Origin of the sequence: Streptomyces regalis, from assembly GCF_001509475.1 — a bacterium.
GTDB classification, from domain to species: domain Bacteria; phylum Actinomycetota; class Actinomycetes; order Streptomycetales; family Streptomycetaceae; genus Streptomyces; species Streptomyces regalis.
The window spans coordinates 1-57,671 of record NZ_LLZG01000301.1 but is presented as its reverse complement, the minus strand read 5'-3'; the positions used below and the strand labels follow the sequence as shown (position 1 = coordinate 57,671).

The window sequence follows — 57,671 nt, the reverse complement described above, 5'->3', positions numbered from 1 at the left end:
GCCCGGTTCTCTTTGAGGCACGACCCTGTCCTCGTCACGGTGCCACGGCAGAGACAATGTACTCGCGGACCCCGGCAGGAGCAGGGCCCCGGGCAATGCGTCCGGTCACCCGATCTCTCCCGGCCGGGAGGATCCGCCGACCGCGCTGGACTCGGGGTTACACCCGGACGTCTAAGAAGCCGACTGTCCACATGAGCTCCGCCACCGCCGAGGCCAGTTCGAAGACGCCGCCGATCCATGAGGTGCGCGACCGGATGTCCGTCCAGGACGTCGCTGTCTCCCAGCCGTGGGCGGGCCGATGAGAACCATCGAGGCCAGGAGCGAAAGGGCGGCTGACGCCAGTGCCGCGGCAGTCAGGCAGGTGGCCCATCCGGGAGAGCGTCGATGTTGGGCATGGCCGCGAGGCTACGCAAGGACCAGTCGCTGAGCACTTCCGCGAGGGCCACAGACGGCAACTGAGGGCACAGAGAGCGGGACCCAGGACCCAGGTTCACCGGGGCCCGCACCTTCCTGCGTGCCCTCAGGGTCGGCCCTGACTGCTCTGTACTCCCGGTCCCTGTTCGAGATGGGGCTGATGATGGGGCCCCGTCGGCTGGGTCCAGCCGTTCGGTTCCTCGCTGCTGAGCAGTTCCGCTGCCTGGTGCTGGGTGTGTGCGGCTGCCATCTGGGCTTCCACCACGGCGTCTCCGCGTTCGCGCACCAATTCTTCATAGATGGGCGGGTGATCGTTTTCGGAGGAAGTGCGTGTCACGATGTCGGTCCTTCCGCTGGGTAAGCCGTCAGGCCCTGTTGAGTCGGGCGGCAATTCCGTGCCCGAGGAGCAGATAAAGGGCGGCCGGGAGACCGTAATTGAGGATGACGCGCAGACTCTCTGTGTTCATTGTGAAAATGTCCTGCGCCCATCCGCCTAGCCAGTCCGCCGATCTGCGCACGAACTCCACGAATGCGTTCCCTTGGTTCGCGTCGAGCAGGTACAGCACGATCCACAGGCCGAGCAGACCGGCCGAGATGTCGGCGATCGTGCAGATCGTCAGGGTCGTTCTGCGTGCGGCGGCCGGGTTCGGGTTTCGCTGGGAGCGGTCGGGGGCCGCGGGCTGATCGTACGTCTGGTATCCGGAAACCGGGTCGGTGTTCACGAGAAATCCGATCTGGCGCATTGCTGGGCGGACAGGTCGACCCGCTGAGCCGAATTCGGCCCATGAGGTGACTGCTTCTGCCTGGTTCTGCGTCACGCAAACGCGACCGCGTTACACCGCCGCCCGGGACATCCTGAATATGGCGGCCTGGGCGGGAATTTATAGGTGGGTCAGACCTCGCGGCCGGTGGGGAGCATTGCCCAGACCGTCTTGCCGAACGGTTGGCGTCGGGTCCAACCCCAGTGTTCGGACAGGGCGTCGATGATGCGCAGTCCGCGACCGTGCTCGTCGAGGGGGTCGCTGGTGTGCGGGTACACCGGTGGACTGTCGCTCGGGTCGGTGACGGCGCAGACCAGGTGGGCGGGGCGGCGGAGGCTGAGCTTCAGCCAGATCTCGGGCTCGCCGGCGGCCGAGGAGCGGGCCGTGGCGTGCGGGGCCGCGTGCAGTACGGCGTTGGCGGCGAGTTCGGTGACCACCATGAGGGCGTCGGCGCTGCAGTGGTCGAGGGCCCAGTCACCGAGGGCGCGACGGACGAAGTCGCGGGCCTGGCCGCAACCCTGTTCGGCGTCGACGAGGCGCAGGGCGACCGAGTGGGGCGAGGTGTGCGCGGGTTCGGGCCTGGCGAGACGGCTCCGGTCCGGGGTGCCGGGGTGCGCTGCCGACGACACGGTCCACTCCGCAGGTGGCGCAGCGCTATCGGGCTGTCGAAGCCCTTCGTACGCAGGTAAGGACACGACGTCTCCCTGATACATGGTCAAGGCAGGGCGTCCGCGCTGCAGTTGACGCCACGGACTATTATCCACGCCGACGGCGCCTCCGTGCAATTTCACGGGAAATTGCGCGAGTGGCGTCGACGCAGAGCACGTGGTGCCCTCCGGGCCCGCCAGGGCGGCGGGCGGCGGGGCGTACACGTGGCCGAACGTGAGCAAGGAGAGTGCAGTGCCAACAGCACCGAACGGCGTGCGGGCAAGCTCGTTGGGCGTCCGCTGGACCAAGAGCCGGCACAGCAATGCCGAGGGCAACTGCGTCGAGGTGGCCCCCCTGGGCGACGGCAGCGTCGCGATGCGCAACTCCCGCGACCCCGACGGGCCGGCCCTCGTCTACACACCGGCCGAGATCGCCGCCTTTCTGGCGGGCGCGAAGGAGGGAGAGTTCGACCACCTGGTCTGACCCGGACCGCCGCGAAGGGGCGTCCACAGAAGGCCAGGAGGCCATGGGGTCATGGGGCCGCTGTGAAGCGGAAGTTGAGCCCCTCACTTACGTCGGTTCAAGCGGCACGAGGCGGTGGGATGCGATAATGCGGTCTGTCGTATGCCGGTCTACGGGGAGTCAGGATGTCCGCCGAGTCGCCTCGCATCTCCCACCTCGAACCGTATCTGAACCGGTCCGAGCCCGCGCCGACCCTGCTGAAGATGCTGGTCGGCGTCCAGCTGGCGGGTATCCGCGAGGACTTCGGGCTCTCCCAGGACCAGGCGGCACGCGCCGTCGGGTTCAGCCCGGCGAAGCTGTCGCGGATCGAGGCGGGCAAGGGCCGTCGGCCGCCCACGGAGGCCGATGTCCGTGCGCTGCTGGAGTTGTACCGGGCCGAGGAGTACGCGGCTTCGGTGCTGCTGCAGTTGCTGCAGCGGGCCGGTGAGCCCGGGTGGTGGCAGCGCTATGACAAGCGGCTGATGCCGGAGTGGTTCGACCGGCTGGTCGGGTTGCAGGAGGCCGCGACCGCCATCCGTACCTTCGAGCTCCAGTACGTGCCCGGCCTGTTGCAGACCGAGGCCTACACGCGGGCCGTGGTGGAGCGCGGGCTGCCGTCGGCACCCGACCGTGAGGTGCTGCGGCGCGTGGAGCTGCGGATGCGGCGACGGGATTTGCTGCACCGCGCGGACGCGCCTCAGCTGTGGGCGATCGTCGACGAGTCGGTGCTGCTGCGGATGCTGGGCAGTCGCGAGGTGATGCGCGAGCAGCTCGAGTATCTGGAACAGATGGCCCGGCGCCCCCATGTGACCCTGCAGATCGTGCCCTTGGACGTGACCAACGCCTCCGCGCCCGCCATGCCCGTCACCTATCTGCGCTTCGGCGGAATCGATCTGCCCGACATCGTCTATCTGGAGCACATCAAGAGCGCCGCGTTCCTGGAGGACCAGGACGAGACGGAGGAGTACCGGATCGCCCTGGACCGGCTGGGCGACGAGGCCCTCAACCCGCGCGAGTCACTGGAGCGACTGCGTGAGACGAAGGCCCGGTACGCCCCTGCCCCTTAGGACCTTCCCTTGTCCCTTTGGCCCTTCCCTTGCCCCTTGGGCCCTTGGGCCCTTGGGCCCTTGGAGCCTTGGGGTGACGCCTCGCTACGGCAGTCGGCCCACGCCGCCGAACTCGATCCACTCCTGGGTGAGCTGGCGCGGTGCCACCTCGGTGTCGGGACGCCAGGTGGAGACCTCCACGAGGCCCGGGTCCAGGATGTCCAGGCCCTCGAACAGCTGGGCCACGTCCTTCTCCTGGCGCACCCGGCCCCAGTGTCCCTGGGTCGCCTGGTCCATGAAGTTGGTGACGAACTCGCGGACCTCGGGGTCCTCGCTGACCAGCTGGCACATCACCAGGTAGCTGCCGGGCACGAGTCGTTCGGCCACGCGGCGGGCCACGGCGAGCGGGCCGTCGGTGTCGCTGTCGGGGATGCAGTGGAACACCGAGTTGAACAGCACGGCCACCGGCTGCGAGAAGTCGATCAGGCGCTCGGTGTCCGCGTGGGAGAAGATGCCGTCGGTGTCGCGCATGTCGGCGTGGATGACGGCGGTGTTCTCGTTCTGCTCCAGCAGGGCGCGGCCGTGGACCAGGACCATCGGGTCGTTGTCGACGTACACCACGCGGGAGGACGGGTCGACGGCCTGCGCGACCTGGTGGACGTTGTTCTGGGTGGGCAGGCCGGAGCCGTGGTCGAGGAACTGCCGGATGCCGTAGTCCTGGGCCAGCGTGCCGACCACTCGCTGCAGGAAGCGCCGGTTGTTCAGCGCGAGGGCGCGGGTACTGGGGACGACCTTGTCCAGCTGTTCGCAGGCGGCTCGGTCGGACGCGTAGTTGTCCTTGCCGCCGAGGTAGTAGTCGTACATCCGCGCAGCCGTCGGAATCGCGGCATCGATCGACTTGGACAGCGGCTTTCCAGGCTCCATCGTTTCCCCCAGTGGCAGGGCCGGTCGAGGAGATCACCTCGCCCGACAACACATCCTAGGGAGGCGGCAGTTGGTCAGGCCAGTCCGTCCGTCAACCACCGCCCGCCCGAGGTGTTGTTGTGTCGTCAAATGTTCGTAGGTGTCTACGAGGCGGCCGGATCCGACGCCCGTCAGGGTGCCGACCTCACGGTTGTGGGACGGCGTCCGTGAGGGCTTCTCGGCCGCCTTTCATGATCAGGGCTGTGCGGCGCGCTACTTCGAACTAAGGTTCTCCGTCGGAAGCCACATTCGACGGGGGTACGCACGTGGCCGATTCGGCGCGTTCGCTGGACGACACCGCGCAGGACGGGGGAAGGACAGGCCGGTTCGCCGGCATGGGTCCCTTCATGCTCGTCTGGAGCGGGCAGGCGGTATCCCTGGTCGGCAATTCCGTGCTGCGGTTCGCCTTCGTCTTCGAGACATGGTCGGCCACCGGCCGGGCCACGGCGCTGACCACGCTGTCGCTCTGCGCGATGCTCCCCCAGGTGCTGCTCAGCCCGCTCGCCGGTGCCTTCGTCGACCGGATCAGCCGGCGTACGGCACTGCAGCTCGCCGACGGTGGCGGACTGCTGATCGTGGCGCTGCTCGGCGTCCTGCACTTCACCGGCGGGCTGCACACCTGGGAGGTCTACGCGGCCGTCATGCTGCTCGGTTCCGCGGCCGCCTTCCAGTTCCCGGCGCTGGGCGCCGCCGTGCCGTTGCTGGTGGACAAGGCCCGGCTCCAACGGGCCAACAGTCTGCTGGCGAGCGCCAAGAGCACGGCCGACGTCGGCGGTCCGGCGCTGGGCGGGCTCCTGGTGGCGTTCTCCGGGCTCGGTTTCATCCTCGTCGCCGACCTGGTGAGCTTCGCTGTCGCGCTGGCCGCCATCCGGGTCGTACGGATGCGGGGGGACAACGGCCCCGCGAAGAAGCCGGCGGGCGGGGCGCGGGGGAAGCTCGTCGCGGAGGCCGTGGAGGGGATGCGGTTTCTCTTCCGGTATCCGAGCCTGCGCGATCTGATGCTGGCCTTCTGCGTGGTCAACCTGGTCATGGTCTTCGGCTTCGCCGCCGTACAGCCCATGGTGCTGGCCCGGTCCGGCGGCGAGACCACGGCGCTGGCGAGCGTCAACACGGCGATCGGCGTCGGCGGGGTCGCGGGCGGGCTGCTGATGGCGGCCTGGAGCGGGCCGAAGAACCGGGCCCGGGGCATGCTGCTCGGGATCATCGGCATGTGCCTGTCCGCCCAGGTGGCCATGGCTCTCGCGGGCGGCGTGGTCGGCTGGTGCGCGGCCATCCTCGTGGGCGCGGCGCTCATGCCGATGATCAACGGTGTGATGCAGGCGGTCGTGCAGACCAAGGTTCCCCAGGAGTGGCACGGCCGGGTCTTCGGCGCGGTGATGTTCCTGTCGCAGATCTCCGTACCGCTGGCCACCGCGGTCTCCGGGCCGCTCGCCGACCATGTCTTCGAACCGCAGGCCGCGGACGGCACGGGGATCTTCGTGGTGCTCGGGCCGCTCGTCGGCGACGGGCCGGGCAGCGGCATGGCGGCCATGCTGCTCATCGCCGGTCTGTGCGGCATCGCCGTCGGGGTGCTGAGCATGACACGGCGCACGGTGCGGGAGATCGACTCGCTGCTGCCCGACGTCGATGCCGAGTCGGGCGGGGACGGCGCGGGCGACGGGGACGGGGACGGCACAGCCGAAAGGGGCGGCGCGGGCGACGCCGACAAGGACGTGACCTGCGACGACGACTCCGGGGGCGCCGGGCGCCCCGGTGGTCCCGAGGATCCGGTGAAGCTCCGCGACAACCCCGACCCCGACCCGGACGCCGACCCCGACAACCCCGAGAACAAAGCACTCGTGGAGGGCTGACCATGACCACCAATCCGTTCGAGGACGAGAACGGCACCTACCTCGTACTCACCAACGCCGAGGGCCAGTTCTCGCTCTGGCCCGACGGGATCACCGTGCCCGGCGGGTGGGACGTGGCGCTGACCGCGAGCAGTCGCTCGGACTGCCTCGCCTACGTCGAGGACCACTGGACGGACATATGTCCGGCCCGCACGGCAGCCGATGGCTGAGATGGGGGCAACGGGGGCGTTGCACGGGGTACATGAACTTTTCGAGGCACAGGCGCGACGGACACCGGCGGCGACCGCGCTGGTGCACGGCGACGAGCGGCTGAGCTACGGCGAACTCGACGCGCGCGCCGACCGGTTGGCCGGGCTGCTGCGGCGGCACGGCGTACGGCCGGGGGCCCTGGTGGGCGTACACCTGGAGCGGTCCGCCGAGATGGTGGTGGCGCTGCTCGGCACGCTCAAGGCCGGTGCCGGTCATGTGATGCTCGACCCGGACTTTCCGGCGGAACGGCTGCGTGGGATGGCGGCCGACGCGGGAGTTGCCGTGGTCGTGGCGCGGCGCGGGTCCCCACCGACCGGCATCGCGGCCGAGTCGGTCGCAGTGGAGGACGCCGAGGAGGCGCCGCCTGTCGAACGTGGCGTCGTGGACGTACGGCCGCAGGACCCGGCCTGCGTGATGTTCACCTCCGGATCCACCGGCCGCCCGAAGGGCATCGTCGCCTCGCACGCCGCGATCACCGGGACGCTGACCGGGCAGGACTTCGCCTCGTTCGGGGCCGGCGCGGTGTGGTTGCAGTGCTCCCCCGTGTCCTGGGACGCGTTCGCGCTGGAGCTGTGGGGTCCGCTGCTCGGTGGCGGCCTGTGCGTCCTGCACCCGGGGCAGCGGCCCGACCCGGTGGTGATGGCCGGCCTGGTCGAGCGGCATGCCGTCACCTCCCTCTACCTCTCCGCCTCCCTGTTCCATGTGATCGTCGACGAGTACCCGCGAGCCCTCGCCGGAGTGAGCGAACTGATCGTCGGCGGTGAGCCGTTGTCGCCGGCGCACGCGGCCCGCGCCCTGGAGCGGTACCCCGGGCTGAGGCTGAGCAACGGCTATGGACCGGTCGAGGGCATGGTCTTCCTGACCGTCCATCCGGTCACCGCCGAGGAAGTCCGGGACGGGAGGCCGGTGCCGATCGGCCGCCCGCTGGCCGGCAAACGGCTCCGAGTGCTCGACGAGCGGCTGCGGCCCGTCGCGGACGGCGAGAGGGGTGAGCTGTACGCCGCCGGGGCGGGTGTCGCCCTCGGCTACTGCGGCCGTCCCGGGCTGACCGCCGAACGGTTTGTGGCCGACCCGTACGGGGCCGCCGGTGAGCTGATGTACCGGACCGGTGACCTGGTGCGGCGCCGGGCGGACGGGGTGCTGGAGTATCTGGGGCGGGCCGACGCCCAGGTGAAGATCCGCGGGTTCCGGGTGGAGCCCGGGGAGGTGGAGACGGTCCTGGCCGGCCACCCGGGTGTCGTCCGGGCCGCTGTCGTGGCCCGTCCCGACGCCACCGGGGACAAGCGGCTGGTCGCCTACGTCGTCCCGCGCGACGGACATCGGCAGCGGCTGTCGGAGCGGCAGTTGCGTGACCACGCAGCTCGCGTGCTGGCCGATTACCTGGTCCCGGCCGCCTTCGTACTGCTGGACGCCCTGCCCCTGACCGCCAACGGCAAGCTGGACCGCGCCGCCCTGCCGGAGCCCGGCCCGATCACGGGCTCCCTCGCCTCGGCGGCCGCACGACAGCCGTCGGGCCCGGTCGAGGAGGCGCTGTGCGGGCTGTTCTCCGAGGTGCTGGGGGTGGCGTCGGTCGGCCCCGAGGACGACTTCTTCGCGCTCGGCGGCCACTCGGTGATGGTGGCTCGGCTGCTGGGCCGGATCCAGCTGACGCTGGGCGTGCAGGTCGGCGTACGGACGCTGTTCGAGTGCCGGACACCGGCGGCGCTGGTGCCGTACGTGGAAAAGGCCGCGCAGGACGAGAAGGCCGAGAAGGCCACGAAAAACGACGGCGGCGGCCGGGCCGAGTCTCCCGCGCCTCAGCCGGACGGGGACGCGCTGCCCCTGTCGTACGCCCAGCGCCGTCTGTGGTTCCTGGACCGGGTCGACGCGGGCACCGCCTACACCCTGCCCGTGCTGGTGCGGCTGCGCGGCGAGATCGACGCGGAGGCTCTTCGGGCCGCCCTCGGGGACGTGGCCGCCCGGCAGACGGCGCTGCGTACCGTCTTCGAGGAGAGCGACGGCGAGCCGAGGCAGCGGGTGCTGAGCGGCACCGCGGCACTGCCTCGGCTGCGGCACGTCACCGTCGGCTCGGGTGAGCTGGAGCAGGCCGTCCACGGGGCCGCCCGGCACCGGTTCGACCTCGCCGCCGAACTCCCCCTGCATGCCGTGCTGTTCAGTGTCCGGGACCGGCCGGGTGAGCACGCCCTGCTGCTCGTCCTGCACCACATCGCCGGTGACGGCTGGTCCCTGCCCCCGCTCTTCCGGGACCTGTCGCGGGCCTACGCCGCCCGCAGCGCCGGCGGCGAACCCGAGCTCGCCGCGCTGCCCGTGCCGTACGCCGACTTCGCCCGCCGTCAGCAGGAGCGGCTGGGCTCGGCGGACGATCCCGGGTCCCTCGTCGCCACCCAACTCGCCTTCTGGGACAAGGCCTTGGCCGGTCTTCCGGCCGGGGGCCCGCTGCTCCCCCGCCGTCCGGGGCGGCCCGCCGTGCCGGGTCGGGACGCCGCCACCGTCGTACGGCGGCTGGACGCGGGCGCGCACGCGCGGATCGTCGAGGCGGCGCGGGCGGAGGGCGCCACGCTGTTCATGGCGCTGCACGCCGCCCTCGCCGCCGCGCTGGTGCGGGCCGGGGCGGGCGAGGATCTCGCGGTCGGTTCGCCGATCGCCGGGCGCGGGCACGACGGCACGGTCGACGACGTCGTCGGGTTCTTCGTCAACATGCTGGTGGTGCGGACGGACGCCTCCGGTGACCCCACCGCCCGGCAGCTGCTCGCCCGGACCCGGGAGGCGGCGCTGAACGCCTTCGCCCACCAGGACGTGCCGTTCGAGGAGGTCGTGGACGCGCTCAACCCCGTACGGCCTCCGGGGCGGCAGCCGTTCACCGAGGTGGTGCTGGCGTTGCAGAACAACGCCCGGGCCGAGGTGGAGCTGCCCGGCGCCGAGGCCGGCGTGGAGCCGCTGCGCACCGGCACCGCGCGGTTCGAGCTGCTGGTCGACGTCACGGACGACCACGGGCCGGCGGGCGCACCGGACGGCATGACGCTGGTCTTCGAGTACCGGACCTCGTGCCTGGAGCCGGAGTTCGTCCAGTGGCTGGCGGACGCGGTCGTCGAGGCGCTGCGCGCGGCGGCCGCCGAGCCGGACGCACCGCTGTCCCGGCTCCCGCTGCCGGCACCTCCCCGGCGCGCGGACGCGGCCCGGGACGCGGTCCTCGTCCCCGCCCGCACCCCCGGCACCCCGGCGGACTCCGCACTGCACCGGGAGATCGCCGCCGTCTGGTCCGACGTCCTCGGCGTCGAGCACATCGGCCCGCACGACGACTTCTTCCTGATCGGCGGCAACTCCCTGCGCGCGGTCCGGGTCGCGGCCCGGCTCACCGGCGCCGGGCGCCCGGTGACGGCCGCCCAGCTGTTCACCTCCCCCACGGTCGCCGCCCTCGCCGCCGAACTGGAGCGGGCACCGGCCGAGGCACCCGCGGCTGCGGCGCCCATCCCGCGCCGGCCGCGCATTCCCCGGCAGCCCGGCCGCGACGGCCGTACCGACACCAGCCAGAAGGAGGTGCCATGGACCTGAGCGTGATGTTCTTCGGCGCCGACACGCCCGCCACCGACACCACCGCCGGGGGCGACGCGCCGCGGCACAGCGAGGCCTACGACGACATCCTCACCGTCGCCCGTACCGCGGACCGGCTCGGCTTCCACGCGATCTGGACGCCCGAGCGGCACTTCCAGCAGGTGGGGCAGGTCTTCCCCAGCCCGCCGGTGCTCAGCGCGGCGCTCGCGGTGGCCACCGAGCGGATCAACATCCGGGCGGGCAGCGTGATCCTGCCGCTGCACCATCCGCTGCGGATCGCGGAGGACTGGGCCGTCGTCGACAACCTCTCGCACGGCCGGATCGGGCTGTCCGCGGCCACGGGCTGGCACTCCGCCGACTTCGTCCTGGCCCCGGACCACTACGAGGGCCGCCGCGAGCAGACCCTGCGGGACATCCCGCTGCTGCGGAGGCTGTGGGCGGGCGAGGCGGCCGAGTTCACCGACGGCACCGGCGCCTCGGTCGCCGTCCTGCCGCAGCCGAGGCCCGTGCAGAACACCCTCCCCCTGTGGCTCACCAGCTCCGGCAACCCCGCGACCTGGGAGGCCGCCGGAAGCCTGCGCACCGGGGTCCTCGGGGCGACCGTCGGGCAGAGCCGGGAGGAGCTGGCCGAGAAGATCGCCCGCTATCGGGCCGCCTGCGCCGCCGCGCCCGACCAGGGCGGCACCGACGCGCACGGCCGGGTGACGCTGATGGCGCACACGTTCATCGGCGCGGACGACGAGGAGGCGCGGCGCCTGACCGCGCTACCGCTGACGAGGTATCTGCGCTCGTACGTACGGCAGACCACGGCCAACCGCACCGCCGACAAGGCGACGGCGGAGCTCACCGAGGAACAGACCGCGCTGCTCGCCGAGTTCGCCTTCCACCGCTATCTGACCTGGGGCAGCCTGCTCGGCTCCGCCGAGACCTGCCGGAAGATGCTCGCCGATCTGCGCGAGCTGGGCTGCGACGAGGTCGCCTGCTTCGTGGACTTCGGGCTCGGCCGCGACGAGGTGCTGGCCGGGCTGCACCGGCTGGCCGAGCTCCAGGAGGAAGTGGCGTGACGGGGGTGACGGGGGTGACGGGGGCGGCCAGGGCGAGCGGTGCCTCGATGGCCGAGCGGTTCAGCGCGCTCAGCGGGGAACAGCGCGTGCGGCTGATGCGCCGGCTCGTGGAGTCCGGGCAGTTGGGCCTGATCCCGGCGGTCGTACCGCGACGGGACGGGGACGGGCCGGTGCGGCTCAGCGCCGCGCAGGAGGACCTGTGGGTGTACGAGTCGCTGTATCCCGGCACGCCCGCGCTCAACCTGTGCAGCGCCTACCACTTCGACCAGCCCGTCGACCGGGACCGCCTGGAGACGGCGTTGACGCTGGTCCGGTCCCACCACGACATCCTGCGGGCACGCATCGGCGGTGAGCCGGGCGCGCTGCACGTCTCCTTCCCGCCCGAGGACCGCTTCGTCCTGGAGCGGGAGGATCTGCGCGGCACCGGGACGACCATCGCCGATGCCTTCGAAATGTTCCGGCGCCGCTCTTTCGACCTGGGCGGGGGGCCGCTGATGCGGGCCCGTCTCGTCACGGTCGACGAGACGCGGACCACACTGATGCTGGGCCTGCACCACGTCATCGCCGACTGGTGGTCCTTCGACGTCCTGCAGGCCGAGTTCGCCGAGGCCCATCACGCGGTCGGCACCGGCAACGCGCCGGCCCTGACGCGGCCGCGCATCCAGTACGCCGACTTCGCCTCCTGGCAGGGCGAGTTGGAGGAGGCCGGGGTCTTCGAGTCGCGGCTGGACTTCTGGCGCCGCTATCTGGCCGAGCCGCCCGCGCCGCTCACCGTGCCCGGCACCCGTGCGGGGACCGGGGACGGCATCGCCCAGGTCCCCTTCCGTATCGACGCCCCGACCGCCCAGGCGGTACGGGCGCTGGCCCGGGAGCGCGGCGCCTCCGTCTACGTCGTCCTGATGGCCGCCTTCGCGGTCTTGGCGCACCGCCTCACCGGCGCCGACGACATGGTGCTCGGCACCCCGACCGCCAACCGGGCCGCCAAGGGTCTGGAGCGGGTCATCGGATACGTCATGAACGCCATCCCGACCCGCTGGCGGATCCGGCCCGAGGACTCCTTCGCCGCCGTACTGGCCCGGTTCACCGCCGACTTCCCCGAGCTGATGGCCAACGCCGACGTGCCCGTGGGCCGGATCGTCTCAGCGGTCGCGCCCGACCGCAGCGCGGGCCGCTCCCCGCTGTTCCAGTGGGTCTTCATGCACCTCACCCAGCAGCGGAGCGTGGCCGCTCTGCGCGAGTTCAGCGAGCCCGAGCGCATCCACACCGGGGGCGAGCACGACCTGGTGGGCATCGTCCGTGACGGTGACGACGGCACGATGGAGGGCAGCTTCGAGATCCGTACGGCCCTCTTCGGCGCCGACACCGTACGGCACTGGACGGATGCCTACCTGGAGCTGCTGCGGCGCTTCACCGCCGACCCCGAGGTGCCGCTCGCCGAGGTCGGCCTGGTGCCCGAGGCCGAGCGGCGACGACTGGCGGAGCTCAGCTGCGGCGGGCCTGCCCCCGAGCCGCTGGCCCTCCCCGACCTGGTGGCCCGGCAGGCGGCCCGCACGCCCGACGCGCCCGCGCTGGAGGGTACGGCGCTGACGCTGACCTACGCCGAACTGACGGACCGGGTTGACCAGTTGGCCGCCGTATTCGCCGAGCACGGCGCGGGGCCCGGCGAAGTGGTGGCTCTCGCGCTGGGGCGCACCGCCGCGATGGCGCCGGCGCTGCTGGCGGTGCAGCGGACCGGTGCGGCATATCTGCCGATCGACCCCGATTATCCGGCGGAGAGGATCTCACTGGCGCTGGCCGACGTGGCGCCGGTGCTGCTCGTGGTCGGCGAGCCCGGGGTGCTGCCGGACACGGGCGTCCCCACACTGGTACTGAGCGCGACGCTGGAAGTGCCGCTTGATGCCGTTGATCGTCTGCGGCAACGTCGTGGCTGGTCGCGCCCACGCGGCGGTAGCCGCACATCGACAGCAGCCCCGCGCCCCTATGGGGCGCTGTCGAACCCGGCGACCCCCGCATACGTCATTCACACCTCCGGCTCCACCGGCCGTCCCAAGGGCGTGGTCGTCCCGCACACGGGTCTGACGGCCCTCGCGCGCGGCCTCGTGGAAGCACTGGCGCTCGACGCGGACAGCAGGGTGCTTCAGCTCGGCTCGCCCGCCTTCGACATCTCCCTGGGCGAGATGTGCATGGCGTTCTGGTCCGGCGGCACCCTGGTCGTACCCCCGGAGGGCCCGCTCGTCGGGCAGGACCTCGCGGATGTGCTGACCGGGCGGAGGATCAGCTGTGCGCTGGTGCCGCCCTCGGTGCTGGCGACCGTGCCGGCCGGGGAATACCCCGAGCTGCGGTCGCTGGCGGTGGGTGCGGAGGCGTGTCCGCCGGATCTGGTGGACCGCTGGGCCGTCGGCGGGCGGCGGTTCCACAATGCCTACGGGCCCACCGAGTTCACCGTCGGCGCCACCATCTCCGTCCCGCTGGCCGGCGACGGCACGGCGCCGCCCATCGGCGCCCCGTTCCCGGGCACGCGCGCGTACGTCCTCGACGGGCGGCTGCGGCCCGTGCCGCCGGGGGTGTGCGGCGAGCTCTATCTGGCGGGGCCAGGAGTGGCGTACGGCTATCTGGGGCGGGCGGGGGCGACGGCCGAGCGGTTCGTCGCCGACCCGTACGGGCCGCCCGGCGAGCGCATGTACCGCACCGGTGATCTGGCCCGCCGCCGGGACGACGGGCAGCTGGAGTATCTGGGCCGCTCCGACGACCAGGTGAAGATCCGCGGCCTGCGCATCGAGCCGGGCGAGATCGCGGCCGTCCTCACCGGGCATCCCTCGGTCGGGCAGGCGGTCGTCGTCGTACGGGAGGAGCAGCCGGGCAGGCCACGGCTCGTCGCGTACGTCGTGGGTGGCGGTGAGGGCGTCCCGGTTCCGGACGCGCTGCTCACGTATGCCGCCGGGCGGTTGCCCGCCGCCATGGTGCCTGCCGACGTGGTGGTGCTGGACGAGCTGCCGCTGACGGCCCACGGCAAGCTGGACCGGGCCGCGCTGCCCGCGCCGGGAAGCAGGCCGGGCGGTGCCGGGCGGGCCCCGGAGGGCGTCCGCGAAGTCACCCTGTGCGCCCTGTTCGAGGAGGTGCTCGGCGTCGAAAGGGTCGGCGCCGACGACGACTTCTTCCGGCTGGGCGGCGACAGCATCATGGCGATCCAGCTCGCGGGGCGGGCCTCGGGGGCGGGGCTCGGTATCGCGCCGCGTGACGTCTTCACGGCCCGTACGCCTGCCGCGCTCGCGCTGACGGCACGGGAGGTGGCGGACCCCGGCTCCGCTGAGGACACCGGCACGGGGCGGTTCCCGCTCACGCCCGTCATGCAGTGGTGGCGCGAACAGGCCGGGGACGCGGCCGCGTTCACGCAGTCGATGGTGTTCCCGGTTCCCCGGGACGTCGACCCGGAACGTCTGGCAGCGGCGGTGCGCGGGCTGGTCGAGCGGCACGGTGTGTTGCGGATGCGTCTGGTGGACGGGGAGCTGGAGGTTCCCGAGGACGTCCCCGGCGTGGCGGTCGAGCGCGTGGAGGTGCCCGTCGGTGCCGATCCGCGGGCGGCGGCCGAGGAGTGGGCGGCGTCGGTGCGGCTCCACCCCGAGAAGGGGGAGATGCTGCGGGCCACCTGGCTCGCCCCGGCCTCCGGTCGGCCGGGGCTGCTGTTGCTGACGGTGCACCACCTGGCGGTGGACGGGGTGTCCTGGCGGCTGCTGGGTCCCGAGCTGGCGGCCGGGCTGGCCGGGGAGCGGCTGCCGCAGAGCCCGGGCACGTCCTTCGCGCGCTGGGCGCGGCTGCTGGCGCGGGAGGCGGTCGGGCCCGAGCCGGCCGGCACGGAGTGCGCCTGGTGGGAGCGGATGCTGAGCGGCCCGGACGCGCGGATCGCGGGCGGGCGGGGTGTCGGCGCGAGCCGTGCCGTGCTCACCGTCGAGCTGACGCCCGAGGTCACCGAGGCGGCCTTGTCCGAGGTGACCGGGGCCTTCCACTGCGGCCCGGACGCCGTGCTGCTGACGGCGCTGGCCGCGGCGGCGGTACGGCGGCGGGGCGAGGCCCCTGCGGCGGTCACCGGCCTGCTGGTCCACCTGGAGGGCCACGGCCGCGAGGCGCTCTCCGAGCCCGCCGACATCTCCCGCACCGTCGGCTGGTTCACCACCCAGTACCCGGTCCGGCTGGACGCGGGCGGCGCGCTCGGCCCTGACTTCTGGCAGCCCGCGCGGGACGCGGCCGGTGAGGCGCTCAAGCAGGTCAAGGAGCAGCTGCGGGCGGTCCCGTCGGGTGGCCTCGGCTGGGGTCTGCTACGCCACCTCAACCCGGACACGGCCCCGAAGCTGGCCGCGCTGCCCGTCCCTGACCTGCGCTTCAACTATCTGGGCCGGTTCTCCGGCGGCGACACGGCCGACGGCGAACTCCTCGGCATGGCCGCGCAGGCGCTGCCGCTCGGCCATGCGGTGGAGGTGGACGCGCTGGTCCTGGAGGGGAGCGGCGGGCGGCTGTGTCTGAGCGCCGGGTTCTCGTACGCGCGCGGGGTGCTCGGCGAGGACGAGGTGAGGGAGCTGGCCCGGCTGTGGTGCGAGGCGATCGAGGTGCTGGTCGAGCACGCCCGCCAGGACGGCACGGGCGGCCACACCGGCTCCGACTTCCCCTTGGTCGACCTGTCGTCGGACCAGCTCGCCCTGCTGGAGGACGACCTGGAGTTCGAGGACTGGGACGACGAGGACGAAGAGGGGGATGACTGATGGGCGGTCGCATCGCGGACGTACTGCCGCTCTCCCCGGCCCAGGAGGGCCTGCTCTTCCATGCCCTGCGCGATCCGGACCGCCCCGACCCGTATCTGGTGCAGGCCCGCTTCCGGATCGCCTCCGGCATCACGGCCGAGGCGGTACGGGCCGGGGTGACCGCGCTGCTGGAGCGGCACCCGAACCTGCGGGCGCGCTTTCGGCACGAGCATGTCGACCGGCCGGTGCAGGTGATCCTGCGCTCGGTGAAGGTGCCGTGGACGGAGACCGACTGCACGGGCCGCACGCCGGACGAGACGGAGGCGGAGTTCGCGCGCCTCATGGCCGAGGACCGGGGCCGCCGCTTCGACCTGGCCCGGCGCCCGCTGGTGCGGGCCACGCTGGTCCGGCACGACGCGGGCGCCGAGCTGCTCCTGACGCTCCATCACATCCTGCTGGACGGCTGGTCGCTGCCGTTGCTCGCGCAGGATCTTCAGGCGCTGACGACGGGCACCGCCGCGCTGCCGCCGGCCGTGCCCTTCAAGCAGTACCTGGTCTGGCTGAACGGCCAGGACCAGGCGCGGGCCAAGGCCGCCTGGCGCGAGGCGCTGGGCGGGCTGTCGCGGCCCTCGCTGCTGCCCTCGAACGGGCCGGACGGGCCGGACGCGACGGACACGCAGGACGGGCCCGAGGACACCGTCGACGTAGAGCTGACGCCCGAGCTGACGGCGGCGGTCACCCGGCGTGCCGCGGAGGCGGGCGTCACCGTGAACACCGTGGCGCAGACGGCCTGGGCCCTGGTGCTGGCGCGGCTGACCGGTGCCGAGGACCTGGTCTTCGGCGCGGTCGTCTCCGGGCGGCCGCACGATCTGCCCGGTGTCGAGCGGATGGTGGGCCTGTTCATCAACACGCTGCCGGTGCGGATCCGGCTGCGCTCCGGTGAGGGCGTCGACGAACTGCTGGCCCGCGTCCAGAGCGAGCAGCTGCGACTGGCGCCGTATCACCATGTACGGCTGTCGGAGGTGCAGCGGGCGGCCGGAGCGGGCGAACTCTTCGACACGGTCCTGGCGTTCGAGAACTTCCCGCGCGTCGAGGGGCCCGCTTCAGCCGTCGAGCTGGTCGAGACGCGGGACGCGACGCACTACCCGGTGACGGTCGCTGTCGTCGCCGGGGAACGGATGCTGCTGCGGATCAGCTGCCGCCGGGGCATCTCCGCGGCCGCGGTCGGCACCCGCCTGGCGCGCGCCTTCGAGGCGCTGACGTCCGCGCACGGCACGCCGGCCGACCGGCTCGACGTCCTCCCGCAGGAGGAGCGGCGACAGCTGCTCGCCCTGGCCGAGGGGCCGGTACGCCCGGTGCCCGGCACGCTGAGCATCCCCGGGCGCTTCGCCGAGCAGGTGGCCCGTACGCCGGACGCGCCGGCCGTCGAGGCGGACGGTGAGGTGCTGATGTACGGCGCTCTCGACGCGGCGTCCGACCGGCTGGCGGCGCGGCTGCGGGAGGCGGGGGTGCGGCCCGGCGACACGGTGGCGCTGCCGCTGGCCCGGTCCGTGTCCCTGGTCGTCGCGCAGCTGGCGGTGCTGAAGGCGGGCGCGTGCTGTCTGCCGCTGGATCCGGGGGCTCCGGCGGGGCGGCTGGCGGTGCTGGTGGAGCAGGCCGGTGCACGGGTGGCGGTTATGGCTGCCGACGTTCAACTGCCGGATGGCATACGGGCGTTGGGCGTATCGGGGCTTGACGGAACCGACGCCGCAGCGCCGCCGACGACGACGGCCGTGCACCCCGAGTCCGCCGCCTACGTGATGTACACCTCCGGCTCGACGGGCGAACCCAAGGGCATCGTCACCCCGCACCGGGCTGTCGTCGAGCTCGCCGTCGACACCCGCTTCGCGGGCGGCGCACACCGGCGCGTCCTCCTGCACAGCCCGCACACCTTCGACGCCGCGACCTACGAGACCTGGGTGCCCCTGTTGAACGGCGGCACGGTCGTGGTCGCCCCGCCCGGCCCGGTCACCCCCGACCTGCTCAAGAGGCTGCTGCCCGAAACGCGCGTCACCGCCCTGTGGCTCACCGCCGAACTCCTGCGCACCGTGGCGGAGATCGCGCCCGAGGCGCTCGGCACCGTGCGCGAGGTGTGGGCGGGCGGGGACGTCCTCGCGCCCGAGGCGGTGCGGCGGGTGCGCGAGCACTGCCCCGGCACACAGGTCGTCAACGGCTACGGGCCCACCGAGACGACGGTGTTCGCCACGGCCCACCGGGTGACCGGTGACGTCGGCGCGTCCGTGCCCATCGGGCGCCCCCTCGACCACACCCGCGCCTACGTCCTCGACCACCTCCTGCGTCCCGTACCGGCCGGAACGGTGGGCGAGCTGTACATCGCCGGCGCAGGCCTGGCCCGCGGTTACCTGAACCGCCCCGGCGGGACCGCCGAGCGTTTCGTCGCCGACCCCTACGGGCCGCCCGGCGCCCGGATGTACCGCACGGGCGATCTGGTGCGCCGGTGGCCGGGTGGCGAGCTGGAGTTCCTGGGCCGCAGCGACGACCAGTTCAAGGTCCGGGGCTTTCGGATCGAGCCCGGCGAGGTGGAGGCCGCCCTGGCCGCCTGCCCGGGCGTGGAGCGGGCCGTGATCGCCGCGCGCCCGGGGCCGGACGGCGGCAAGAGGCTCGTCGCGTATGTCGTGGGCGGCGACCTGGGCCTCGTACGGGAGCATGCGGCGCGCACGCTGCCGGCGCATCTGATGCCGTCGGCGTGGGCCGGCCTCGACGCCGTACCGCTGACCGCCCACGGCAAGGTCGACCGGGCCGCGCTGCCGGAGCCCGAGCCGCAGCGAGTGCGGCCGGGCCACGGGCGGATCGCCCGGCCTGGGCGCGAGCAGCAGCTGTGCGCGCTGTTCGCTCAGGTGCTCGGGGTCGAGGCGGTCGGCCCCGACGCCGACTTCTTCGCGCACGGCGGCCACTCGCTGCTCGCCCTGCGCCTGACCGCAGGGATCCACGCCGAACTCGGGACACAGGTGTCGCCGGCCACGCTGTTCGAGGCGCCGACGCCGGCCGCGCTCGCCGCGCGCCTGGCCGCGGGGCCGGCCGGCAAGGGCGACGACGAGGACGCGTACGCCCCGCTGCTCACTCTGCGCCGCGAGGGCGACCTGCCCCCGCTGTTCTGCCTCCACCCGGGACTGGGGCTCGGCTGGGGGTACGCGGCGCTGCTGCCGCACCTCGCCCCCGGGCGGCCGGTGTACGCGCTGCAGACGCCGGTGCTGCACGGCGGGCAACTGCCGCAGACCTTGGGCGAGTTGGCCGAGAGCTATGTTCCGCGCATCCGGGCGGTGCGGCCGCACGGGCCGTATCTGCTGCTGGGCCGCTCCTTCGGCGGACCGTTCGCCCATGAGCTGGCGGTGCGGCTGCGCGCGGGGGGCGAGGAGGTCGCGCTCGTCGCCGTCCTGGACTCGATGCCGAAGCCGCCGGACGTGGCGCGGGTGCCCCTGGACCCGGCGGTCGTGGAGCAGGTGGCGCTGAGCAACCTGCTGCGCAACGCGCTGCCCGGGGTTGCGGCCGGACCCGGCCCGCTGGACAGGGCGGAGGTCGTCGCCCGCGTCCACGCGCACAGCGCGCTCCTCGCCGGCCTCGACGAACAGCGCCTCGACACCCTGGTCGACGCCATGGAGCGGTACATCGAGTTGGCCCGCGCCTGGCAGCCGTCGCCGTACGACGGGCGGGTGACCCTCTTCTCGGCCGGCCGCGCCTCGGAGGCGACGACCGAGGAGAAGAGCGCCGCGTGGCAGGCCTGCTCGGCCGGGGTGGACGTACACGAACTGGACTGCGAGCACAGCGATGTGCTCACGCCGGGGCCGGTCGGCGAGATCGCCGCGGCCGTGGAGGACGTACTGGCGAGGGATCGCACGGGGGACGGAGCACAGGCAGATGGACGCTGACGACACAGGGACCGTCGGGGACGGCGAGGAGTACGAGTTCCCGACCTCGGACGCGCAGGCCCGGCTGCTCGTCCTGGACCACATGGACCCGGGCAGCGCGACCTACCACGTGCCGGCCGCCTTCACCGTGCGCGGGCCGTTCGATCCGGCCGCCATCGGCCGGGCCCTGGACGCGCTCGTCGCCCGGCACGAGTCGCTGCGCACGGTGTTCCGCACCGGCCCCGACGGGGTGCCGCTGCAGATCGTGTCCACCGCCGGGCGGGCCGAGCCGCGCGTGGAACGCGACGTGCCCGTGGCCGAGGTGGACGCGCGGATGCGCACCGAGGCCGCCCGTCCCTTCGACGTGGCGTCCGGGCCGCTGCTGCGCTGCACGCTGTACGCCGTGGACGACAGCAGTCACCGCATCCTGCTCGTCGCCCACCACCTGGTCTGCGACGGCTGGTCGCTGGGCGTGCTGCTGCGCGAGCTGTCGGCCGGGTACGAGAACGAGACCAAGGGTCTGCGTCACGCCCTGCCCGAACTCCCGCTCCAGTTCCCGGACTTCGCGGCCTGGCAGCGGGACCGGCAGGCGGCGGGCGAGTACGCCGGCTCGGTCGCGCACTGGGTCGAGCGGCTGCGCGGGGCTCCCGAGACGGTCGCGCTGCCGCTGGACCGGCCGCGCGAGGCGGTGCGTTCGGCGGCGGGCGGCACCGAACGCTTCACACTGTCGGGCCGGGTCCGTGAGCGGATCACCGAGACGGCCCGGGCGCGCGGAGGTACGCCGTTCATGGCGGTCTTTGCCGCGTACGCCGCGTTCGTGAGCCGGCTGTCGGGCTCCGAGGACCTGGTGATCGGCTTCCCCGTCTCCGGCCGGGACCGCCCCGAACTCCAGGACATGGTCGGCATGCTGACCAACACCCTGGCCCTGCGCATCGACCTGTCCGGCGACCCGTCGTACCACGACCTGATCGACCGCCTGCGCACCGCACTCCTGGACTCCCAGCCGTACCAGGACGCGCCCTTCGAGGCGGTCGTGAACGAGATCGCCCCGGCGCGCGAGATCAGCCACGACCCGGTCCTGCAGGTGATGTTCGGCTACGACGACGACACCGAACTGACGCTGAGCCTGGCCGGCGCGGAGGTCGAGCGGGTCCATGTCGTGCTGGACACCGCGAAGTTCGACTTCCATCTCCAGGTGGAGCGGTGGGGCGAGGATCTCGCCGCGTACCTGATCCACCGCAGCGCGCTGTTCGAGACGGAGACGGTACGGCGATGGGTGCGGTGCTTCGAGGTGCTGCTGGAGGGCTTGCTGGACCGCCCGGACATTCCTCTGTCGGCCATAGACATGCTCCCGTCGGACGAGAGGGAGTGGCTACTCGCCCAGGGGACGGCAACGCCCCTAAGGGGCGCGGGGCTGCCGTCGATTTGCGGCTACCGCCGCGTGGGCGCGACCAGCCACAACAAACCCGCAGCCGCCCGACAACACAACGCGGCACATCCTGAGGCGCGCCTGGTCCCCAACCTCGTGGCGGACCGAGCCGCCGAACAACCGGAAGCCACGGCCCTCGTCTGCGGCGACCTACGCCTCACCTACCGTGACCTACTGAAGCGCGCCGACACCCTCGCAGCCCACCTACAGGCACGCGGCGTGCGACGCGGAGACCGAGTCGGCCTCCTCCTGCCCCGCGGCGCCGACATGGGCATCGCCGCCCTCGCGGTGCTGCGCGCGGGCGGCGCATACGTACCGCTGGACCCGGCGCATCCCGCCGCCCGCCTCGCCTACATGGTCACGAACTCGGGCACGTCCCTGCTGCTGACGGCACAGGGGACGACGGGCCTGACGGGGACGGACGTCCCGGAACTGCGGGTGGATCAGGACGAGGAGCCGGAGGCCGTGGCTCCGGTCGCCCCCGTGGCATGCGCGCCCGACGACCTCGCCTACGTCCTCTACACCTCCGGCTCCACAGGAGTCCCCAAGGGCGTGGCCGTCGAACACCGGGCGCTGCTCAACCTCGCGGTGAACGTGCGCCCCGTGTTCCCGGTGACTGAGGACGACCGCGTCCTGCAGTTCGTGTCGTTCGGCTTCGACGTGGCCGTGTCCGACCTGTTCTTCTCCTGGGTCGCGGGCGCGGAGCTGCACATCGCACAGGAGGACGAGCGGCTGGGCGAGGCGCTCCAGGCGCGCTTGCGGGACTCCCGCATCACCTACGTGTTCCTGCCGCCGTCCGCCGCGATGACCCTGCCCCGTGCCCCGGGCGCCCTGCCCGAGCTGCGCACGCTCGCGGTCGGCGGCGAGGCGTGCCCGGCCGAACTGGTGGAGCGGCTCGCCGAGGAGGGCCGCCGGATCGTCAACGGGTACGGCCCCAGCGAGGCGACGGTCTACTCCACCACCGCCGATCTGCACCCGGGCGAACCGGTGGTGATCGGCCACGCGGTGCCGGGCACCCGCGCCTACGTCCTGGACCGGCGCCTGCGCCCGGCCCCGGTCGGTGTGACGGGCGAGCTCTACGTGGCCGGCGCCTCCCTGGCCCGCGGCTACTTCGGCCGGCCCGGCATGACCGCCGAGCGCTTCGTCGCCGACCCGTACGGGCCGCCCGGCAGCCGGATGTACCGCACCGGGGACCTGTGCCGCATCGACGCGCACGGCGTGCTGCACTACCTCGGCCGCGGCGACTCCCAGGTGAAGCTGCGCGGCTACCGCATCGAGCTGGGCGAGATCGAGGCGCTGTTGGCGGGCCATCCCGACGTCACGGTCGCCGCGGCGGCGGTACGCGGGGAGGAGGCCGAGCAGCGGCTCGTGGCGTACGTCGTCACCACCACCGAGGTGTCGGACGAGGCACTGCGGGCCCACCTGGCCAGGCGGCTCCCCGGCTACATGGTCCCGGAGGTCTTCGTACGGCTGCCGGAGCTGCCCCTGAACCGCTCCGGCAAGATCGACCGTTCCCGGCTTCCCGAACCGCCGTCCGCCCGCCCCGAGTTGAACGAGTCGTACGCCGCTGCGAGCACCGAGGCCGAACGGCGCGTGGCCGGGGTCTGGCAGCGGGTGCTGACCCTGGACCGGGTCGGCGTGCACGACAACTTCTTCGACCTGGGCGGCAATTCGGTACGGCTGCTGGCCGTGCTCGCGGCGCTCCGGGAACACCCCGAGTACCGGGATCTCACCCTGATCGACCTGTTCCGCCATCCGACGGTCGCCGCCGTGGCGGCCCATCTCGACAGCTCGGCCGAGGACCCCGCACCCCACGAGGAGGCGGCCCGGCGAGGAAACGCCCGCCGCGAGCGCCAGGCGGCTCTGCTCAAGCTCCGTTCCAGGAAAGGCACGACGCGATGACGACCGAGGAAGTCCCGATGCAGGATCCGGCGCAGGATCTCGAATCCGCGGTGGCCGTCGTGGGCATGAGCGGCCGCTTCCCCGGCGCGCGGGACCTGGAGTCCTACTGGGCCAACCTGCGCGACGGCGTCTGCTCCCTGTCCACCTTCACCGAGAAGGAACTGCTGGCCGACGGCACGGACGCGGCGGAGCTCGGCAATCCCGCGTACGTCTACGCCCAGGGCCGCCTCACGGACGCCGACCGCTTCGAGGCGGACCTCTTCGGCTTCAGCCGCACGGAGGCGGCGGCGCTGGACCCGCAGCACCGGGTGTTGCTGGAGACGGCGTGGTCCGCCCTGGAAGACGCGGGGTACGCCCCTCTGACTGCACCATCTGCCGCTGCCGCGGCGGGCCCGCCCCGCACCGGCGTGTACGTCGGCGGCAGCCCGACCGAACACGCGCTGGCCGCCGGCACGGACCCGGCGCTCGCGGCCTCGATCGGCGCCCTCCAGGTCCGCATCCTCACCGACCGTGAGTTTCTGGCGCCCTGGATCTCCTACCGGCTGGGCCTGGAGGGCCCCAGCATGACGGTCCAGACGGCCTGCTCGACCTCCCTGACGGCGGTCCACCTGGCCGTCCAGGCGCTCCTCCTCGGCGAGTGCGACACGGCACTCGCGGGCGGTGTGGCCATCGGCAGCGTGCGCAAGCAGGGCTATGTCCACTACCAGGGCGGGATCTTCTCCCCCGACGGCCGCTGCCGCCCCTTCGACGAGAAGGCGGCCGGCACGGTGCCCGGCAGCGGCGTGGGCGTGCTGGTGCTGCGCCGGCTTCAGGACGCGCTGGCCGACGGTGACCCGGTGCGCGCGGTGATCCGGGGTACGGCGGTCACCAACGACGGTTCCGGCAAGGTCGGTTTCACCGCTCCGGGGGTGGACCAGCAGTCGGCGGCGATCACGGAGGCGTGGGCGGCGGCGGGCCTGGAGCCGTCGGCGGCGCAGTACGTGGAGGCGCACGGGACGGGCACCGAGCTCGGGGACCGGATCGAGCTGGAGGCGGCGAGCGCGGCCTTCGCCGGCGGTGCGGGCATCGGCCTCGGCTCGGTGAAGTCGAACATCGGGCACGCGGACGCGGCGGCCGGGGCGGCGGCGCTGATCAAGACGATCCTGATGCTGGAGCACGCGACGCTGGCACCGACGGTGGACGTCACGAGCCCGCTCGCCGCCCTGCGGGACTCACCGCTGCGGCTGGTGACCGAGGCCGAGGAGTGGCCGAGCCGTGCGGGCCTGCCCCGGCTGGCGGGCGTGACGTCGGTGGGTATCGGCGGCACGAATGTGCATGTGGTGGTGCAGGAGGCGCCCGAGCGGCCGTCGCAGGCGGGTACGGCGACGCACTCGACGGACACCGCGGCGAACCCGCTGGTCCTGCCCCTGTCGGCCCGGACCGAGCCTCAACTCGCCGCAGTGGCCGACCGGTTGGCGACGAGACTGCGCGAGGCGGACGCCCCGTCCCTGGCCGATGTCGCGCACACCCTGCGCACGGGCCGGGTCCGGATGCCCGTACGCGCCTATGTCGTGGCCGGCACGCGAGGGGAGGCGGCCGACAGGCTCACGGCACTGGCCGGCGGCCGCCGGGACACGCCGACCGACCCGCTCGGCGAGGCCTGGCTGAGGGGCGAGGAGGTGACCTGGCCGGCCCTCGACGGCGAGGTACGGCGGGTGCGGCTCCCGGCGTACCCGTTCGCGGGCGAAAGCTACGGCGCGCTGACGCTGCTCAGGCCCACGGCGCAGGCGGCGCAGGAGCCGCAGGTGGCGGCGGCGCCCGACGCCGCGGCGCCCGCCGCGGAGACCGAGCTCGAGCGCAGGGTGAGCGAGCTGGTGATCGAGGCGCTGGATCTGAACAGTGCAGCCGATCTCGCGCAGACGTACTTCGAGGCGGGCGGCGACTCGCTGACGGCCGTTCACCTCGCCGGAAGGCTCCGCGACGAGTGGGGCATCGACGTGCCGATCCAGCTGTTCCTCGAACCGATCACACTGAAAGACATGACGGTGAGCATCTGCGAGTTGAAGCAGAACGGGGATGCGGACGGCGCCCTGGACGCCCTCCTCTCCGAGTTCGAGGCGGAGTCGTGAGCGTCCAGGACATCAAGTCCCTGTGGCTCAGGGGCGTGCGCGCGCCCGGCGCGAGGATCCGCCTGGTGTGCTTCCCGCACGCGGGCGGAGGGGCGGTCTCCTTCCATGGCTGGGCCGCGCTCACCCCACCGGAGATCGAGGTCGTGGCGGTGCAGTACCCCGGCCGCCAGGACCGCCTGCACGACTCGTGCCCGAGCACGATGGAGGAGCTGGCCGACGCGATCACGACGGACCTGACGAACGAACTGCCCGGCGACCTGCCGATGGCCCTCTTCGGCCACAGCATGGGTTCATCGGTGGCGTACGAGGTGGCCCGCCGCCTGGAGGACGTCCCCGGACGCACCCTCACCCGCCTGATCGTGTCGGGCCGGCACAGGCCCCGCGTCCCGGAGGAGCAGGCACCCCTCCCGGCCCCGGCCGACACCGAGATCCTGGACCGCGTCCGCCTGCTGGACCCCGAGGGCGCCGACGTCTACGAGCACCCCGACCTGCGGCCCCTGATCATGCCGGCCCTGCGCGCGGACTTCGCACTCCTGGCGGCATACCGCCCGGCTCGCCTGCACCCCCTGGACGTTCCGGTCACGGTGTGCGGCGGCGACCGCGATCCCGGGTGCACCGTCGAGGACCTCAAGTCCTGGTCGGACGTCACGACGAAAGGGCTGGACCTCCGGGTCTTCGAGGGCGGCCACTTCTATCTCCACCAGCGGAAAGAGGAGCTGCTCGCGTTTCTCGCCCAGCAGCTGTCATGAGTCGGCACATCGAACGGATGTGCAGGGCCTGAGGAATCTGGGCATGTTTCCCCTTCAACCACCAGAGGGGGCATGCACCGATGAGCGAGGCCGCCGCGTCCGCACCCCGCACAGTCGTCGTGACCGGGCTCGGGGCGGTCACCCCGCTGGGCATCGGGGTCGACGAGTTGTGGCGGGGGCTGCTCGACGGGCGGCACGGCATACGGGAGCTGGAGGATCCCGAGTTCGACGGGTTGCCCGTGCGGGTGGCGGGGGTGGTGCCCGTGGATCCGGGCGAGTTGCTGCCGCGGCCCGTTGCCCGGCGGATGAACCGGGCCGCTCAGTTCGGGGTGCTGGCCGCTCGGGAGGCGTGGGCCGACGCCGGGTTCGTGGCGGGCGGCACCCGAGAGAGCGGGCTCGATCCGGAGCGGGTGGGGGTGAGTCTGGGGGCCATCCTCGGTGACGCGTCCGTGCTCGTCGGCGGGGACCGCAAACTGCGGGACAAGGGGCCGCGGGCCGTCTCGCCGCTCACCACCCCCATGACCGTTCCCTCGCAGGCCGCCTCCCAGGTCTCGCTCGATCTGCACATCACCGGCGAGGCCCGGACCGTGACGAGCGCGTGCGCGTCGGGGACCGAGGCCATAGGGCAGGCGATCGACCGCATACGGTACGGGCGGATCGACATCGCTCTCGCGGGCGGCGCCGAAGCCGTCGTCACGCCGGCGATCATGGCGTCCTTCGCGGCGATGCGGGCCCTGGCCGACGGGCACCCCGCCGACGGCTCGCCCTCCCGGCCCTTCGCCAAGGACCGGGACGGGTTCGTCAACGGCGAGGGTGCCGGGGTCCTCGTCCTGGAGGCCGAGGAGCACGCACGGGCCCGGGGAGCGCGGATCTACTGCGAGGCCGCCGGATGGGGACTCTCCGCCGACGCCCACCACATGGCCGCACCCGACCCGTCCGGCAACGGCATCGCGCTCGCCCTGCGGCGGGCCCTGCGGGACGCCGGGGGCAGCGTCAGCGACGTCGTCCACGTGAACGCCCACGCCACGGCCACGGTCGACGGCGACCTCGCGGAGGCGGGTGCGCTGCGGGCGGTACTCGGGCGCCGGCCCATACCGGTCACCGCACTCAAGGGGCACCTGGGGCACCTCCAGGGGGCGGCGGGCGGGGTCGAGGCCGTCGCCGCCGTACTGACGCTGCATCACGGGGTGGTGCCGCCCACGGTGGGGGGCGGGGAGGTCGACGACGCGATCGACCTGGATGTGGTGCGGGGGGTGCCGCGCCCGTTGCCGCAGGACGGGGACCTGGCGCTCAGCAACTCGTTCGGGTTCGGCGGCCACAACGCGGTGCTGGCGCTGCGCCGGTCGAGGTGAGGCTCCAGTCGCCGCCGCTCACGCGCTGCGCTTGCGGGCCGCCGTCTTCTTGGTGGTCTTGGCCGTGGTCTTCTTCGCCGTGCTCTTGGTCGTGCTCTTCGCTGTGCTCTTCGCCGCCGCCTTCTTCGTCCCCTGGGCCGTCTTCGACGTCGACTTCTTGGCCGACGCCGCTGTCTTCTTCGCCGCGGTCTTCTTCGTCGTCGCCGTCGACTTCTTGCCCGCCGCCTGCTTCGGGGCCGCCCTGGCCGACTTGCGCTCCGGCAGACGTCTGACCTCCGCCGGCTCCTCGCCGCGGGACTCCTTCGCCGCGCGCACGCTGCTCTCAAGGGCCGCCATGAGGTCGAGGACCTTGCCTCCGGTGGCGGGCTCGGGGGCGGAGGGCGGGGCCTCGCCGGCCGCCTTCGCGGCGATGACCTCCTCGACGGCCTCGCGGTACTCGTCGTGCAGATCGTCGAGGTCGACCTCGCCGAGGGTGTCCATCAGGGCGTCCGCGAGGTCGAGTTCCTTGTCGCGGACGGTGACGCCGACGTCGGGGGCGACGCCCTCGGGGGCGCGGACCTCGTCGGGCCAGAGCAGGCCGTGCATGGCGATGGCGTCGCCGACGACCCGGAGCATGCCCAGCCGTTCCCTGCCGCGCAGCGCGAACTTGGCGATGGCGACCTTGTTGCTGCGCTTGAGGGCCTCGCGCAGCAGGGTGTACGGCTTCGCGGCCGGGGCGCCGCTCGCGGCGAGGTAGTACGCCGCGTCCATCTGGAGCGGGTCGATCCGGTCGCCCGGCACGAAGGCCACGATCTCGATCGTCTTGGCGGTCGGGAGCGGCAGCTCGGCCAGGTCCTCGTCGGTGATGGGAACGATCGAGCCGTCCGCGTCCTCGTACCCCTTGCCGATCTCGCCCTGGCTGACCTCGCGGTCCTCCAGTTCGCAGAACTTGCGGTAGCGGATCCGGCCGCCGTCCTCGGTGTGGATCTGGCGGAAGGAGATCGAGTGGCTCTCGGTCGCGTTCACCACCTTGATCGGGATGCTGACCAGGCCGAAGGAGATGGCGCCGTTCCAGATGGATCGCACGTTCAGCACCTTTCGAGGCGGTTCCGGCCGATTTCATGTGATTCTCATCGTATGACGCCGATCACAGAGGTGGAGGGCCGGCGGCTCGCGCTCAGCAACCTGGAGAAGGTGCTGTATCCCGCGGCCGGGTTCGCCAAGGGCGAGGTGCTGCACTACTACGCGACCACCGCCGAGGTACTGCTGCCGCATCTGCGCGACCGGCCGGTGTCCTTCCTGCGCTACCCGGACGGGCCGGACGGGCAGGTGTTCTTCACCAAGAACGTGCCGCCCGGTACGCCCGAGTGGGTCACCACCGCCGAGGTGCCCCGCGTCGAGGGCCCGGCGCGGATGGTGCTGGTGCAGGACCTGCCCTCGCTGATGTGGGCGGCCAACCTCGTCACGGAGTTCCACACCCCGCAGTGGCTGATCCAGGCGCCCGGCGAGGCCGACCGGCTGGTCTTCGACCTCGACCCCGGCTCGCCCGCCACCGTGGTCGAGTGCTGCGAGGTCGCCCTCTGGCTGCGGGAACGGCTGGCCGCCGACGGCATCGAGGCGTACGCCAAGACCTCCGGCTCGAAGGGGCTCCATCTCACCGCCGCCATCCGGCCGGCCCCCTCCGAGCAGGCCACCGAGTACGCCAAGGAACTCGCCGTGGAGGCCGAGAAGGCCATGCCCCGCCTCGCGATCCACCGGATGACGAAGAGCCTGCGGCCCGGCAAGGTCTTCGTCGACTGGAGCCAGAACGCCGCCCGCAAGACCACGGCCACGCCCTACACCCTGCGCGCCCGCCGCGACCCGACCGTGTCCGCGCCGGTGACCTGGGAGGAGGTGGAGGACTGCCGGTCCCCCGGCTCCCTGACCTTCCTCGCCCCCGACCTGGCCCCACGCCTCCAGGACTACGGCGACCTGCTCGCTCCGCTGCTGGACGCGGAGCGGGCGGGCACGCTGCCCTGACCCAGTCGTGGCCGTCGGCCACTTTCCGGCGCCGGTCCGGACATTTCAGCCCGTCCGGCGTTTGAGGACGAGGCCCGTTCAGGGCCGAAGCGGGGGTCTGGGGGCGGCAGCCCCCAGGGACGGCGACCCCAGCCAACCCGACCGCTCAGCCGGGGGCACCCCATACCCGCCGGTCCCGAGCCATCGCATGCAGCGCCTCCACATCCGCCGGCTTCAGCAGCCCACCCAGCCGAGCCAGCCCCTCCACCTCCGTGTCCCTGAGCACCCGGACCTCCCGCAACGGCCCGGGTATCGCCACGTCGGCCGGCCCGACCAGCACGAGGACCGGGCGGACCTCCGCGGTCAGGGCGTAGGAGGCCCGGTCGGCGTCGGCGCGGACGCGGCGCAGCAGAGGGTACGGCTCACGGCGCCCGAGGGAGACCATCGGGTCGGCGACGGTCACCTTCTGCTTACGGGCGTAGAGGCTGTGCAGCACGAACAGCCCCCCAGGCCCGATCGCCAGATGGTGGATACGGTCACCGCCGGGAAGCGGAATGGAGTGCAGCGCGTGCCAGCCCGCGCCGTCCAGCCGGTCCAGGGCCTCACCGACCGTCTGCTCCGCGGTCAGCGCCCGGTGCCGCGGATCGGGGCGGCGCAGCAGGTGGGAGGGGGCCGGATCCCGGTCGAGGGAGACCAGGAGCGCCTCGCCGGGGCGGTTGGGCGCCAGGTCGTCGTCCGGGTGGAGGGTCAGCCGGGCCAGCTCGGCGGGCGTGGGGACCGGAGGCGGGCCCACCGTGACCGGGCCGGTGATGAAGGGGCCGAGCGCCTCCAGCACATCCTCCCGGCGGTCGTCGCTGAGCAGGTTGATCCTGGCGGCCTCACGGTCGTACCAGGCGAGGTTCCGCCCGTCCGTGAGGCAGACGTAGAGCCGTTCCTGGCCGTGCCGCCAGGTCGGTATGACGCGCAGTCCGCTCATGCACCATCACCCCACGACCATGGGAACAGGCGGGGTGCTGTGGGGGCAAGAACCCGGTTACCTTTGAGAGGAGTTGGGCAGACCCCCCGCTAGGGCCTGTTCTGAGTGTCCCCGTCGTCCGTGCGGAGCACGGGCGCAGCGGCGTTCGGTGCGTGCCCTCGGCGTGCGACGTCCCTGGTCATGTGGCGGAGCCACCTGTCCAGGGGCGGCGTGCGGCGAGGGTGCGTGCCGGGCGTCGGGGCGCAGGCGGGGACACTCAGAACAGGCCCTAGGGGTGGTTGGGGAGGCGCCGTTGCGTACCCGCAGGAAGCAACCCGACGTACCGGCTCCGGACAGCCCGTGGAGCGAGATCGTGCCCGGCTTGTGGATGGGCGGGCACGAGTTCCGGGGGTCGTCGGGACAACTGGAGTTCGCCGTCGTACAGGACGAGTTCGATCTCGTACAGACTCTGCTGCGCCTGCCGGGGCACGGGCCCGATCCCGGTGTCGAGCACCATGTGTGGCCGATTCCCGACGGGCCGCTGGACGGGACGCAGCTCGCCGGGGTGATACGGCTGGCGGAGGCGGCGTGCGAGGCGCTGGACAAGGGCCGCAGGGTCCTCGTCCGCTGTTACCACGGGTACAACCGCTCAGGGCTCGTCATCGCGCACGCCCTGGTCCGCCGGAGCCACTCCACCGAGCAGGCGATCCGGCTGATACGCTCCCGCCGCTCTCCGTGGGCCCTGCACAACGAGCTGTTCGTCGACTACCTCCGGGCAGGCCTGTCGACCGCCCGGCTCCTGGAGGAACTCGCCGAGTAGCCGTTTCGCCCGTCCGCCCACCGGGTGCGCAAAAAGGACTTCCGTACGAATAGTGTGTACGGGCCTACGACCGTCCCCGGCCCCAGGAGAACCGTGCCTCGCAGCCGCCCCACCCGCACCGTCGCGCTCAGTGCCCTGGTCGCACTGCTGCTGGCGGCGGCGACGGCCTGCGGTGACGCCGGGGGGCTCCAGGGCGCGGGCCCGACCGAGACCGCGGTCAGCCCGGACAAGCTCTGGCCGCAGCTGACGCCGGCGTCCAGCCCCGCCTATGAGATCGGCGAGGTGAACAGGGCGACCGTGAAGGGCGTCACCGTCCCCGGGGGCGACATCCGCGACGTGGACCCGGTGGCGGTCGTACGCAAGGAGATCGCGGCGAACCGGGACGACTACGACGGCCAGGACGCGCCGTACCGGCAGACCGGCCGCCTGATGGCCGAGTGCGCCACGGGCCCCGGGCGCGGCAGGTGCCCGGTGCTCCAGCCGTACTACCGGGATCTGACCGGCGACGGGCACCCCGAGCTGACTCTGGGCTTCCGGCTGATGCCCGGCAAGACCATCGCGGTGCGCGTCTACACCGTCGAGAAGCGCAGGCTCGTGCAGGTGATGGAGTGGGACGACGCCATCAGCGGCGTCGAGCTGGCCGGCCGGTCGGTGATCCTGCGCTCGCCGTCCGAGGTCGCGGGGTACGAGTACCGGCTGCAGTGGACCTGGGCCGCGGACCAGAAGGCGATGCTGCTCACGCACGACGAGATGCTGCGCACCGGGCACCGCAAGAAGACGACCCACCCGTCGCCCTCGCCGTCGCCCTCACGTTCCGCCTCGCCCTCCCGGTCCGCCTCCCCCTCGGCGAGCACCCCATGAGGCTCGCGCTCCCCCAGTGGGCCGGCACGCTCGCCGTGAAGGCCGCCGTCTTCATCACGGTGATGTGCTGCGCGCTCGCGGCGCTGCTCGGGATCCTCGTGCACGTCTCGGTGACGAACCAGACCGTCGGCCAGGCCCGCGACCTCGCACTGTCCCGGCTGCAGGACGCGACGGCGGCGTTCGAGGCCGGGGACCCGCTCGGCCACGGCATCCGTCTGGATCCGCCGGAGCTGCCGGAGTCGCTGCGGGAGCTGGCGGTGGCCGGGGAGCGCGGCACGATGGTCGCCGACCACCACGGGCGCCCCACGATGTGGGCGGCGGGGCCGGCCGACGGCGAGCGGGCACTCACGGTCGAGGTCGACTACTCGCAGCAGGCGCGCACCATCGAGGGGCTGGACCGGGCGATCCTGTGGTCGTCGGGGCTGGCGATCGGGGCGACGCTGCTGGTGGGCGCGTTCGCGGTGACCCGGGTGACGCGGCGGCTGCACGCCACGGCCCAGGTGGCCCGGCGGATCAGCCGCGGCGACCTGGACGCGCGGGTCGACGATCCCCGTACGAAGGATCCGACCAGGCCGCAGGACGAGGTGGCCGCCGTCGCCGCCGCCCTCGACTCGATGGCGTCGTCGCTGCAGAGCAAGCTGCTGTCCGAGCAGCGGTTCACGGCGGACGTGGCGCACGAGCTGCGTACGCCGCTGACCGGGCTGCACGCGGCGGCCGAGCTGCTGCCGCCCGGGCGGCCGACGGAGCTGGTGCGGGACCGGGTGGCCGCGTTGCGCACGCTGACCGAGGATCTGCTGGAGATCTCGCGGCTGGACGCCGGGCGTGAGCGGCTGGAGTCGGACGCCGAGCCGCTGGCGGCGCTCGCGGAGCGGGTGGTGCGCGGGTCCGGGACCGACACGGAGGTCGTCGTCGTACGGGACGTCGTGGTGGAGACCGACCGGCGGCGGCTGGAGCGGGTGCTGGGGAATCTGGTGGCGAACGCGCACAAGCACGGGCGGGCGCCGGTGTCCCTGACCGTGGACGGGCCGGTGGTCACCGTGCGGGATCACGGTGACGGCTACCCGGATTACCTCGTCGCGCACGGTCCGCAGCGGTTCCGCACGGAGGGCGGAGCCAAGGGGCACGGCCTGGGGCTGACCATCGCGTTGGGGCAGGCGGAGGTACTCGGCGCGCGGCTCACCTTCGCCAACGCGGCGGACGGCGGGGCCGGGCCCTTCTGATGGATCTCCGTGGAAGAAGGAGCGGCGTTCGGTGCGTGCGATCGGCGTGCGGCGTGGAGGGTCATGTGGCGGAGCCACCTGGCCCTTCACGCCGTGCGGCGAGCGTGCGTGCCGGGCGTCGCGACGCCGCGGAGATCCATCAGAAGGGCCCTAAGAGCTCGGGTCCACCGGCTGTTGTCGGCTGCGGGTTGTGGGGGTTTGTCGCGCCCACGCGGCGGAGCCGCATATCGACGCTGCCCCGCGCCCCTGAGCGTGCGCCCCTACGGGGCGCTGCGCTCCTATGGTCCAGCTTGGCGCGCGACCCCGCCGATGCGCTCTTAATGTGGCGATTAGTCAGGTTCGTCACCCCTCTCCTGGAGGTACCCCATGGCCCTGCGCTCCCGCTTCGCCATATCCATAGCCGCCGGCGCTCTCGCCCTCGCGGCCGCCGCCACGCCTGCCGTCGCCGACGACGACTGGGAGGCCCAGGGGACTTCGAGCGAGTCCCAGGAGGACTTGGGCGGGACGGGACCTGACCCCGAGGGGGGCTGGGGCGGCTCGGGCAACGACGGCCGACGCTTCACCACGGGGCGCGTCACCGCGAGCACCCTGCTGCTGCGCAGTGCGCCCAACCGGGGCAGCCAGGTGATCCGGGTCGCCCACCGGGGCGACATCGTCAGAATCTTCTGCAAGACGCCGGGCCAGCCGATCCAGGGCAACCCCCTGTGGTATCTGCTCGCGGACGGCACCTGGGCCTGGGGGGCGGCCCGGTACATCGACAACATCGGGGCCGCGCCGCGCTGGTGCTGAGCCGTAAGGCACACAAGACGGACTATTTGGGTAAGTTCCGGGCATGACCAAGGCCGGAACCACCCTGGTGGCAGCGGACACGCCCGCACCCGCCGTACCGCTCCCCCGGCGCCGTGGCATCGAACTGGCCCTCATCGTCGTGGCCGTCCTGCTCTCCGTGTACGGCTACTGCGCGGTCGGCCTCGCCAAGAGCGGCACCGTCCCGCCCGGTGCCGCCGGTTACGGCGCCGGGCTCGGCGTCCTCGCGTTGGTCGCTCATCTGGCGGTGCGCCTGCGCGCCCCCTGCGCCGACCCGGTGCTGCTGCCGATCGGCGTGCTGCTCAACGGCCTCGGCCTGGTCCTGATCTACCGGCTCGACCTGGAGACACCGGGCGACCGGGCGGCGCCCGCCCAACTCGTGTGGTCCACGCTGGGGGTGGCGCTGTTCATCGTGGTCGTGCTCCTGCTGCGCGACCATCGGGTGCTCCAGCGCTACTCGTACGTCTGTGTCGTCGCCGCTCTCGTGCTGCTCACCCTGCCGATCTTCTTCCCGTCCGTGAACGGCGCCCGCATCTGGATCCGGATCGCCGGATTCTCCATCCAGCCCGGCGAGTTCGCGAAGGTGCTGCTCGCGGTGTTCTTCGCGGCGTACCTGGCCGCGAACCGCAGCGCGCTGGCGTACACGGGCCGCCGTGTGCTCGGGATCGACCGGCTGCAACTGCCCACCGGGCGCGTCCTCGGCCCGATCGTCGCCATCTGGCTGCTGAGCGTGGGCGTGCTCGTCCTCGAACGCGACCTGGGCACATCCCTGCTGTTCTTCGGCCTGTTCGTGGTCCTGCTCTACGTCGCCACCGGCCGCACCGGCTGGATCGCGCTCGGCCTGCTGCTCGCGGCGCTCGGCGCGGTGGCCGTCGGCCAGCTGGAGCCGCATGTGCACAGCAGGGTCGAGGACTGGCAGCACCCGTTCGCGTCGATCGACGCCGGTCAGGGCCCCAACCAGCTGTCCCAGTCGCTGTTCGCCTTCGCGGCGGGCGGCATGCTCGGCACGGGACTGGGCCTCGGCCACTCGATCCTGATCGGCTTCGCGGCCAAGTCGGACTTCATCCTGGCGACGGCCGGGGAGGAGCTGGGCCTGGCGGGCCTGTCGGCGATCTTCCTCCTCTACGGCCTGCTGGTGGAGCGCGGCTACCGGGCGGGCCTCGCCCTGCGGGACCCCTTCGGCCGGCTGCTCGCGGTGGGGCTCGCCTCGATCCTGGCGCTCCAGGTGTTCGTGATCGCGGGCGGGGTGACGGGCCTGATCCCGCTGACGGGCATGGCGATGCCGTTCCTGGCGCAGGGCGGTTCCTCGGTGGTCACCAACTGGGCGATGGTGGCGCTGCTGATCCGGGTGAGCGACAGGTCGCGCAGCCGGCTCGGCGTTCCCCAGGGCGAGGAGGCCGTCCGATGACCCGGCACATCCGCCATGCCGCGTTCTTCTGCGCCCTGCTGCTGGTCGCGCTGCTCGTGAACGCCACCCGCCTGCAGGTCTTCGAGGCCTCCTCCTACGACGGCAACATCGCCAACCGCCGCGCCCCCATCGCCCGTTACGGGCAGCCGCGCGGCGACATCCTGGTCGGCAGCGAACCGGTCACCGGATCCCACGACACCGGCGAGCACCTCCGCTACGAACGGACCTACGCCAACGGCCCGATGTACGCCCCCGTCACCGGCTTCGCCTCGCAGGTGTACGGCACGTCGCTCCTGGAGCACACCGAGGACGGCGTCCTGTCCGGCACCGACCCGCTGCTCTCGCCGTTCCCGCTGTGGAACGACCTCGCCCGCGACCGCAACCCCGGCGGCGACGTCCTCACCACCCTGCACCGGGGCGCGCAGGAGGCGGCGTACGAAGGGCTGGCCGGCCGCAAGGGCGCGGTGGCGGCGATCGAACCGGCGACCGGGCGGATCCTGGCCCTCGTGTCCGCCCCGTCGTACGACCCGTCCGTGCTGTCGGGGAACGGCTCGTCCGTGGCGCGGTCCTGGAAGTCGCTGAACGGCGACCCGGACAAGCCGATGCTCAACCGGGCGGTGCGCAAGACGTATCCGCCGGGTTCGACCTTCAAGGTGCTGACCGCGGCGGCGGCGCTGGACTCGGGTGTGGTCCAGGACCTGGACGAGCCGACCGACTCCCCGGATCCGTACCGCCTCCCGGGCACCAGGACCTCGCTGACGAACGAGTCCGAGGGCTGCGAGGACGTTCCGCTGCGGAAGGCGTTCGAGTGGTCGTGCAACACGGTGTTCGCCAAGCTGGGTGTGCGGGTGGGGGCGAAGCGGATGGCGGCGACGGCGCAGGCCTTCGGCTTCAACGACGCCGACCTGAGGATCCCCTTCTCGGTCGCCGAGTCCACCTTCGACCCGAAGGTGGACCGGGCGCAGCTCGCCCTGTCGTCGATCGGCCAGTACAACACCCGGGCCACCCCACTGCAGATGGCGATGGTCGCGGCGGCCGTGGCGAACGGCGGCAAGGTGCGCTCGCCCTATCTGGTGGAGCGCACGACCCGGGCGAGCGGCGCCACGGTGTCGACCGGCGGGGCCGGCCCGGTGCGGCAGGCCATGCACCCGTCGACCGCCGTACTGGTCAAGCAACTGATGGCGGACGCGGTGCGCGAGGGCACCGGCACGAACGCCTGGATCCCCGGTGCGACGGTCGGCGGCAAGACCGGCACGGCCCAGCACGGCCTCGGCAACTCCGGGACGCCGTACGCCTGGTTCGTCTCCTGGGCGAAGGGCGACCGCGACCTGGAGCCCAAGGTCGCGGTCGCGGTGGTGGTGGAGGACGCCGACGCGGACCGGGGTGAGATCAGCGGGGGCGGGGACGCGGCGCCGATCGCGCGGGCCGTGATGAAGGCGGTGCTGAAGTCATCCTCGGGCGACGGCAGTTGACGTCGACTCCTGGATCAGGACGGCCGGCAGGGCGACGTAGGCGGTGACGCCCGTGCCCTGGGTGGGGCGGAGCTCGACGTGGGCGCCGAGGCGGGTGGCGAGAGCGCCGACGACGTGGTGGCCGAGGAACCGGGTCGGGGCGGTGTGCAAGGAGTCGCCCTTCCCCGACAGGACGGCGTTGGACTCGGCCAGGCGCTCCGGGGTCATCCCGATCCCCCGGTCCACGACGGCCAGGCAGTACTCGCCGCCGTCCCGCCAGCCGTAGACCTCGACGGGCTGCTTGGGCGGGCTGAACATCAGCGCGTTCTCCACCAACTCGGCGAGCAGGTGCGACAGTTCGGCGACACAGTGGCCCCGGACGCCGCACTGCTGGATGTCGACGGCGGCCACCCGCCGGTACTGCTCGACCTCCGCCACGGCCGACCGCACCACGTCGGCGACGGCGACGGTGCCCTTCCAGGACCGGGCCGGCGACTCCTCACCGGCGAGTACCAGCAGGGACTCGGCGTTGCGGCGCATCCGGGTGGCCAGGTGGTCGAGTTCGAAGAGCTCGGCGAGGGCGTCCGGGTCGAGTTCCTGGCTCTCCAGGGTGGTGATCAGGCCGAGCTGCCGGTTGAGCAGGCTCTGGTTGCGGCGGCCGAGGCTGGCCAGGGACTCGGTGCTGGTGCGGCGCAGGACGGCCTGCTCGGCGGCGAGTCCCACGGCGGTGTCCTCGACGTTGCGCAGGGCGGCGGCCAGGCGGCTGATCTCCCGCGCGCCACCGGGCGGCCGGGGTTGCGCGAACTGCGGCGTGGGCGGCGTGTCGGGGTGGGCCTCCTGGATCCGCCGGACGGCCTCGGGCAGCCGGCTCCCGGCGACGGCGTCCGCCTCGTCGGCGAGGGCGCCCAGCGGCCGGGTGATGGAGCGGGCCGAGAAGACGGCGAGCGCGACGGCCACGGCGAGGATCAGCGCCCCGAGCGCGAGGAAGCCGCCGAGCTGCCGGGTGGCGGCGGAACCGGCGTCGGCGGCGCGCGCCCGGACGTCGTCCCCGACCGCCCGCTGCACGTCGTGCAGGTCGTCGACGAGGGTCGTCATGTCGGCCCACCAGCGGCCGGGGGCCACGGCGAGAGCGGACCCGTCGGCACCCCGCTCGGCCCGAGCCTCGTATCCCACGACCCGACGCGCGGCGGTCGTACCGAAGGCGTCGTCGAGCGCGGCCTCCTCTCCCCCGCCGGCGAGTTGCCGGAACTGCCCCAGCGCGGCCACCCGGGCCGCCCGGACCTCCGTGAAGTCGAGGTACTCCCCGGCGCGGAACCGCCCGGCCGCGAACACCCCGTTGAGGGAGCCGCGTTCGAGCGCGACGGCCTCCGTGGCCCGGGCGAGGGCCTGGAGCGCCTGCACGCCCTGCGCGATCCGCCGGTCGCCGTCCGGGGCACCGGCCGACTCGGCGTCGATGAGGGCGGTGACGGTCTCGGTGTACGTCCGCAGGGTGGCGGCACGGTCGGCGGTGCCGGCGTCGATGTCCTCGCGGGTCTCGGTGAGGGCGGCGAGGGGCACGTCGGCGGCCCACAGCGCCGAGACCGCGGCGTCCGGCAGCGCACCGCTCTCCTCGTCGAGCGTGGCACGCAAGGCGTCCCGTGCCTTGTCGGTACGGCCGCGCTGCGCGGCGACGTCGTCGCGGTACCCCTCCTCACCCGCCAACAGCCCGTTGGTCAGCCCGCGTTCGCGCTGCACCTCCCGGACGAGTCCCTGCGCCCGCAACAGCACCCCGACATGCGCCTCGGTCTCCCGGGCGGCGGACCAGTCGGCGGCCCGGTCGGCGACGCCGAGCCCGATCAGAGTGAGCAGCAGGCAGGTCGGAACGGCCAGCACGATGGCCATCCGGCCGCGGATGGAGTTCCACCCGGGAAGGCCGGCCGGGCGGCGGACGATGGAGCGAAGGGTGGTCAGTACTTTCCCCGTCATGCCCGGTGAGGCTACGGCCGGGCCGGTCAGGGCTTGGTTTCCCGTCCGTAAGACGCCGGTACACAGGTACTCACGCACACGCCCTCCCGGTTGTGAAAGAGGGACATGTGCCCACGTACTGAGACGCACCCTGGGCCTGCGACCGCGCCCGACCTATCGTTCGGTCCATGACGCCATCGACCGCCCCGGAAGCCGCCTACGAACTCGCCCAGGTCAACATCGCCCGCCTCAAGGCCCCGCTGGACTCCCCGCAGTTGAAGGACTTCGTCGACAACCTCGACCCCGTGAACGCCGACGCCGAGGCCGCCGACGGCTTCGTGTGGCGGCTGAAGGACGACTCCGGCGACGCGACCGACGTGAGCGTCTTCGGCGACGAGTGGCTGATCATCAACCTGACGATGTGGCGCGACACGAACGCCCTGACGGCGTACATGTACCAGGGCCGTCACCGCGAGATGCTGGCCCGCCGCCGGGAGTGGTTCGAACGGGTGCAAGAGGCGATGACGACCCTGTGGTGGGTCCCGGTGGGCCACCGCCCGACGGTCGCGGAGGCGGAGTCCCGCCTCCTGCACCTGCGCACCCACGGCCCGACGCCGTACGCGTTCACCCTGCGGACGTCGTTCAGCCCGAGGGAGGCGCAACCGGCGGCCGCCGGTTGACAGCGGTGAGGTCGATGGTGAGGGGGAACGGAACGGTCAGCTTGAGCCGGTCATGGTGAATGCCGGTGCTGACGTACGTGTTCGTGGCCGGATCGATCTCGTACGTGTAGACCACGGGCAGACCGTCGTTGCCTTCCTCCACCCGCCAGAAGTATGGAATGCCCGCCGCGGCGTACTTGCGCGGCTTGGCCTCTCGATCGCGTTCCTCCGAGTCCTCAGAAACGACTTCGACTGCAAGGATGACGGCCTCGGAGTGGTGCCAGGTCTGGTGCGGGCCAGTGTCAGCGTCCGCGCGGTACACCAGCACGTCGGGCTCCGGCCGGTTGCGCCGGTCGAGCTTGACGCTGAACTCCCGATCGACGTCGTACGCGTCGGGCGCCTGGCTGAGCAGGGCGTACTCCAGAAGCCGGATCGTACGCAGGTGAAAGCGGGTCTGCGGACTCACGAAGACGAGGCTCCCGTCGATCAGCTCCGTGTGCGGAGGAAGATTCGGGAGCCGGTCCAGGTCGTCCGCCGTCCAGCCGCCTTCGGGCGGACGGGGCCACTCATAGTCGTTCAGCCCGTACTCGCGTGCGGCGCTCATGATTACTCCCATGCGGCGGAGTCTGCCTGGCACAGCCAGCGTACCCATCCGAATATGCCGATCCGCCCATCGATCGAGTGATCAACCAGCCAGGTGTTGCCCCTCCTCGATCGCCCCCTCCACCTCCGCCACCCGCTCCCGCTCCTCCACCGCGAACCGCTCGGCGTCGAGCTTCTCGGCGATCTCCTCGTCCTGGGCCATCAGCAGGTCCAGATTCGAGTCGCCCATCTCGAACACGCCCATGTCCACATAGGCCTGCTGGAGGCGCTCGCCCCACAGCCCTATGTCCTTGACGCAGGGGACTATGCGGGAGAAGAGCAGCCGGCGGAACAGCTGCAGAAAATCGGACCGCTCGCTGATCTGCTCCGCCTCGGCCTTCGGAATGCCGAAGTTCTCCAGGACCTCCACGCCCCGCAGCCGGTCGCGCATCAGATAGCAGCCCTCGATGACGAACTCCTCGCGTTCGCGGAGCTCGGCATCGGTCAGCTGCTTGTAGTAGTCCCGCAGCGCCATACGCCCGAAGGCAACGTGTCGCGCCTCGTCCTGCATGACGTAGGCCAGTATCTGCTTGGGCAGCGGCTTTTTGGTGGTGTCCCGGATCATCCCGAAGGCGGCCAGGGCAAGCCCCTCGATCAACACCTGCATTCCGAGGTAGGGCATGTCCCAGCGGCTGTCCCGCAGCGTGTCCCCCAGCAGCGACTGAAGGTTGTCGTTGATCGGATAGACCATCCCGATCTTCTCGTGCAGGAAGCGCCCGTAGATCTCGGCATGCCGCGCCTCGTCCATCGTCTGCGTCGCCGAGTAGAACTTCGCGTCCATGTCGGGCACCGACTCCACGATCCGCGCCGCACAGATCATCGCGCCCTGCTCACCGTGCAGAAACTGGCTGAACTGCCAGGAGGCGTAGTGCTTGCGCAGCTCGCCCCTCTCCCGCTCGTTCATCTTCGTCCAGTACGGCGTCCCGTACAGCGCCATCGCCTCTTCCGGCGTACCGAGCGCGTCGCACGGGTCGACCTCCAGGTCCCAGTCGATCCTGAGCTGCCCGTCCCACTGCTTGTCCTTGCCCTTCTGGTACAGGGCCAGCAGCCGGTCGCGGCCGTCGTCGTACTCCCAGCTGAAACGGGCCGCGCCGGTCGCCGGCACCGGCCAGAGAGGGTCTCCGGGATCGTTGGCGTACACGTCGAATGTCGGCATGTCCGGCAGGCTCACACGTGGTAGACGCGGGGTCAACAAGTCATGCGCAGGGGATTGACGGTCTTGCTGACAGGCAGTCTCATAAGACGCGGACGACGTACCCCCGGTAACAAGGTGAGGCACCGATGACGACCCTGACGGAAGCCGACGCGCTCGACGGACTGCGCGACGCACTCGGCCTGCTCAAGGACCGCGAACAGGTGGCCGAGCGCCTCCTCGTCTCGTCCGCCAAGCACTCCTTCGACCCCGACAAGGAGCTGGACTGGGACGCGCCCTTCGAGGAGGGCAAGTGGTTCTGGCCCCCGGAGCTGCTCTCGCTCTACGACACCCCCCTGTGGAAGCGGATGAGCGAGGAACAGCGCCTCCTGCTCTCCCAGCACGAGGCCGCCGCGCTCGCCTCCCTGGGCATCTGGTTCGAGATCATCCTCATGCAGCTCCTGGTCCGCCACATCTACGACAAGTCGGCGACCAGCGCACACGTCCGCTACGCACTCACCGAGATCGAGGACGAGTGCCGCCACTCCAAGATGTTCGCCCGCCTGATCTCCCACGGCGACACGCCCTGGTATCCCGTCAGCCGCACCCACCAGAACCTGGGCCGCCTCTTCAAGACGATCTCCACCACCCCCGGCTCCTTCACGGCGACCCTCCTCGGCGAGGAGGTCCTCGACTGGATGCAGCGCCTGACCTTCCCGGACGAGCGCATACAGCCCCTGATACGCGGCGTCACCCGCATCCACGTGGTCGAGGAGGCCCGCCACGTGCGCTACGCCCGCGAGGAACTCCGCCGCCAGATGATGACGGCCCCGCGGTGGTCCCAGGAGTTCACGCGGGTGACCTCCGGTGAGTTCGCGCGGGTGTTCTCGGTGGCGTTCGTGAATCCCGAGGTCTACACGAACGTGGGCCTGGACAAGCGGGAGGCGATGGCGCAGGTGAAGGCCAGCGGCCATCGGCGGGAGGTCATGCAGACGGGGGCGAAGAAGCTGACGGACTTCCTGGACGACATCGGGGTGCTGCGGGGGGTTGGCAGGCGGCTGTGGAGGTCGTCCGGCCTGCTCGCGTAGGGGTGGCTGGGCGGGCCCAAGGGGCGCGGGGCTGTATCGGTATGCGGCTCCGCCGCGTGGGCGCGATCAGCCACAACGCACCCCCAGCCGCCAAATCCCCGCACCCCCACGGCGACTAGGCTTCATCCCATGCCCGCCGCCCCCGCGTACCGCCGCCTGAGCGTCGAGGAACGCCGCAGCCAACTCCTCCACGCCGCCCTCACCCTCTTCGCACACCGAGCCCCCGAGGATGTATCCCTGGACGACGTGGCAGAGGCGGCCGGTGTGTCACGGCCACTGGTCTACCGGTACTTCCCGGGCGGCAAGCAACAGCTCTACGAGGCCGCCCTCAGGTCGGCCGCCGAAGAGCTCCAGCGCTGCTTCGACGAACCCCCGAACGGCCCCCTCCTCCCCCGTCTCGCCCGTGCCCTCGACCGCTACCTCACCTTCGTGGACGAGCACGACGCCGGATTCAGCGCGCTGCTCCAGGGCGGCAGCGTCGTGGAGACGTCCCGTACGACGGCCATCGTCGACGGCGTACGCCGCGCCGCCGCCGAGCACATCCTCAGCCACTTGGAGGTCACCGACCCCGGCCTCCGCCTGCGCATGACCGTACGGATGTGGATCACCGCGGTGGAGGCGGCCTCCCTCATCTGGCTCGACGAGGACAAGCAGCCCCCCGTCGAGGAGCTTCGGGACTGGCTGGTCGACCAGTTCGTCGCCGTACTCTCCGTCACGGCGGACCGGGACCCGCAGACCGCGGCACTGACGCAGAAGCTGACGGCGGATAGCTGAGACTGGTGCCGTGAAGAGCGAAGAGACCCCCTTCGAGGGCGGCCCCATGGACGGCCGCGTACTGCCGGTGCTCCTGGGCATCACGGGCCACCCGCCCAAGACGTACCGCATCCCCGTCCCCGACCCGCACGGCGGCCCGCCGACCGTCCTCGTCTACCACCGCGTACCCCGCACACCGGGCGGCCACGTGGGCCTGTCCCGACGCTGGAAGTACGAGTACGACCCCGAAGGGAAGCAGACCCGCCGACTGAACTGGCCGTGGTCCAGGCCAGGCGACACGCCGCAGCGCAAGCCGGACGCCACGGACGAGTGACACCGCTGCGCCGAACCGCGCACACTCGCCGCGCGAACCCGCCGCCCCCGTCTAATCCTCACGGTGTGGAGCAGAGAGCCTGTCCGCACCGGAGGTGATGACGTGTCAGGAAGACTTCTGCGTCTGGCATGCATGGCGGTGGCCACGGCGACCGCGACGACGGCCGCCACGCTCCTTTCACCGGCACCGCTCCTCGCACCGGCACCCGCAATGGCTGCCCCGGCGCCCGAGCCCCAAGCGCGTTCCACGGCCGGGCTCCTGACAGACCTTCAGCGCCTGTACCGCGAGGCCGAGCAGGCCACGGAGACCTACAACGCCACCGAGGACAAGCTGAAGAAGCAGCGCACCGAGGTGACGCGCCTGGACGCCGCCCTGGCCCGCGTCCGTCTCTCCCTGCACGACAGCCGAGCGGCGGCCGGCCGCCTGGCCCGCCAGCAGTACCAGAACACCACCGACATCTCCCCGTACGTACGCCTGCTCCTGGCCCGCGACCCCCAGCACGCCCTGGACCAGGGCCACGTCATCGCCCGGCTGGCACGCGAGCGCGCCGAGACGGTCGGCCGCCTGGCCGACAACGAGAAGAAGGCCGACGAGCTGGCCCGCCAGGCCCGCAAGGCCCTGGACGCCCAACTCGCCCTGGCCGAACGCCAGAAGAAGGACCGGGACGCCGTACGAAAGCGCCTGAAGAAGGTCGAGGAGCTCCTCGCCTCCCTCACCGCCGCGCAGCTCACCGCCCTGGCCGAGTTCGAGAAGCAGGGCGTCGCCAAGTCCCAGCGGGCCTTCATGGCGTCCGGCGCCCTCGCAGGCGACGACCACAAACCGTCCCGCGAGGCCGCCCGCGCCATCCGCTACGCCAAGAAGCAGGTGGGAAAGCCGTACAAGTGGGGCGCGGAGGGCCCGAAGTCGTACGACTGCTCGGGCCTGACATCAGAGGCATGGGCCCACGCCGGCACCCCGATCCCCCGCACGAGCCAGGAGCAGTGGGCGGAGCTCGACCGTGTCCCGCTGACCGAACTGCGCCCCGGCGACCTGGTCGTCTACTTCCCGGACGCCACGCACGTGGCCATGTACCTCGGCAAGGGCAAGGTGGTCCAGGCCCCGCGCACCGGCGAGAAGATCAGGATCTCGCCGATCGCGTCCAACCCGGTGCTGGGAGCCGTACGCCCGAGCCCGCAGGTCAGGTCCCCGAAACCTCCGCGAGGTAAGCCCCGGTCTTCTCCGGCTCATAAAAGTAGTTCTCGAAGTCGGACGGGTCATTGAAGCCGTTGGCGAACCGGTCGGCCACCGGCGGCAGCTGGCCCGCCGCGCCGATCAGGTTGAGGATGTGCTCCGGCGGCGGCGCCAGCATCGCGTTCGTCCACTTGGTCACGTGCTGGGCGGTGGCCCAGTACCGGTCGAAGGTGGCGCGCATCCACGCCTCGTCGAACTCCTTGTCCCCGTGCTCGACGATCGAGGCGAGGTAGGCGGCCGCACACTTGGACGCGGAGTTGGAGCCCTGCCCGGTGATCGGGTCGTTCGCCACGACGACGTCCGCCACACCCAGCACGAGCCCGCCGCCGGGCAGCCGCCCGATCGGGTTGCGAACGGTCGGCGCGTAGCGCCCGCTCAGCACGCCGCCGGCGTCCGTGAGCTCGACCTTGGTCGCCCGCGCGTGCTCCCACGGCGTGTACTTCTCCATGAGTTCCAGGGTCAGGGAGAGGTGCTCCGCCGGGTCCTTCACGCCGTCGAAGACGTCGAGCGGACCGCCGGGTATGCCCTCCCAGAACAGGATGTCCGCGCGTCCGGAGGTCGTCAGACACGGCATGACGAACAGCTCGCCGACGCCGGGGACGAGGTTGCAGCGGACGGCCTCCGTGTCCGGGTGCTCCGGACGCGGGCCGAGACCGTGGACGTACGACACGGCGAGCGCGCGCTGCGGCTCGCTGTACGGGGACCTCTCCGCGTCCCGCCCGAACATCTGGACCAGCTCACCCTTGCCGGCCGACACCAGCACCAGGTCGTACGTACGGGAGAAGTAGTCGAGGTCGCCGACCGCCGCGCCATGAATGACCAGCTGCCCGCCGCGCTGGGCGAACGTCTCCATCCAGCCGGCCATCTTCACCCGCTGGTCGACCGACTGCGCGAACCCGTCGAGGTGCCCCATCCAGTCGATCGCCCGCGCAGCGGGGCCCTCGCCCCAGGAGCCGGGGGCCGCCACCGAGACGCCGAGTCCTTCGATCTTCGGGGCCTGGGACTCCCAGAAGTTCAGCTGGAGATCGCGCTCGTGCTGCAGTGCCGTGTGGAACATGCACTGGGTGGACATGACCCGGCCGGAGCGGATCTCGTCCGCCGTCCGGTTGGACATCAGGGTGACCTCGTACCCGTGCGACTGGAGTCCGAGGGCGATCTGGAGTCCGGACTGGCCGGCTCCGACGACGAGTATCTTCCGCATGCGGGTGGTGTCTCCTACGGGGATCGGGGACTACTCAGGGGTGACGTCCAGTGCGTGGCCGACGAGAGACAGCAGAGTCTCGATGACGGAGATCCGCCGCCGCGCATCCATGATCATTACAGGTATGTGCGCGGGGATCGTCAACGCCTCCCGCACGTCCTCCGGCTCGAACCGCTCGCTGCCGTCGAAGTGGTTGACGGCGACGACGTACGGCAGTCCGCAGCTCTCGAAGTAGTCCAGCGCCGGGAAGCAGTCCTTCAGCCGCCGGGTGTCGGCCAGGACGACCGCGCCGATCGCGCCGCGCACCAGGTCGTCCCACATGAACCAGAACCGCTGCTGGCCCGGCGTGCCGAACAGGTAGAGCACCAGGTCGTCGTCGAGCGTGAGGCGGCCGAAGTCCATGGCCACGGTGGTGGTGAGCTTGCCGGGCGTCGAGGTGAGGTCGTCGGTCTCCTCGCTCGCCTCGGTCATCAGCGCCTCGGTCTGCAGGGGCGTGATCTCCGAGACGGCGGTGACCAGCGTGGTCTTGCCGACGCCGAAGCCGCCGGCCACGACTATCTTCGTGGCGATCGGGGCTCGGGTCCGGTCCGTCTGCCAGGGCTGTTCGGGCCCCTCTACGGCTTCGGCGAGGAGCGGGGAGACACCGCGAGCGGCGTCAGAGACGACGGAGTCCACTGAGCACCCTTTCCAGCAGAGCGCGGTCCGGCCGGCCCGTGCCGTGGCCGGTTCCCGTGCCGTAGACCCGGATCTTTCCCTGGTCCGCGAGGTCGCTGAGGAGCACGCGGACCACGCCGAGCGGCATCTTCAGCAGCGCGGCGATCTCGGCCACCGTGCGCATACGGCGGCACAGTTCGACGATGGCCCGCATCTCCGGCATGACCCGGGTGTTGAGGGAACCATTCGTCAGTTCCTTGCGCTCCTGAGGCGCCTCCAGCGCCGCCACGAGCGTCTCCACGAGGAGGACGTGGCCGAAGCGGGTCCGGCCGCCGGTGAGCGAGTACGGGCGCACCCGGGCGGGCTTGCGGTCGCCGCCGCGGACGGGGAGCTGGGGCCTGTTCTTCGGGGCATTGCTCATCGGGTACTCCCTGCGGACGCGGTCTCGAGGGACTTCCGTAGCTCGCTGCGGAGTTCGGGAGTGAGGACGTGGCCGGCGCGGCCGACGAAGAGCGCCATGTGGTAGGCCACCACGCTCATGTCGCAGTCCGCGGAGCCGTGCACGCCGAGCAGCGAGCCGTCGCTGATGGACATCACGAACAGGCTGCCCTCGTCCATCGCGATCATCGTGTGCTTCACGCCGCCGAACTGCATCAGCTTGGCGGCGCCGATGGTGAGACTGCCGATGCCGGAGACGACGGTGGCGAGGTCGGCGGAGGAGCCGCGGGGGCCGGTGGGCTTGTCGTTTCTGGCTTCCCTGGCCTCCGTGTTTCGGGCGTGGTCCGAGGAGAGCAGGAGCAACCCGTCGGAGGAGACCACCGCGACTGACTGGATGCCCGGCACCTCCTCGACCAGATTCGTCAACAACCAGTGCAGGTTGCGGGCTTCACTGCTCAGTCCGAAGGTACTGGGCGCGGTCAACTGCTTGCCTCCTCGACTGTGCCCCCCGTGGCTGCGTCGGATTCACTGCTGGGTTTTCTGTTCTGGCCGGTCTGTTCGGCGATCTCTGCCTGTACGTCGCGGTAGCCGGCCTGCGCTCCCTGGCGGAAGCCGCCGAGCCTTCTGCGGAGGGCTTCGGCGTCCACGCTGCCGGTCCGCTGGCGCGGGGCCTGGGCGGGTGCGGTGATCTTCGGGGTGCGCTTCGGGAGGCCCTTGTCGGTGAGCGGGTCCTCGTCCGGGGTGCGGGTGTGTTCCGCCTCGGCTTCGCCTTCGGCGGATTCGTTCCCACCCTCACCGCCCGTGCGGGCATCGTCGTCAGATCCGGGTGGCCCCTGTGGGGCGTCCTCGCCGTCGGCGGCTGCGGGTGCGTGGGGCGTCGGGTCGGCCGTCGCGGAGTCGGGACGCGTCGGATCGCCCGTCACCGAGCCGAGACCCGCCGAGGTACCCGCCACCGAGCCGAGACCCGCCAGATCGCCCGTCACCGAGCCGAGACCCGTCAGATCGCCCCTCACCGAGCCGAGACCCGTCGGATCGTCCGTCACCGAGCCGGGACCCGGGGAGGCGCCCGTCACCGAGCCGGGACCCGTGGAGGCGCCCGTCGTCGAGGCGGGACGCATCGAGTCGCCCGTCGTCTGTGCCGGGATCAGGAGTTCCATCGTGGTCTCGGCGGGGTGCTCCCGCTCCTGGTCAGGGCCAGGAGGTGCCGTCCGCTGTGCGGCTTCGTCGGCTTCCTCGGCGTCCCCGCCCTCCCGTACGGCCTTCTCCGCCAGCGCGACCAACGGGTCGTCGTGGTTCGAGCGGCCGCGCAGGACGTTGGAGTTGGCCTCCGCGTCGGCGCCCGGCAGGGAGAAGGTGTGGGTGCCGGTGTGGTGCGGTGACTCCGAGGGGACCGCGGCCGAGGGGGCGGCCGCCAGCAGGCCCCTGGGCAGGACCGCGACCGCCGCGACGCCGCCCTGCTTCTGCTCGCGGAGCTGGACGCGGACGCCGTGGCGGTGGGCGAGGCGGGCGACGACGTAGAGGCCGAGGCCCAGGCCGTCGTCGCCCTCCTGGTCGTAGGTGGCCTCGGGGTCGAAGTCGGCGAGGCGGGAGTTGAGGCGGGTCATGCGCTCGGCGGTCATGCCGATGCCCTCGTCGTGGACGGAGAGCATGACCTCACCGCTCTCCAGCAGCCAGCCGGAGACCTCGACGGGCAGGTCGGGCGGGGAGAACGCCGACGCGTTCTCCATCAGCTCGGCCAGGAGGTGGGAAAGGTCGTCGGCGGCGAAGCCCGCGACATGCGCGTGCGGCGGGAGCGCGGCGATACGGACCCGCTCGTACCGCTCGATCTCGCTGACCGCCGCACGGACGACGTCGACGAGCGGCACCGGTCCGGCATGCTGCTGGACGTGTTCGCTGCCGGCGAGGACGAGGAGGTTCTCGCTGTGCCGGCGCATGACCGTGGCGAAGTGGTCGAGCTTGAAGAGCGTGGCGAGCCGGTCGGGGTCCTGCTCGCGCTCCTCCAGGCTCTCGATGACGGTGAGTTGCCGCTCGACGAGACCGAGGGTGCGCAGGGCGAGGTTCACGAAGGTACCGCCGATGGTGTCCCGCACCCGCTCCAACTGGGCGGCGGAGTCGGCGAGTTCGGTGCGCAGCTCCTCGCGGGCGTCGGCCATCTTCTGGCGCTGGCCGACGAGGTGCCTGCGGTCGGCCTCCAGGGTGGTGATGCGCTCGTAAAGGCCGACGGCGTGCGCGTGCAGGGCGTTGACGGAGTTGACGACCTGGGCGAACTCGTCCTTGCGGCCGGTGAACTTGACGGGCTCCTCAGCCGCCGGGTCCTCGGCCTGGGCGAGCCGGGCGGAGCCCAGCCGCAGGACGGCGAGGGGCCGGGTGAGGCTGCGGGCCATACCCGTGGCGACGCCCACGGCGAGCAGCATCAGGGCGCCGAGGATCGCGATCCGGATCTCCAGCGCGGTGACGTCGTCGTCGCGGAGCTGCTCCAGGGCCTTGGTGCGGCGGTCGTAGAGCGCGGACTCCGCGCCGCGCATCAGGTCGACGCGGGCGGAGAGGGCGGCCTCGGCGCGCTGGGTGTTGGTGGCCAGGTCCCGGTCGGAGAGGGCTGCCTGGTCGGTGAGGGCGGCGAGATGGCGCTCGGCGGTGGTGACCTCGGCGCCGGTGACCGTGGAGTCGTACGAGGTGCGCGCGCTCTTGGGTGCGGTGTCGCGGAAGTCGGTGAGGGCGGCGTCGGAACGCAGACGGGCCTGCTGGGCGGCGGCGCTGAGGGCGGCGCGCTGCTTGGCGTCGGCGTCCGAGGAGGTCTTCCGGGTGCTCGCGAGGCCGGTGATCGGGTCGATGACGGTCTCGGTGGTCGTCGGCACACTGAGGGCGGCGAGCAGCAGCCCCCGGGCGGCGGCGGCCTGCTGCACGGCGGAGTCCAGCTCGGCCAGGGCGTAGGTGCCGGCGCCCGCGCGCGGCGGCATCTGCTCGGCCAGCTGCTCGGCGAGGCGGTGGAGTTCGGTGATGGTGACCGAGTAGGCCTGGTGCGTTTCCAGCGCGGTGCTCTTGCCGGTGAGCGCGGCCCTGCGCAGCGTCGCGATGCCGTCGAGGTCGCCGCGCAGCGAGGCGGGCGTGTCGGTGTCGGCGCGCAACTCCTCGACCTGCCGGTCGACGCGGACGCTGCGCTGCTCGCTCGGCGCCTTGGACTTGGGCCGGCCGGCGGCGATGTACGACGTGACTTCGTCGCGTTCGTCGGCGAGGGAGTGGGCGAGCGTGAGCGCGTCCTCGGTCTGCTCGGCGAGGGTCACCAGCTTCTGGGAGTCGTGCAGTTGCCCGGAGGCGGCGACGACCGAGGGGACACCGGCTCCGGCGATGGCGGCGGCCACGACGGCCACGGCGACGATCAGCCGGTTCCGTACGTGAGTCGGGCGCCCCTTGCCGGCGGGTGCGACGTCGGTCGCTGTGCCGTTCGTCGTGCCGTTCGTGGTGCCGGGCGTGGACTGCGCGCCCCTCGCGGAGGACGTCTGCTTGCCTGAGCGACGAGGCCGCATCTTCTGCACCGGTGCTCGCATTCCTGACTCGTGATACCCATGGGTCCGAGTGACGCTCCGTCAACTACAGCCGACTGTACGTACACTCGATGCGGTTCCCGACCCTCCCAGTGCCGGTGGGCAGCGGCCGCGCATCACCTGACCCGCCACCCGAAGGAGTGAACCCCGGAGGAGAGTTGGCGGGCAAGTTCCTCCGGCGCGTGCACATGCCTTGCACGGCGGGCCGGTTGGACGTCCGCGGCAGGCGATGGCAGTATTCGCCGCCACGCCCTGCCGGAGCGAACCATTCCACCCCAAATCAGGCGCCTGACCTGCGCCGCTGCACCCATCCGGCGACCGATGCAACCCCTTCGCGAACCTTGTGAAGGCCTCGTGCAGACTGGCCGGATGCGAACAGAGCTTGTTTCGGAGCCCGGCGACCGCGCCCGCCCCAACGAGGACTTCGCGAGTGTCGGTCTTCCCGCCTCGGGACAGGGCGGCGCACTGGTGGTCCTGGACGGAGTGACCCCACCGAGGGGCGAGACGGGCTGTCTGCATTCCGTCCCCTGGTTCACCGCGCGACTGGGCGGAGCCCTGACCGAACTGACCGTTTCACTCCCTGATGTTCCCCTCGTCGACGCCTTGGCCCGCGCCATCGCACGTACCGCTGAGGCCCACGCCGAAACCTGTGACCTTTCTCACCCACGCACCCCACAGGCAACGGTGGTTCTGGCGCGGTGGTCGACGGAGGCGGTCGAGTACCTGATCCTGTCGGACTCGGCGCTCCTGGTGGAGTCACCGGACGGGGCGATCACGCCCTGCCTGGACGACCGGTTGTCGCGGCTTCCGCGCGCGTCGCTGGCCACGGACGCCTTGATCGACGCCCACATCCGCAACAAGGAGGGCGGCTTCTTCACGGCCGCCGCGGATCCGTCGGTGGCGGGGCGCGCGGTGACGGGGGTGCTGGCGCGGGGAGACGTGCGGGCGCTGGCCGCGCTCACGGACGGGGCTACGCGGTGGGTGGAGACGTTCCGGGAGGGGGACTGGGGGGACTGCTTCCGGCTCCTGCGGAAGGAGGGGGCGCGGGAGCTGGTGGATCGAGTGCGGGGGCTGGAGCGGGCCGACGCGCAGGAGCGGACGTATCTGGGGCGGAGCAAGACGCATGACGACGCCACGGTCGTGTATGCGGAGTTGTGAGCTGGTCGGGGGCTCCGGGCATGCACCAGGCCAGGACCGTCCGACCAGCGCCCCTCGGGCCTACTTCTCCATCCCCCGGTTCAGCTGATTCAGCAACCGAGCCAGCTCCGCCACCTCACCCCGGTCCCAGTGGGACAGCTGCGCGACATACCGAGCCCGCCGCGCCTCCCGCACCTTGGCGACCCGCCCGCGGCCCTCGCCCGTGAGGTGCACGAGCCAGGCCCGCCCGTCGGCGGGGTCCGGCTCGCGGGCGACCAGGCCCAGGTCCTCCAGGGCGCGCAGCTGGCGGGACATCGTGGCCTTGCCGACGCCGATGTAGGCGGCGAGTTCCGTGGCCCGCATACGGCCGGACTCATCCAGTCGGACCAACAGCCCGTACGCCGCGGACTCCAGGTCCGGATGGACCTCGCGGGCCATCTCGCCCTGCTTGGCCCTGGCGCGCCGGAACAGAACCGTCAGCTCGCGTTCCAGGTCCAGGAATTCAGGCTGATCCATACCGCCAGCCGGCACTCCCCCAGAGGGGGCACCCCCGGATTCGGCTCTTTGTCCCTCGCCGTTTCCGTCTTCGTGCACGTCAGCCCCTGCCTCGATTTCCGGGTCCTAAAAGTTCCGCCCCCCGCCGTCATTGCCGCAGCTCCGCCAGTATTTCGCAGGCGTAGACCAACGGCAGCCCCCGGACCCCCTTCCACCTGCTCTTCCCCCAACCGTGACCCCCGCCCCCGCCCCAGCCCGTTTCCCCACCGAGCGTCACCGAGCCTTCGGAGGCACGCTATGCCCGTGCACAGACCCGAACTCCTCCGCCCCCAGCGCCCACACCTCGCCGGACTGCTGCTCGCAGCCGCCCTCTCCCTACTCCTCACCGTCCAGCCCTCTCCCGCATCCGCCGACGACACCCCGCCGCGTGGCTCCGCCCACATGGGGATGGGCGTCGAAGCCCACGACGGCGTGCACGGCGTCCCCGAAAACACCCTGGCCACGCAGACAGAAGGCGTGGACGTCTCCAGCCACCAGGGCGACGTCGCCTGGTCGACCCTGTGGGACAGCGGGGTCAAGTGGGCCTACACCAAGGCCAGCGAGGGGACGTACTACACCAACCCCTACTTCGCCGACCAGTACGGCGGCTCCTACGACGTCGGCATGATCCGCGGCGCCTACCACTTCGCGACCCCGGACACCACCAATGGAGCAACCCAGGCCAACTATTTCGTCGACCACGGCGGCGACTGGTCCCGTGACGGCAAGACCCTGCCCGGGGTCCTCGACATCGAGTGGAATCCGTACGGAGACGCCTGCTACGGCAAGACAGCGAGCGGCATGGTCACCTGGATCCGCGACTTCCTGAACCAGTACAAGGCCCGCACCGGCCGCGACGCCGTCATCTACACGGCCACCAGCTGGTGGAAACAGTGCACCGGCAACCACAGCGGCTTCGCCTCCGCCAACCCGCTGTGGATCGCCCGGTACGCGACGGCTGTGGGGGAGCTGCCGGCGGGCTGGAGCTACTACACCATGTGGCAGTACACGTCCTCCGGGCCGACCGTCGGTGACCACAACAGGTTCAACGGCACGCTGGACCGGGTGCGGGCGTTGGCCGACGGCTGACCGACGGCCGTACCGGCCGCCGTACGCCGAAGGCCCGGGCCTCCCTCACGAGAGCCCGGGCCTCCTTGTCCGGTTGCGTCCGTCACGCCGCGACCGGAACCTCCGGCGCCACGTCGCTGACGGCCGACGACAGCGCCAGCTCCAGGACCTGGCGGACGTCCGTCACGGCGTGGACGTCGAGCTTGTCCAGCACCTCGGCGGGGACGTCGTCCAGGTCGGGCTCGTTGCGCTTGGGGATGATGACGGTCGTGACGCCCGCCCGGTGGGCCGCCAGCAGCTTCTGCTTGACGCCGCCGATGGGCAGGACGCGGCCCGTCAGTGAGACCTCGCCCGTCATCGCCACGTCCGTGCGGACCAGGCGGCCCGACAGGAGCGACGCCAGCGCCGTCGTCATCGTGATGCCCGCGCTCGGGCCGTCCTTCGGCACCGCGCCCGCCGGGAAGTGGATGTGCACGCCCCGGTCCTTCAGGTCGGCGACCGGCAGCTCCAGTTCGGCGCCGTGCGAGCGGAGGAAGGACAGGGCGATCTGCGCGCTCTCCTTCATCACGTCACCCAGTTGGCCCGTCAGCGTCAGGCCCGCCGCGCCCGTCTCCGGGTCGGCCAGCGACGCCTCGACGAACAGCACATCACCGCCCGCGCCCGTCACCGCCAGGCCCGTCGCCACGCCCGGCACCGCCGTACGGCGCTCCGCCGGATCCTGGGCGGACTCGGGCACGTGGTGCGGCCGGCCGATCAGGCCGCGCAGGTCACCCTCACCGATCGTGAACGGCAGCTTGCGCTCACCCAGTTCGTGCTGGGCCGCGACCTTGCGGAGCAGCCGTGCGATCGAGCGCTCCAGGGTGCGGACGCCCGCCTCGCGCGTGTACTCGGCGGCGAGCTTGCGCAGCGCGCCCTCGTCGACGGCGACCTCGTCCGCCTTCAGCCCCGCCCGCTCCAGCTGGCGCGGGAGCAGGTGGTCACGGGCGATGACGATCTTCTCGTCCTCGGTGTAGCCGTCGAGGCGGACCAGCTCCATACGGTCCAGCAGGGCCTCCGGGATGGCCTCCAGGACGTTGGCCGTGGCGAGGAAGACCACGTCCGACAGGTCCAGCTCCACCTCCAGGTAGTGGTCGCGGAACGTGTGGTTCTGCGCCGGGTCCAGCACCTCCAGCAGGGCCGCCGCCGGGTCGCCGCGGAAGTCCGAGCCCACCTTGTCGATCTCGTCGAGGAGCACGACCGGGTTCATCGAGCCGGCCTCCTTGATGGCCCGCACGATCCGGCCGGGCAGCGCGCCGACGTAGGTACGGCGGTGGCCGCGGATCTCGGCCTCGTCGCGGACGCCGCCGAGGGCGACCCGGACGAACTTGCGGCCCATGGCGTGGGCGACGGACTCGCCGAGCGAGGTCTTGCCGACGCCGGGCGGGCCGACCAGGGCCAGTACGGCACCGCCGCGCCGGCCGCCGACGACACCGAGGCCGCGGTCGGTACGGCGCTTGCGCACCGCCAGGTACTCGGTGATCCGCTCCTTCACGTCCTCCAGGCCTGCGTGCTCGGCGTCCAGCACGCCCTTCGCGCCCTGGATGTCGTACGCGTCCTCGGTCCGTTCGTTCCAGGGGAGTTCGAGGACGGTGTCCAGCCAGGTGCGGATCCAGGAGCCCTCCGGGGACTGGTCGCTGGACCGCTCCAGCTTGTCGACCTCCTTGAGCGCGGCCTCGCGGACCTTCTCCGGCAGGTCGGCGGCCTCGACGCGGGCCCGGTAGTCGTCGGACTCCTCGCCGTCCTGCTCGCCGTTCAGCTCGCGCAGTTCCTTGCGGACGGCCTCCAGCTGACGGCGCAGCAGGAACTCGCGCTGCTGCTTGTCGACGCCCTCCTGGACGTCCTTGGCGATGGTCTCGGCGACGTCCTGCTCGGCGAGGTGGTCGCGCAGTTGCTGGGTGGCGAGCTTGAGACGGGCGACCGGGTCGGCGGTCTCCAGGAGCTCCACCTTCTGTTCGGTGGACAGGAAGGGCGAGTAACCGGAGTTGTCGGCGAGGGCCGAGACGTCGTCGATGGCCTGGACGCGGTCGACGACCTGCCAGGCGCTGCGCTTGCGCAGCCAGGCGGTGGCGAGCGCCTTGTATTCCTTGACCAGTTCGGTGACGTGCCCGGGCAGCGGGTCGGGAATCGTCTCGTCGAGCCGCGCCCCCTCGACCCACAGCGCCGCACCCGGCCCGGTCGTCCCGGCGCCGATCTTCACCCGGCCGCGACCGCGGATCAGGGCGCCCGGGTCACCGTCGGCCAGCCGGCCGACCTGCTCGACGGTGCCGAGCACACCGGTGCTCGCGTACGTCCCGTCGATGCGTGGCACCAACAGCACCCGTGGCTTTCCCGGCTGGGACCGGGCGGCCGCCTGCGCGGCCTCCACAGCGGCGCGTACATCGGCGTCGTTCAAGTCCAGCGGGACCACCATTCCGGGCAGCACGACCTCGTCGTCGAGCGGCAGCACGGGCAGGGTGAGCGGTGTGGACGTCGAAGCCATGATCTCCCCTTCGGCAGTCAAGTTGAGTTATGCCGACTCAATGCACGGGGCGGCTTGATTGTTCCCAGGCCCGAGTTCGCTGTGAGCGATCAGCCGCGCCACACACCGCGACCTCGGCTTTCGTGAATAAACGGTTGTCGGGGGCCTGTTCCTTCCCGCACCGTCTCCCCGTGACAGACACAGAGACCCTTCTCGCGGCCTACGACCACCAGATGCGCGGCGCGCCCCCGACTCCGCCCGCCGGTGTGACGTATGAACAGGACGGTCCGCTGCTGCGGATCGTCGGCGGATTCCGCGGGCTCGTCAGTGGCCCGCGCTCGCTCGGCGTACGCGGCGCCGAGCTCGACCGGCTCGTCGCCCGGCAGCGCGACTACTTCGCGGCGCGCGGCGAGGCGGTGGAGTGGAAGACCCGGTCCCACGACGACCCGGCCGACCTCACCGACCGCCTGCGCGCGGCCGGCTTCGTGCCCGAGGACCAGGAGACGGTGCTGGTCGGGCGGGCCGCCGCCATGGCCGTACGACAGCCCCTCCTGCCGGAGGGCGTGACGCTGCGCCGGGTCACGGCGGACGCGGACATGCGCCGCATCGCCGCGATGGAGTCGGTCGTGTGGGGCGGGGACCGGAGCTGGCTCGCCGACGATCTCATCGGCCGTGTCGCGTCCGCCCCGGACGAGATCGCCGTGTATGTCGCCGAAGCGGACGGCGAGGTCGTGTCCGCCGCGTGGCTGGTGTTCCGTGCGGGGACCGAGTTCGCGAGCCTGTGGGGCGGGTCAACGCCGGCCGAGTGGCGCGGGCGCGGTATCTACCGCGCGCTGGTCGCCACCCGCGCCGCCCTCGCGGTGACCCGCGGCGTCACGTACCTGCACGTCGACGCCTCCGACGACAGCGCGCCCATCCTGCGGCGGCTGGGCTTCGAGGCGGTGACGACGACCACGCCGTACGTGTGGTCGCCCGAGATCGGCTGACGGCGAGGCCTGCCAACGGCGCACCACCGGCCACATCGCGATCCCGATGGCCAGCGAGATCAGATGCCCCCAGTTGGTCAGCGGGTCCGTGAGATCGAGCAGGTCCTGGATCAGCATCCCGCCGAACAGCACCAGCACCGGCCACCGCAGCCACGGCCGCAGCAGCCCCGCCAGCGCGCCGAAGCTCGTGGCGACGCCGAAGCTGATGCCGTAGTCGAGGCGGTGCACTGAGCTGCCGGGGAGATGACCGACCAGCACCGCGAGCCCGACGGGGACTTCGGTCGCGAGGGTGGCCAGGACGTGGCCGAGCAGGAAGACGACGGCCGTGCGCGCGCCGCCGATCCGCCGCTCCAGCGCGGTCAGCACGAGCAGGAAGCAGAGCGTGTACGGCGCCATGATCCCGCCCGCGACCCACAGCGCACTGGCGATCAGCACCACCACGGGCGTCCGCAGGAGGTGCGCCACATCGGTGCTGGAGCCCTGGTGCAGGGCGTGGACGAGGGCGGGGTCGGCGTAGGCGGCGATCAGTGAGGTGACGGCCAGTACGGCGGCGTAGGCGCAGGTGAAGGGGGTTCCGGTGGGGGTGGGGAGCAGACGCCAGGGGTGGAAGGCGCGGATTCTGGACGCAGCAGCCTCGGTGACCTGGGTGGCCGCGGCGGGCTCGGTGATGGCCGGCGCCGGGGATGGCGCAGGAGCGGCGCTCAGGGGTCCGCGCTGACGGGGCAGCCCGTCCAGCAGCCCGGCCACCTCGGGCAGGCCCGCGTCAGCACCAGTCCGTTCCACGGTGAGGCGCTCCTTCCGTTTGCCTCACCCTCGGGCCACCGCCCGCCCATGTCTGTGATCAGCGCCACACGACAGCAGATTCTCAGCACCCTCTCAAGAAGATCTGGCGTCCTCTCAAGGAGCTCACACCTCCGCCGGCAACCCGGCTTCATCACGCGCGTCCTGACCGGCCTGCTGCGTGGTGTGCGTCAACCTGGAACGGCCTGACTCGCCCTCTGCCGTAAACCGTTACCAAGAGCCTCAGTGGTTCTCAGCAATCCTGGCGTTTCCGCCCGGAAGGTCCGTACCGCCCAGCTCGGCGGCTTACGGTCCGCGCTTCAGCGA

41 protein-coding genes and 2 pseudogenes are annotated in these 57,671 nt (G+C 72.1%); 27 read left to right on the top strand and 16 right to left on the bottom strand.

Going from position 1 to position 57,671, the window contains the following annotated elements; genetic code table 11:
- Nucleotides 1-779: 779 nt before the first annotated feature.
- Together ADL12_RS27225 and ADL12_RS27220 are read right to left on the bottom strand one after the other, a co-directional pair.
- Nucleotides 780-1,157, bottom strand: coding sequence for a hypothetical protein (locus ADL12_RS27225; RefSeq protein WP_062706299.1), 378 nt, complete (start codon nucleotides 1,155-1,157; stop codon nucleotides 780-782).
- Between the two features lie 149 nt (nucleotides 1,158-1,306).
- Nucleotides 1,307-1,804 carry an ATP-binding protein gene (locus ADL12_RS27220; RefSeq protein WP_063806739.1) on the bottom strand — a complete coding sequence of 166 codons (498 nt, stop codon included), beginning with the start codon at nucleotides 1,802-1,804 and terminating at the stop codon, nucleotides 1,307-1,309.
- A 271-nt stretch (nucleotides 1,805-2,075) separates the two neighbouring features.
- Here ADL12_RS27220 and ADL12_RS27215 point away from each other — a divergent pair, with 271 nt between their 5' ends.
- Entirely contained in the window at nucleotides 2,076-2,306 is a 231-nt protein-coding gene (locus tag ADL12_RS27215; RefSeq protein ID WP_079052310.1) for a DUF397 domain-containing protein, read from the top strand.
- Nucleotides 2,307-2,470: 164 nt separating this feature from the next.
- Nucleotides 2,471-3,391 (top strand): helix-turn-helix domain-containing protein, encoded by a 921-nt coding sequence (locus ADL12_RS27210; protein ID WP_062706293.1) that lies wholly within the window; start codon nucleotides 2,471-2,473, stop codon nucleotides 3,389-3,391.
- 84 nt (nucleotides 3,392-3,475) lie between these two features.
- On the opposite strand, the gene ADL12_RS27205 is transcribed toward ADL12_RS27210, so the two are convergent.
- Nucleotides 3,476-4,294 (bottom strand): SAM-dependent methyltransferase, encoded by an 819-nt coding sequence (locus tag ADL12_RS27205; RefSeq protein ID WP_062706290.1) that lies wholly within the window; start codon nucleotides 4,292-4,294, stop codon nucleotides 3,476-3,478.
- 305 nt (nucleotides 4,295-4,599) lie between these two features.
- On the opposite strand from ADL12_RS27205, the gene ADL12_RS27200 reads away from it, so the two are divergent.
- The 10 genes and pseudogenes from ADL12_RS27200 to ADL12_RS27155 form a co-directional block, all read left to right on the top strand.
- Entirely contained in the window at nucleotides 4,600-6,183 is a 1,584-nt protein-coding gene (locus ADL12_RS27200) for an MFS transporter (RefSeq protein ID WP_062706288.1), read from the top strand.
- Nucleotides 6,184-6,185: 2 nt separating this feature from the next.
- Nucleotides 6,186-6,392, top strand: coding sequence for an MbtH family protein (locus ADL12_RS27195; protein WP_062706285.1), 207 nt, complete (start codon nucleotides 6,186-6,188; stop codon nucleotides 6,390-6,392).
- Nucleotides 6,393-6,411: 19 nt separating this feature from the next.
- On the top strand, nucleotides 6,412-9,984 hold the full coding sequence (locus ADL12_RS27190; RefSeq protein WP_159053308.1) for a non-ribosomal peptide synthetase: 3,573 nt from the start codon (nucleotides 6,412-6,414) through the stop codon (nucleotides 9,982-9,984).
- Complete coding sequence (locus tag ADL12_RS27185; RefSeq protein WP_062706279.1) at nucleotides 9,975-11,048, top strand: MupA/Atu3671 family FMN-dependent luciferase-like monooxygenase; 1,074 nt, start codon at nucleotides 9,975-9,977, stop codon at nucleotides 11,046-11,048. Before ADL12_RS27190 ends, ADL12_RS27185 begins: the two co-directional genes overlap by 10 nt.
- Complete coding sequence (locus tag ADL12_RS27180) at nucleotides 11,045-15,802, top strand: non-ribosomal peptide synthetase (protein WP_062706276.1); 4,758 nt, start codon at nucleotides 11,045-11,047, stop codon at nucleotides 15,800-15,802. Before ADL12_RS27185 ends, ADL12_RS27180 begins: the two co-directional genes overlap by 4 nt.
- The gene (locus ADL12_RS27175; RefSeq protein WP_062706273.1) at nucleotides 15,802-19,707 is read left to right on the top strand and encodes a non-ribosomal peptide synthetase; all 3,906 of its coding nucleotides are present in this window, start codon (nucleotides 15,802-15,804) and stop codon (nucleotides 19,705-19,707) included. Before ADL12_RS27180 ends, ADL12_RS27175 begins: the two co-directional genes overlap by 1 nt.
- Complete coding sequence (locus ADL12_RS27170) at nucleotides 19,697-23,017, top strand: non-ribosomal peptide synthetase (protein WP_062706270.1); 3,321 nt, start codon at nucleotides 19,697-19,699, stop codon at nucleotides 23,015-23,017. Before ADL12_RS27175 ends, ADL12_RS27170 begins: the two co-directional genes overlap by 11 nt.
- Nucleotides 23,014-25,125, top strand: a complete 2,112-nt coding sequence (locus tag ADL12_RS27165; protein ID WP_062706267.1) for a beta-ketoacyl synthase N-terminal-like domain-containing protein — start codon at nucleotides 23,014-23,016, stop codon at nucleotides 25,123-25,125. The genes ADL12_RS27170 and ADL12_RS27165 overlap by 4 nt, the downstream gene beginning before the upstream one ends.
- Nucleotides 25,122-25,874 (top strand): thioesterase II family protein, encoded by a 753-nt coding sequence (locus tag ADL12_RS27160; RefSeq protein WP_062706265.1) that lies wholly within the window; start codon nucleotides 25,122-25,124, stop codon nucleotides 25,872-25,874. The genes ADL12_RS27165 and ADL12_RS27160 overlap by 4 nt, the downstream gene beginning before the upstream one ends.
- Before the next feature lie 89 nt (nucleotides 25,875-25,963).
- Nucleotides 25,964-27,226, top strand: a pseudogene (locus ADL12_RS27155) (beta-ketoacyl-[acyl-carrier-protein] synthase family protein); the annotation flags it as partial.
- Nucleotides 27,227-27,244: 18 nt separating this feature from the next.
- Here the strand turns inward: ADL12_RS27155 and ku are convergent.
- Complete coding sequence (gene ku, locus ADL12_RS27150; RefSeq protein WP_062706354.1) at nucleotides 27,245-28,291, bottom strand: non-homologous end joining protein Ku; 1,047 nt, start codon at nucleotides 28,289-28,291, stop codon at nucleotides 27,245-27,247.
- A gap of 51 nt (nucleotides 28,292-28,342) precedes the next feature.
- Here ku and ligD point away from each other — a divergent pair, with 51 nt between their 5' ends.
- Complete coding sequence (gene ligD, locus ADL12_RS27145) at nucleotides 28,343-29,224, top strand: non-homologous end-joining DNA ligase (RefSeq protein ID WP_062706263.1); 882 nt, start codon at nucleotides 28,343-28,345, stop codon at nucleotides 29,222-29,224.
- A 145-nt stretch (nucleotides 29,225-29,369) separates the two neighbouring features.
- Here ligD and ADL12_RS27140 read toward each other — a convergent pair whose 3' ends face one another.
- Nucleotides 29,370-30,179, bottom strand: a complete 810-nt coding sequence (locus ADL12_RS27140; RefSeq protein ID WP_062706259.1) for a nuclease-related domain-containing protein — start codon at nucleotides 30,177-30,179, stop codon at nucleotides 29,370-29,372.
- Nucleotides 30,180-30,471: 292 nt separating this feature from the next.
- Between ADL12_RS27140 and ADL12_RS27135 the strand changes: the two genes are divergently transcribed.
- The 6 genes from ADL12_RS27135 to ADL12_RS27110 all read left to right on the top strand — a co-directional run bounded on the left by ADL12_RS27135 (nucleotide 30,472) and on the right by ADL12_RS27110 (nucleotide 36,746).
- Nucleotides 30,472-30,978 (top strand): protein-tyrosine phosphatase family protein, encoded by a 507-nt coding sequence (locus ADL12_RS27135; protein WP_062706256.1) that lies wholly within the window; start codon nucleotides 30,472-30,474, stop codon nucleotides 30,976-30,978.
- A gap of 93 nt (nucleotides 30,979-31,071) precedes the next feature.
- Complete coding sequence (locus ADL12_RS27130; RefSeq protein ID WP_062706253.1) at nucleotides 31,072-31,839, top strand: hypothetical protein; 768 nt, start codon at nucleotides 31,072-31,074, stop codon at nucleotides 31,837-31,839.
- Nucleotides 31,836-33,059, top strand: coding sequence for a sensor histidine kinase (locus ADL12_RS27125; RefSeq protein ID WP_062706250.1), 1,224 nt, complete (start codon nucleotides 31,836-31,838; stop codon nucleotides 33,057-33,059). The genes ADL12_RS27130 and ADL12_RS27125 overlap by 4 nt, the downstream gene beginning before the upstream one ends.
- Nucleotides 33,060-33,425: 366 nt before the next feature.
- A complete protein-coding gene (locus ADL12_RS27120) occupies nucleotides 33,426-33,848 on the top strand; it encodes an SH3 domain-containing protein (protein ID WP_062706247.1) in 423 nt (140 codons plus the stop codon).
- Nucleotides 33,849-33,891: 43 nt separating this feature from the next.
- Nucleotides 33,892-35,274: an FtsW/RodA/SpoVE family cell cycle protein gene (locus ADL12_RS27115; protein WP_062706244.1), complete on the top strand. Its 1,383-nt coding sequence runs from the start codon at nucleotides 33,892-33,894 to the stop codon at nucleotides 35,272-35,274.
- A complete protein-coding gene (locus ADL12_RS27110; protein ID WP_062706241.1) occupies nucleotides 35,271-36,746 on the top strand; it encodes a penicillin-binding transpeptidase domain-containing protein in 1,476 nt (491 codons plus the stop codon). Before ADL12_RS27115 ends, ADL12_RS27110 begins: the two co-directional genes overlap by 4 nt.
- On the opposite strand, the gene ADL12_RS27105 is transcribed toward ADL12_RS27110, so the two are convergent.
- Entirely contained in the window at nucleotides 36,723-38,690 is a 1,968-nt protein-coding gene (locus tag ADL12_RS27105; RefSeq protein WP_079052306.1) for a sensor histidine kinase, read from the bottom strand. The genes ADL12_RS27110 and ADL12_RS27105 overlap by 24 nt on opposite strands.
- 167 nt (nucleotides 38,691-38,857) lie before the next feature.
- Between ADL12_RS27105 and ADL12_RS27100 the strand changes: the two genes are divergently transcribed.
- Nucleotides 38,858-39,349 carry a DUF3291 domain-containing protein gene (locus ADL12_RS27100; RefSeq protein WP_062706235.1) on the top strand — a complete coding sequence of 164 codons (492 nt, stop codon included), beginning with the start codon at nucleotides 38,858-38,860 and terminating at the stop codon, nucleotides 39,347-39,349.
- Here the strand turns inward: ADL12_RS27100 and ADL12_RS27095 are convergent.
- Complete coding sequence (locus tag ADL12_RS27095; protein ID WP_062706232.1) at nucleotides 39,312-39,932, bottom strand: Uma2 family endonuclease; 621 nt, start codon at nucleotides 39,930-39,932, stop codon at nucleotides 39,312-39,314. The two genes, ADL12_RS27100 and ADL12_RS27095, sit on opposite strands and share 38 nt — an antisense overlap.
- Before the next feature lie 81 nt (nucleotides 39,933-40,013).
- Nucleotides 40,014-41,126, bottom strand: coding sequence for a ferritin-like domain-containing protein (locus ADL12_RS27090; protein WP_062706353.1), 1,113 nt, complete (start codon nucleotides 41,124-41,126; stop codon nucleotides 40,014-40,016).
- A gap of 125 nt (nucleotides 41,127-41,251) precedes the next feature.
- On the opposite strand from ADL12_RS27090, the gene ADL12_RS27085 reads away from it, so the two are divergent.
- The 4 genes from ADL12_RS27085 (at nucleotide 41,252) to ADL12_RS27070 (ending at nucleotide 44,537) form a co-directional block, all read left to right on the top strand.
- Nucleotides 41,252-42,190: an AurF N-oxygenase family protein gene (locus ADL12_RS27085; RefSeq protein ID WP_062706228.1), complete on the top strand. Its 939-nt coding sequence runs from the start codon at nucleotides 41,252-41,254 to the stop codon at nucleotides 42,188-42,190.
- 129 nt (nucleotides 42,191-42,319) lie between these two features.
- Nucleotides 42,320-42,964, top strand: coding sequence for a TetR/AcrR family transcriptional regulator (locus ADL12_RS27080; protein ID WP_062706225.1), 645 nt, complete (start codon nucleotides 42,320-42,322; stop codon nucleotides 42,962-42,964).
- 10 nt (nucleotides 42,965-42,974) lie between these two features.
- Nucleotides 42,975-43,277 carry a hypothetical protein gene (locus tag ADL12_RS27075; RefSeq protein WP_062706222.1) on the top strand — a complete coding sequence of 101 codons (303 nt, stop codon included), beginning with the start codon at nucleotides 42,975-42,977 and terminating at the stop codon, nucleotides 43,275-43,277.
- 102 nt (nucleotides 43,278-43,379) lie between these two features.
- Nucleotides 43,380-44,537: a C40 family peptidase gene (locus ADL12_RS27070; RefSeq protein ID WP_062706219.1), complete on the top strand. Its 1,158-nt coding sequence runs from the start codon at nucleotides 43,380-43,382 to the stop codon at nucleotides 44,535-44,537.
- Here ADL12_RS27070 and ADL12_RS27065 read toward each other — a convergent pair.
- From ADL12_RS27065 to ADL12_RS27045, 5 genes are read right to left on the bottom strand one after another with little or no spacing between them, the layout of a single operon-like run.
- A complete protein-coding gene (locus ADL12_RS27065; RefSeq protein ID WP_062706217.1) occupies nucleotides 44,455-45,708 on the bottom strand; it encodes a styrene monooxygenase/indole monooxygenase family protein in 1,254 nt (417 codons plus the stop codon). The two genes, ADL12_RS27070 and ADL12_RS27065, sit on opposite strands and share 83 nt — an antisense overlap.
- Before the next feature lie 30 nt (nucleotides 45,709-45,738).
- Nucleotides 45,739-46,383, bottom strand: a complete 645-nt coding sequence (locus ADL12_RS27060; protein ID WP_062706215.1) for a GTP-binding protein — start codon at nucleotides 46,381-46,383, stop codon at nucleotides 45,739-45,741.
- Complete coding sequence (locus ADL12_RS27055; protein WP_062706212.1) at nucleotides 46,364-46,783, bottom strand: DUF742 domain-containing protein; 420 nt, start codon at nucleotides 46,781-46,783, stop codon at nucleotides 46,364-46,366. Before ADL12_RS27055 ends, ADL12_RS27060 begins: the two co-directional genes overlap by 20 nt.
- Nucleotides 46,780-47,283, bottom strand: a complete 504-nt coding sequence (locus tag ADL12_RS27050; RefSeq protein ID WP_062706209.1) for a roadblock/LC7 domain-containing protein — start codon at nucleotides 47,281-47,283, stop codon at nucleotides 46,780-46,782. Before ADL12_RS27050 ends, ADL12_RS27055 begins: the two co-directional genes overlap by 4 nt.
- Nucleotides 47,280-50,345, bottom strand: a complete 3,066-nt coding sequence (locus ADL12_RS27045) for a sensor histidine kinase (RefSeq protein ID WP_079052305.1) — start codon at nucleotides 50,343-50,345, stop codon at nucleotides 47,280-47,282. The genes ADL12_RS27050 and ADL12_RS27045 overlap by 4 nt, the downstream gene beginning before the upstream one ends.
- Before the next feature lie 366 nt (nucleotides 50,346-50,711).
- Between ADL12_RS27045 and ADL12_RS27040 the strand changes: the two genes are divergently transcribed.
- On the top strand, nucleotides 50,712-51,500 hold the full coding sequence (locus ADL12_RS27040) for a protein phosphatase 2C domain-containing protein (protein WP_062706347.1): 789 nt from the start codon (nucleotides 50,712-50,714) through the stop codon (nucleotides 51,498-51,500).
- A 60-nt stretch (nucleotides 51,501-51,560) separates the two neighbouring features.
- Here the strand turns inward: ADL12_RS27040 and ADL12_RS27035 are convergent, their stop codons facing one another.
- Complete coding sequence (locus tag ADL12_RS27035) at nucleotides 51,561-52,073, bottom strand: MarR family winged helix-turn-helix transcriptional regulator (RefSeq protein ID WP_062706206.1); 513 nt, start codon at nucleotides 52,071-52,073, stop codon at nucleotides 51,561-51,563.
- A gap of 198 nt (nucleotides 52,074-52,271) precedes the next feature.
- Here ADL12_RS27035 and ADL12_RS27030 point away from each other — a divergent pair, with 198 nt between their 5' ends.
- Nucleotides 52,272-53,102 (top strand): lysozyme, encoded by an 831-nt coding sequence (locus ADL12_RS27030; protein ID WP_062706203.1) that lies wholly within the window; start codon nucleotides 52,272-52,274, stop codon nucleotides 53,100-53,102.
- An 82-nt stretch (nucleotides 53,103-53,184) separates the two neighbouring features.
- On the opposite strand, the gene lon is transcribed toward ADL12_RS27030, so the two are convergent.
- Nucleotides 53,185-55,599 (bottom strand): endopeptidase La, encoded by a 2,415-nt coding sequence (gene lon, locus ADL12_RS27025; protein ID WP_062706200.1) that lies wholly within the window; start codon nucleotides 55,597-55,599, stop codon nucleotides 53,185-53,187.
- 170 nt (nucleotides 55,600-55,769) lie between these two features.
- Between lon and ADL12_RS27020 the strand changes: the two genes are divergently transcribed.
- Nucleotides 55,770-56,564, top strand: coding sequence for a GNAT family N-acetyltransferase (locus tag ADL12_RS27020; RefSeq protein ID WP_062706197.1), 795 nt, complete (start codon nucleotides 55,770-55,772; stop codon nucleotides 56,562-56,564).
- Nucleotides 56,565-56,576: 12 nt separating this feature from the next.
- On the opposite strand, the pseudogene ADL12_RS51055 reads toward ADL12_RS27020, so the two are convergent.
- Nucleotides 56,577-57,347, bottom strand: a pseudogene (locus tag ADL12_RS51055) (rhomboid-like protein); the annotation flags it as partial.
- Nucleotides 57,348-57,671 lie beyond the last annotated feature (324 nt).

Coding starts and splice junctions, on each gene's coding strand:
- ADL12_RS27225 (WP_062706299.1), bottom strand. CDS start 1,157: ATGCGCCAGATCGGATTTCTCGTGAACACCGACCCGGTTTCCGGATAC.
- ADL12_RS27210 (WP_062706293.1), top strand. CDS start 2,471: ATGTCCGCCGAGTCGCCTCGCATCTCCCACCTCGAACCGTATCTGAAC.
- ADL12_RS27205 (WP_062706290.1), bottom strand. CDS start 4,294: ATGGAGCCTGGAAAGCCGCTGTCCAAGTCGATCGATGCCGCGATTCCG.
- ADL12_RS27195 (WP_062706285.1), top strand. CDS start 6,186: ATGACCACCAATCCGTTCGAGGACGAGAACGGCACCTACCTCGTACTC.
- ADL12_RS27185 (WP_062706279.1), top strand. CDS start 9,975: ATGGACCTGAGCGTGATGTTCTTCGGCGCCGACACGCCCGCCACCGAC.
- ADL12_RS27175 (WP_062706273.1), top strand. CDS start 15,802: ATGGGCGGTCGCATCGCGGACGTACTGCCGCTCTCCCCGGCCCAGGAG.
- ADL12_RS27170 (WP_062706270.1), top strand. CDS start 19,697: ATGGACGCTGACGACACAGGGACCGTCGGGGACGGCGAGGAGTACGAG.
- ADL12_RS27165 (WP_062706267.1), top strand. CDS start 23,014: ATGACGACCGAGGAAGTCCCGATGCAGGATCCGGCGCAGGATCTCGAA.
- ligD (WP_062706263.1), top strand. CDS start 28,343: ATGACGCCGATCACAGAGGTGGAGGGCCGGCGGCTCGCGCTCAGCAAC.
- ADL12_RS27140 (WP_062706259.1), bottom strand. CDS start 30,179: ATGAGCGGACTGCGCGTCATACCGACCTGGCGGCACGGCCAGGAACGG.
- ADL12_RS27125 (WP_062706250.1), top strand. CDS start 31,836: ATGAGGCTCGCGCTCCCCCAGTGGGCCGGCACGCTCGCCGTGAAGGCC.
- ADL12_RS27120 (WP_062706247.1), top strand. CDS start 33,426: ATGGCCCTGCGCTCCCGCTTCGCCATATCCATAGCCGCCGGCGCTCTC.
- ADL12_RS27115 (WP_062706244.1), top strand. CDS start 33,892: ATGACCAAGGCCGGAACCACCCTGGTGGCAGCGGACACGCCCGCACCC.
- ADL12_RS27110 (WP_062706241.1), top strand. CDS start 35,271: ATGACCCGGCACATCCGCCATGCCGCGTTCTTCTGCGCCCTGCTGCTG.
- ADL12_RS27105 (WP_079052306.1), bottom strand. CDS start 38,690: ATGACGGGGAAAGTACTGACCACCCTTCGCTCCATCGTCCGCCGCCCG.
- ADL12_RS27100 (WP_062706235.1), top strand. CDS start 38,858: ATGACGCCATCGACCGCCCCGGAAGCCGCCTACGAACTCGCCCAGGTC.
- ADL12_RS27095 (WP_062706232.1), bottom strand. CDS start 39,932: ATGAGCGCCGCACGCGAGTACGGGCTGAACGACTATGAGTGGCCCCGT.
- ADL12_RS27090 (WP_062706353.1), bottom strand. CDS start 41,126: ATGCCGACATTCGACGTGTACGCCAACGATCCCGGAGACCCTCTCTGG.
- ADL12_RS27085 (WP_062706228.1), top strand. CDS start 41,252: ATGACGACCCTGACGGAAGCCGACGCGCTCGACGGACTGCGCGACGCA.
- ADL12_RS27080 (WP_062706225.1), top strand. CDS start 42,320: ATGCCCGCCGCCCCCGCGTACCGCCGCCTGAGCGTCGAGGAACGCCGC.
- ADL12_RS27065 (WP_062706217.1), bottom strand. CDS start 45,708: ATGCGGAAGATACTCGTCGTCGGAGCCGGCCAGTCCGGACTCCAGATC.
- ADL12_RS27055 (WP_062706212.1), bottom strand. CDS start 46,783: ATGAGCAATGCCCCGAAGAACAGGCCCCAGCTCCCCGTCCGCGGCGGC.
- ADL12_RS27045 (WP_079052305.1), bottom strand. CDS start 50,345: ATGCGAGCACCGGTGCAGAAGATGCGGCCTCGTCGCTCAGGCAAGCAG.
- ADL12_RS27040 (WP_062706347.1), top strand. CDS start 50,712: ATGCGAACAGAGCTTGTTTCGGAGCCCGGCGACCGCGCCCGCCCCAAC.
- ADL12_RS27030 (WP_062706203.1), top strand. CDS start 52,272: ATGCCCGTGCACAGACCCGAACTCCTCCGCCCCCAGCGCCCACACCTC.
- lon (WP_062706200.1), bottom strand. CDS start 55,599: ATGGCTTCGACGTCCACACCGCTCACCCTGCCCGTGCTGCCGCTCGAC.